The following is a 48,386-nucleotide window of genomic DNA, read 5'->3' on the forward strand; positions in this document are numbered from 1 at the left end:
TGTTTTTTTGCGTGGTCACGATTAGTTCTAGGGCTGCGAGTCATCTGCTTATATCAGCTCAAATGCTTGTTTAGTAAGAGTTTGACATATTCTCCATTCCTCCTTGACAAAGCTCTAATTTTCTTAACTTGTCACGAATGCTCTAAAATAGACATCTGGACTCTCTGCAACACCGTCGTGATAACTCTGCAACCCGTCGATCGCCATCAAACTCTCACCATCAATCCTCCAGCTATGGGGATCTCGCTGCATGGGACACTCCAGATCCCTGGTGATAAGTCGATTTCTCATCGCGCCTTGATGCTCGGAGCCTTAGCAGAGGGCGAGACGACGATCGAGGGCTTATTATTGGGTGAAGATCCTCGCAGTACTGCGGCGTGTTTTACCGCGATGGGAGCGCAGATCTCGACGCTCAATACTCAGCTAGTCACCGTGACGGGGATTGGTTTAGGACAGATTCAGGAGCCTGTAGGTGTGCTGGATGCTGGAAATTCTGGAACAACGATGCGACTGATGTTGGGGATCTTGGCATCTCATCCCGATCGCTTTTTTACGGTTACTGGTGATGACTCCTTGCGATCGCGTCCGATGTCACGGATAGTCGCACCCCTGACAGAGATGGGCGCGCAAATCTGGGGACGCCGGCATAATTCCCTCGCTCCCTTAGCCGTGCGCGGCTGCGAGTTGCAACCGATCCACTATCACTCGCCGATCGCCTCGGCTCAGGTCAAGTCAGCCATTTTACTCGCAGGATTGATGACCTACGGGCGCACTACGGTCACCGAACCAGCCCTGTCGCGGGATCACTCCGAACGGATGTTGCGCGCGTTTGGGGCGCAGATAGACATCGATCCAGAGACTCATAGTGCGACGGTAACGGGTTATCCCACTCTCACAGGACAACACGTCATCGTACCTGGAGATATCAGCTCCGCAGCATTTTGGCTAGTAGCTGGCGCGATCGTCCCAAGTTCGGAACTATATATCGAAAATGTCGGTGTCAATCCTACTCGGACAGGGATTTTGGTCGCACTAGAACTGATGGGTGCCGATATTACCCTCGAAAATCAGCGGGAAGTTGCAGGCGAACCCGTTGCAGATTTGCGAGTCAAACACAGTAATTTAAAAGCTTGTGAAATTAGTGGCGATCTGATCCCCAGACTGATCGACGAGATCCCAATTTTAGCCGTCGCCGCCGTATTCGCTCAAGGCACGACCATCATCCGTGATGCCGCCGAATTGCGCGTCAAAGAAAGCGACAGGTTGCAAGTGATGGCAGCAGCTTTGACTAAAATGGGTGCAAAAATTACCGAGCTACCCGATGGTTTAGAAATTACTGGCGGCGGCTCATTAGTAGGAGCTGAACTAGATAGTTGTACCGATCATCGGATTGCCATGAGTCTGGCGATCGCGTCCATCATGGCGCAGGGTAAAACTACGATTCACCGTGCTGAAGCTGCCGCAATTTCCTACCCAACTTTTTTTGATTCATTACGCAGCATTATCAAGTCATAACATCCCAAAAGCTTCGACATAGGCATCATAATCAGCATCGCTAAAACAAACAAAGCTTACCCCAGCGATCGATCGATCCTGCTCCAGAAAAGTGGCTACCGTACTTAGTGCCACCTGTGCAGCTAGATCGATCGGATAACCATATACACCACAACTAATTGCCGGAAACGCGATCGTTTGGATCTGATTGGCTACTGCCAAAGCCAGACTCTCGCGATAACAACTCATGAGCAATTCTGGCTCTCCACTAGTACCACCATCCCAAACTGGTCCGACAGTATGAATTACATACTTTGCCGTTAGTTGATAGCCTGGAGTGATTTTTGCTCTACCAGTTTCACACCCATTCAATTGCTGACACGCTGCCAATAATTCTCGTCCCGCAGCACGATGAATTGCTCCATCCACACCACCGCCACCAAGCAAAGAACTATTAGCCGCATTGACGATCGCATCTACTGTCAATTTGGTAATATCGCCTTGAATAATTCCCATCCGTTCTTGAGGGGGTGCAGTTAGATCGATCGTCATTTTGTCCTCTTTTTTCACCGCTTAGGTTAACTACATATTGGGGCTAGATCCTATTTCCTTCAGCAATACCACTCAAACAGAACATGCCAACTACTGCTAAGATAACTGAATGCAGTGTTCACCTTCACGATCGACAGCTTCAGCAATATGACTAGACCGATCGGAATCGACCTGTTTGCAGGTGCTGGGGGGATGTCACTGGGTTTCGAGCAAGCTGGATTTGATATTGTCGCAGCGGTAGAAATCGACCCTATTCACTGTGCAACGCATGAGTATAACTTTCCTCATACTACGACGATTTGCGCCAGTGTTACCGATCTGACAGGTACCGAAATCCGCCGCCGTGCTCAATTAGGCACCAAAGAGATCGATGTAGTCGTGGGTGGTGCCCCCTGTCAAGGTTTCTCTCTCATGGGTAAAAGGGTCTTTGACGACCCGCGAAATCAGTTGGTGTTTCATTATGTACGACTCGTTCGCGAACTCCAGCCCAAGTATTGCGTGTTTGAAAATGTCAAAGGTCTTACTCTTGGCAAACACGCGCAGTTTTTGGATGAACTGATTACTGCTTTGGGTGACGCTGGCTATACAGTATTAACACCGTACAAAGTTTTAAATGCAGCAGATTATGGTGTACCGCAGGATCGACGGCGGCTATTTCTAATCGGTACCCGCCAGGATTTGGCATCACCTCAGTACCCAGAGCCTAGCAAAGATAGAGTAAATGTTTTGGAAGCGATTGGCGATTTACCTGATGCAGATCGTTTTGATGCACTGTGGGAAACAGATGCTGTCTCATGCCAATGGGAAACAACTAGTCCGTATGCCAGAAAATTGAGGGGTTTCGAGCCAGATCCTGATGACTATAGCCATCCTCGCAAGTTTTCGCCGGAACTGCTCACTTGTAGCTTGCGGACTCAACACGCTCAATCTTCTCGCAGTCGATTTGAAGCGACATTACCAGGCAAAACTGAATCAATCAGCAGATTCCGCAAGCTAGAACCGAGCGGTATTTGTAATACATTACGCGCTGGTACTGATAGTGCTAGAGGAGCGCATACATCACCGCGCCCGATTCATCCCTTTTTTGCCAGAGTAATCACAGTTAGGGAAGCGGCTCGGTTACATTCTTATCCAGACTGGTTCCGCCTTCACACTACGAAATGGCATGGTTGCCGCCAAATCGGCAATAGCGTCCCGCCACTACTAGCACGAGCAGTTGCTGGCGAACTCATCAAAGCACGGGAAATTCAACCATCAAAGCCAAAAAGAGTCCTCGCTCTGGGTGAAGCTCGGTTGCTATCTCTAGATATGAGTAATGCCTCAGCACATTTTAAAGTCCCACGAGATACCATTGCTCAAAGAGAGCGTAAAATCGGTGTGAAAGAAGTAGGTAAAGAGCAGTCATAAATGACGATCGCCCCTCACCTCAATTAACCTTGCCAACCACCACAAAATCGCCCAGACGATCGGCACTGTCGCCGCTAAACCGAGCCAGAAACCGTGGGCAAACTCAGGAGATCGATCGAGTGCCCAACCGCCTAATGGTGGCCCCACGGCGTAGCCTACCGCCCAGCAGAGCGAATTAATTGATGTATAAACACCGCGTAACGAAGCGGGTGCAAGATCGGCGATCAGAGCCGAAGCTGTCGGCGTATAGGCAACGATCGCCAATGCAAACAATCCTAAGCCTAAATTTGCCCAGAGCAACTGGTAGCTAGTACTCAACCCCGTCATCGTAATACAGCCAAACCCTAACGCCCAAAAACCACCAGAAATCATCAACGATCGAGCTTGACTCAATTTTTCCAACAATTTGAGCATCGGGAGTTGGAACGCGATTGTCATCAACAAATGCCCTGTAAATAAGGCACTAATTACTTGCGGATTGAAGCCCCGCGCCGTCGCTTGCGGTACGAAACCACTAAAATATAGCGGTAAAGTGGTCTGAGTTTGAGAGATGTAAATCGTGAAAATAATATTGACAATGACATAAACTAATAATCGTCGATCGCGTAATGCTGTGGTATAACCGCTAAAAAGTCGCTGGGTTCTTTTTGGCGATACTAATGTCTCGCGAATACTCAAAGCGATCGTCAGGAAAAAACAGCAAAAAGAAATCCCATCAATAATAAATAGGTTGCGATATGCTCCAGTAGCACTAATCAATAGTCCGCCAGCAATAATCCCCACACCGATCCCCACATTGTCTGCCAAGCGGGTAATCGCATAAGCAACTCGGCGCACATCCCCAGTGGTGAGATCGGCAACGATCGCTTCATTGGCAGGCCAATACAAGCCCAAACCCAAACCTTGAACCAGACACGCCACAACTAGCGTGGGGAAATCAGCAGTAATTGTAAAAATACCACAGGCGATCGCCAAGACTGCTGTAGCTAATAACAGCATGGGCTTACGACCCCAGCGATCGGCAAAGGTACCACTAATCAGCCGCCCAGCGATCCCCGAAATTGAGGCACTACCCAAAGCTAGTCCTACAGATGTAGCGGAGATGCCCACCTGCTGCACGAAAAAAATCGGGGCGTAAAACAGGGTAAAACCGCTACCGATTTCGGATAGCAACCGACCGAGAGCAAGAATCCAAATCTGTCGCGGTAGTTTGGACATATCAAGCGAGGAGCAGGAAAGGATAGGGATGTAGCGTTGGTCACTCTACATCCCTACTGTATCACTGCGACACTTCGAGTATCCGCCGCGCGGGTTTATTGTCCCAATGCCAAAACTTCCATCCGTACTGCACCGACACCACTACTTTTGAGACCGATCGCCTGAGCGGCACCAGCCGAGACATCAATCATCCGGCGACCGTGAAAAGGACCGCGATCGTTGATGCGAACTACTACTGCTTTACCAGTTTTGATGCTGGTGACTCGGACTTTGGTACCAAAAGGTAAAGTCCGATGTGCGGCGGTCATCCCACTGGGATTGTAGCTCTCCCCATTGGCAGTTTTGGAACCAGCTTCAGATCCATACCAAGAGGCTTGTCCCGTGTGGGTAGCGACAATCTTGGTCAGAGCTGGTTGGCTAGGATTGGTGGATCGATCGAGGATGACGCTCTGAGCATCTGCGGGTTTTGCTGTTGGTACTGGTAGCCCAGGCACACTTTGCTGCTTGGGCGGTTGGACGGGAATGGCGATACTTGACTCTGGTGCGACGATATCATCCCCGATTTGAGCGATGACTGTTGCCACAATTTGGCGTGGTTGGGTTCGTTCGCGCTCAAAGATAAAGACAGGTAAGCCAGCTTCAAAGCTGGGAATCTCCGCGCGATTGTTGGCACCTGCAACGATCGGCTCAACTTGGGGTATGGCTATTGCTTCGGGCTGAGGGACGATCGGATCGTTGAGCTTGGCTGTACTGGAGGTAATCGCGGTAGCTGTGCGATCGGCTGGGACTTGTGGCGCGTCGATCTCTGCCTGGGCAGTGGTTGAATTGGGGACGATCGTCGGCTGGGAGCGATCGCTGCGGACGACTAAAATTGGTGTACTCTCAGTCCGGCTAGCGACTGCGGTGACGGCTGGAGACTTGAGTGCTCGATCGGTCATGCTGGGCAGCGGGACGACGGCATTGACTGGCGTAGTCTCTGGATCTGAAGTCACCACGATTGGCGCGTTTGCCTGGAAGTTGGGGTTGAAAATTGCCGTCGTGAGCGGATCGATCCGGTGCGAGTGAATGGCGATTGGGAGCTGTGGGCGCAGATTCTTGGACAGGGGTTTGCTCAACCTTGTCGCAGTTCGACGCTGGTTTGGGATCTGCTGAGGAGTTAATGGTGCAACGATCGGGAGCTTACTGACTAGTGGTACTGGCTGGTTGATGGTGGCGGGGATGACAGCATCAGTTTCGAGTTCGGTGACTGTCAGCGGGGTAATTGTCGGCAACGATTGGGGGGACGGGCCAGAATCAGCTCCGATTACTGGGTCTGGAGCTGTTACTGCTGCTCGAACAGTCGCGATCGGTGCGACTACCGCAGTCAAGATGAATGTAGTCAGACAAGTCCAACGATGTTGATTCATATCTTTCGAGGGGAAACAATATTGAATTGGGTAAAATCGGGGTATAAATGGTAGCTAATTGGGCGCGTTGGTGTTGGTATAGCTGGTTGTCGGGACAGCCTTTGAGCCTGAAAATCGGGCAGGTTACCGCACAACATTACCATCAAAAAATTTACGCGCTCGATCCGTGTTTGAGAGCTAATCGACCCAGCTTATGGTGATTAGCTCTCAACAAATTAGCAAATCCAATTGACCGATCTTACCTGCTTTACGTGACAAATACGCATTGTCTGTTCGACAAGTGCTGAATTTGGCATCTGGATATCAGTAGTTTACCCTCACAATCGCGATCGCGCTCAAATTGTCAAAATTGAATCTCATTTAAACTGACGATCTAACTAATCTAAATCAATTTGCGGTAGGTAATGCTGAACCTAGCCACGACGACCGCGACGACGACCGCCACCTTCACCACCGCCCAAAACTTCCATGCGGACGGTACCGACACCAACACTAGTCAAACCGATCGCTCGGGCTGCACCGACCGACAGGTCGATTATTCTTCCGCCGATGAAGGGGCCACGATCGTTGATCCGCACGACAACCGATCTGCCGCTATTGGGACTAGTCACGCGGACTCTGGTACCGAAAGGCAATGTCCGGTGAGCGGCAGTCATCCCACCTGGACTGTAACGTTCGCCATTTGCTGTCAGTGGGCCACCTTCATTGGCTCCACCACCGTAGAAAGAAGCTTTTCCGACTGATTGAGCGATTAACTGTTTTGATGCAACTGAAACATGCGGTTGAGTGGAGTTGACTGATGGTGTAGCAGATGCTGCTGTCGCGATCGTCAGCGTTGCTACGAGAGCAGTTAATCCAGTCAAAGTTTGATAATTCATAAGCCTATGGTGAAAGGTTTCTACATCTGAGATTTAGCTTGGGTTTCCCATATATTTGGAAATAATTTACCAGTTGCTAATTCATTCTTTGTGCTGCGTTCACTTCTTTGTTTAGAACGTTGGGTCTACCATAACACGAAGTTTTTTCAAAATAAATTGTTCTATGTCCTTGACAAACAAACTTCGATATGATGTTGAAAAATGTCGATCTTGTGCCAAAAGTACGAGCGATCCCCACCAACCCGAGCTTTGAGCAATGCGATCCCTGCTATTTTTAAATCAGGAAAAATGATATGTTACATTTATTTATATATATTATTTAAATGTTTGTTCTATCAAAATCGGGTTGACAAGATTGTGGAGTTGGCAAGATTTTATTAAAAATTTGTGAAATTTAGCTGGTGATGACTGAACCGATCGCTAACTACTCTCTGCTCGATCGCAAATTGGAGCGTGGATGGTGAATAGTGGCTGCGAAGAATTATTCACTAGTGAAAAGTTAAGTCCTCAAGCCCAGAGAGTTTGCGGTGTGTAAGGCGATCGCTGTAGAATGCCTATGCCGATCGCGTAGGGGATTAGAGATGGATTATCAACAAGCAGGTGTGGATGTAGTGGCGGGCAGGGCGTTTGTTGAAAACATCAAAAGCCTCGTCCACAGCACTCATCGTCCGGGGGTTTTGGGTGGTTTAGGTGGTTTTAGTGGCTGGTTTGAGCTACCAGCAGGATATCAGCAGCCAGTCTTGGTATCGGGAACTGATGGCGTAGGCACCAAGCTCAAAATCGCGCAGGAATTGGACGATCATGCCTCAATCGGGATCGATCTAGTAGCGATGTGTGTCAATGATATTCTGACTTGCGGTGCGGAACCGCTGTATTTCCTGGATTATTTGGCAACTGGTAAGCTCAACTCAACTCAACTCACTCAGGTAGTCGCGGGGATTGCCGATGGTTGTCGTCAGGCTGGCTGCGCGTTGCTCGGTGGCGAGACGGCGGAGATGCCAGGATTTTATCAAGCGGGTGAGTACGATCTGGCTGGGTTTGCGGTGGGCATTGCGGAAAAGAGCAAGTTGATCGATGGTGAGCAGATGGAGATCGGCGATGTGGCGATCGGATTGGCTAGTAGCGGGATTCACAGCAATGGCTATAGTCTAGTCCGCAAGATCGTCAGTGATGGCGGCTATCGGTGGGAGGATACGCCCAGTCGGCTGGAAGGCAAAAATTTGGGGACTGTCTATCTAACTCCCACTCAAATATATGTACGGCCGATTTTGGCGGCGATCGCACAGCAATTGCCGATTCATGGGATGGCACATATCACTGGCGGGGGTTTGCCGGAGAATTTACCGCGCTGTCTGGGTGCTCATCATTCGATCGCGATCGATCTCCAGAGTTGGCAGATTCCGGCGGCGTTCCAATGGTTGGCGGAGGCGGGTAATGTAGCTACGGTGGATATGTTTAATACTTTTAATATGGGGATTGGGTATGTGGTAATTGTGCCAGCGGCGGTTGTGGGTGAAACGATCGCGTTCTTTAAGTCCCAAGGGATTGCTGGGTACGCGATCGGCACTGTAGTGGCTGGCGATCGCTCTTTGATTGGGATGCCTGAGTAAGGTTCGATCGGGTTACTTATCGGGTAGATAAATTTCGTCGGTGATGAGATTGATGCCGAGCCAGTTGCTGACTTCTCTAGCCAACCATTTAATTTCGCGTTCGGTGAGATCTTGTCCGGTGCTGAGGATGCGGATGGGGTCGATCTGACGTAGCTCCAGCAACAGGCTGACTTTGGGGACTTTGAGATCGGGATGCTGGTAGTTGTCGATGATGACTTGGCTGATTTCTTTGGTTTTGAGGTGTTTGGGGCGACCGCGATCGAGTCCATAGAGATGCTGCGATAGTGTCAGTTGGTGGCGATCGATCGTCAACAGTGTGTGCGACAGAAATTTATCGGCAAGATCGAATGATAAATGTAGTCCGGTCTTCAATAGCCATAATGTCAACGGCAATACAAACATCAAAGCCACGCCCAAGCCAACTTTGACGGCTAGTTCTGTCCCCGCGATCGTCAGCGGGGCAGAGATATAAATAGTTAGGACTATCAAAAATAGTACGAACAGATCGACTCCGATTGCCAATCCGAGCTGATGAATGGCAATCCGATCGGGTCGAAATCGCGCCGGAATCCGCAGTTGCAGCCGATCGGCTTTACTCGTCAGTTGAATTTTGCTCCCAGCAGGTTGACGCATGATGTATAGACAGTTGACAGTTGACAGTTGACAGTTGACAGTTGACAGTTGCGGATGCAATCACGCGGAGGTTTCCTCCGCATGTGTTGCACCAAGCAGACAGTTGACAGTTGACAGCTAATTTAGGACATTACCGATTTCAGGTACGAACCGATCGTTCGCCAAGCGTTCCAGCCCCTAAACCCTAAAGCCTAAAACCTAAAACCTTCCTAAAGCCTAATTCAGATGGGCATTTTGAGTGGATGATGACTGGACATAGCTGGGTGCTGGCTGTCTGCTAGCATTGGGATTACTGAGCTGTTGTGCCAATGATTGACGGCGATCGATCGTCATCCCGACTCCACCAGAGGGGGTAGATCGCTCCTGAGTCCACAAGATCCACTGACTGCCAGTCGGGAGTGTGTGGAGGTGTTGTGCTTGACTAGTGAGGCAAACCACGGGCACTGTGGGCAGCGGAGCCTGAGTGGGTTCGGCTCTTTGCACTGCGGCGAGAGTTTCGAGGACGCGCTGGGTGCCAGAAATCAGCCCAGTTCCAGCCGTCCAGAGTTTGACACTCAGCCGTGCATCGGCGTAGAAATACATGGTACAAGCAGCAACTACGGCTTGTTCAAAGTCGGCTGCATCCCAATTTGCGCCACTATCGAGATAAATAACGATCTCTTGTCCGCCGCGATCGATTTCGAGTTCGCGTACCTGGAATGTGCCGTATTTGGCACTCGTGCGCCAATGGATCGATCGCATCGGATCGCCATAGCGATAAGGACGCAGAGATCGGGTGATTCCCTCATTGGCAGCTTCGAGATGGCGATTGGCAGACTGACGCACGAGTGCTCGATCCGTGCTCCCCATACTATCGATGAGCGGACACCGATCGAGTTTGAGTACTTGGGGATAGACATAGGCGATTGCTGGGGCTTGCCGATATCGCTGACACCAAAATAGCCCGATCGGCGCACCACTCCGCAGGGCAACTTTTTCCCACTGATATACGCCCCGCTGCTCGGTAGCCACGCGATACACCCAGCGATATTGATTTTGAGGTAAAACTTGCTCCACAACTGTTAGCGGCGGATTTAGGCGGCTCAAAGGTGTGAGATCTTGGACTTGAAATAAAGTTTGGATTTGTGGGGTGGGGTTGTCGATCGTCAGGGTAATTACTAATTCTGCGCCTGCGGTCACTGGTAAAATTGGTGCGCGTGTAACTTGCAGCGATCGGATCGATCGAGCTGGCAACACTGCCCCCACGCCCAATAACGCTATCCCCACACCACTCAATACATATAGCCAGCCTGCCATCGTATTCGTTGCCGCACCAAAGAAGCAAATCGTCAGGATCCCGAGCAACCACCCTGCGTATGCAGGAGCTACCCAGTTAGTTTCCAGCCATGTTGTCGCGCGGTTGAGCATGAGGATAAAGAAGTGGTGATTACCGATCGGCACGGACGCCAACGAGATTAGCGGTGGATATTAGTTAGAATACCCATTAATCAGCTCAGGGATAGCCTCATCCCCCAGAATCGATCCGAACTTACCCAAACGCGGTAAAATTTCTATCTAGTGCCCTACGTATGATTTAAATTTAGGATCGTTCTCGATTCGCCGTTGGCGAAGCTCCGCTAATGAGCAAATGTGTATCAGCTCCAACTCGCACCTGTCCACCGTGTTAAGTATTCATGGCGATCCAACTTTATCGGAGTGTTTCGGCTTACTATCATCGAACGGCGATCGTCATCTTACTGGCTGGATTTTTGGTCAGATTAGTTATCGCGATCTGGCTCAATCCCGGATTTGATGAAGCCTATTATTATCTCTACACGCTGCATCCCGATTGGAGTTATTTCGATCATCCCCCACTTGTCGCGCTGACTACTGGCATCGGTGTCTGGTTGACTGGACAGGTGTCGCAGTTCACGATTCGGATTGGGACATTATTACTCTACACTGGCTCGTTAATTTTTCTGTATTTAGCCGCGCTGAGATTATATACACTCCAAATTGCCATTAATACACTCGCGATCGCCTCAGCGATTCCGATTTTTCAGATTGCGTTTGGGATCTTAAACATCCCCGATACGCCACTGTTATTTTTTTGGGCGATCTCATTATGGTTAGCTACTCAGGAATTTTTTGACTATCGCGTCTATCGACCGAGTTTTCGATTGACCCTCATCTGTTTGACAGTGGGATTGGCTTGTTTGGGCAAATATCATGGCTTTATTTTAGGCTTTGGTCTGCTGGGTTTTTGTCTATTTAGTCCCCATTACCGTCGCGCTTTTCGTTCGCGGTGGTTCTGGATTGGGATCCCGATTTTCTTATTGACAATCTCACCAATACTGTACTGGAATATCATTCATGATTGGGCATCTTTTCGGTTTCAATCAGAACGTGCCATACCCAATAGTAGTTATCAGATCGATCGAGCGGTAGTTAACCTCTTAGTCGAGATGCTGTATCTGTTTCCCACTTTTGGCTTGCCATTGTTATGGGCAGTTACCCGCTCGACAATTCAACAACTGCGGAATTTTAAATGGCAACAATATCCCAGTAATCGATCGGTGTTTGATACTGAGTGGGAATTAAATAAAAGAGGCTTATTATTATGGCTCTCATTACCCCTCATCTTGGGATTTACCATCATCTCTGGCTATCAACAGATTTTGCCCGCTTGGAAAATGCCTGGATATTGGTCAGCAACAATGTTATTCGCCGAACGGATCTCAATTAACCGCCGTTATGCTCATGTACGGATTCCTTATCGCTGGTTTTTTGGATCGATCGCGGTGATTCTATTATTGTTTGCGATCGCGCTATCACATGTGACCTTTGGAGCCTTTCAAACAACAGGTAAGCCTTCAGTATTTGGTGTGCTACCATTACCAATTAAAACTGACAACTCTACCCAGATCTTTGACATTCAACAGCTTCGCCAAGGATTTGTCACTAATAAACAATTAAATCTCGCCCTGAAGCAAGCTGATTTTGTCTTTACCAATCGCTACTATTTGGGCGGACAGATCGGCATGGCGATCTCACCCATCTTTCACAAACCCCTCACTTGTCTCGATCCCGATCCGCGTGGTTTTGCTTTTTGGTCGAAACCAACACAATGGATCGGTAAAAATGCAATTTATCTAGGTACCAAAACTTTTGAAGTCGATCTAGATGCCAAAAATCGTTATCCGAGTTACTTCAAAAAAATAACTAAATTAGGTGAGATTCCGATCCGCAGAGGCAGAGATGTAGTCGAAACTTTTAGTGTTTATCAAGCCCAAACTATGCTCAAAGCGTTCCCGCGTCCTTATGGGGATTAGTTAAGTAGGTGGGTATAAAAATATTGAATCGTTGCCATCTCCTAGCAACCTCCATAAAAAATTAAAGTTTTAGCTCAGATCCGATCGCATTTGGCTACTTTTGGTGAATGTTAAGGAGAGCAACCTCATTCAACAACTTTATGGATTCTGCTACCAAACAAGAGAAGCTGGTCGATTTTCAGCATCTCATCGCCGTCGAAACAGCTCGCAAGCAAATCAGGAACGCAGTCTTAGTGACTGTCATCACGGGAGTTACCTTACCGATAGCTTGGATCGTCGGCATGTCGATCGCGAATATATCGGGAGGTAGTATCAATCGATCGGAAGCCGGATATTATTGGATTCTGGAAGCACTGTTTATCTTTGGGATGGGCTATGGCATCTCTCGTTACAATCTATTGTGTAGCAGACTGATGTTTGGATACTCTATAGTCAGTGCGATCCACGCGTTATTTACTGGTGGATTTACATCTTACGGGGTTTATTGCAAGATTTTTATGCTGTACTTTTTGTGGATTGGGATTGATGCTGTGCAAAGATATCAACTGCTGATGAAACAAGAACGTTCATTGGCAGCAGATGGAGCTGTAAACAGCGATCGAGATCCCGCCCCAGCACCCCATCAATTTGCAGATCGAGACGCGCTCCCGCCGAGATCGGCCGCCACTGAGCCACTAAATCCGACACCAGAACTAGTGGGACTGTGTGGGGGAGATCGCACCGAAGCTCAGTGGCTGCTATCCAAAGTCAAAACCAAGCACCCCGATCGATCTGTAGCATGGTGCAATCAGCAAGTCATCGCCCAATTGAGTAGCTAACCAAATAGCTGCTCGACGTTAACATCCTAGGACAAATTCAGACATACATCATCCATGCCTACCTATCCATCGGTGACACCACCATCAGATCTGTATGTTGCCGTCAATGGTGTCAACACTCGTTATTGGCAGATGGGCGATCGTGGCAGTAAAATTATCCTGCTACATGGCGGGAATGGATCGATCGAGTTCTGGCTGTACAATATCGCCGCTCTAGCTCGATATCACCAAGTGTATGCTTTTGATATGGTCGGCTCTGGGAAGTCAGACTATCCAGATGGCTCTTATTCGCTGGGTTATCAAGCCGAGTTTTTGCATGGATTGATGTCAGCATTGGCGATCGATCGGGCGACACTCGTCGGGAATTCGATGGGTGGTGGCGTGGCTTTGGAATTTACTAGATTATATCCCGATCGCGTGGACAGATTGGTATTAGTCGCTAGTATGGGATTGGGGCAAGAGATTAGTCTCGGGATTCGGTTGATTACCTTGCGGGCGATCGTCAAGTTGCTCCGCCCAGGACGCTGGATGATTCCAGCGATGCTAAGATCTAATTTTTATAATAGTCGGCAACTCCCACCTGAGTGGATCGAGTTTCGCTACCCAGTTTTTGCGATTCCAGGGCGCAATCGGGTGATTCTCCGGCTCGGGCAAAGTAATTTCAATCTCGCTGGCGTTCGGGCTGAAGTTTATCAACCGATCGTTGCTAGTCTAGCTCAAATCACCCACCAGACCTTAATTATTTGGGGTGAATACGATCGGATTCTGCCTGTCAAACATGCCTACGTTGCTGCTGAAGGTATCCCCAACAGCCAATTAGCGATCTTTCCTCACTGCGGACATCATCCCTATCTGGAGTACCCAGCCAAATTCGATCGATTGGTGCTCGACTTTTTAGCAGGATAAAAGGTCACAAAAAAGGAGCGATAATGGCGATCGCTCCAACTAACAAATTTTGAAATTTTACATCACCTACAGATTTCCACTAACTTGTGGTTCTGTATTTCTTTGACCGATTTCTGATGCCTCAAAGACTGTATTGTAGAAAAATCCCGCCGCGAGTGCGCCTAAAATTGGTGCTACCCAAAATAACCATACTTGTCCAAATAATTCCATTCTGCCACCCAATAACCCAGCGATCAGGGCGGGGCCAGTACTTCTAGCTGGATTCACTGATGTATTGGTGACGGGGATAATAATGAGGTGAATCAGTGCTAGCATCAACCCGATCGCAATCGGTGCAAAACCTTGAGGTGCGCGGCGATCGGTAGCACCCAAAATTACTAGCAAGAACATGAATGTCATCACAACTTCGGCAATAAAGCAAGACAACAGCGAATATCCTTGGGGTGAGTGAGCACCAAACCCATTCGTCGCTAGCGGATTACTGCCTGCGAATGCAAACCCACTCTTGCCGGAGGCGATGAGGTAAATGAGGAATGCTGACACAATTGCTCCACCGACTTGTGCGATGATGTACGGCAATAATTCAGATGCTGGAAATCTCTTACCAGCCCACAATCCAAACGATACAGCGGGATTGAGATGACAACCAGAGATATGTCCGATCGCGTATGCCATCGTCAATACTGTCAGCCCAAATGCAAATGACACCCCGATGGTGCCAATGCCTAATGAAGCTGCTGCGATCTTGGTATCCGCTGCCGATTGAGCACTAAGATCGCTATATGCTGCTGCCAAGACGGCACTACCACAACCACCGAGCACCAACCAGAAGGTACCAAAGAATTCTGCAAGACAACGTTTTGCTAAAGGCATATTGATTTTCCACAATAACAATAAGAGTACGATTGCTACTTATTGTCGTTGGTAGATTCACTTTCACTGTTGGATGCGTAATATTTAGTAATACTAGCCATCGGATTTTAATCCTCGTTAATCCGCCCTCGCTCGATTTGCTCTATTCAAGGTGGTAGTCTACAATTAACCCGAAAAACAACTCATTTGGGAGTTATTTTTCGGGTTAATTTGTGCAACATTAACTGACAATCCCTATCTAAACATCGACCTCGACAGGTTCGCCTTTACTTACCGTCGCTGCTTTCTTGGGTGTACCACCGAGTGTCGGTAGCTCTGCTAGGGTTAAGGTGTGAATGCGTGACTGTTGCAGGGCTGCTTCGCGCTCGGCGACGGTATTGTAACCCCAGTCTGCTAGATACAGTTTGACTGACTCTAGTTCTGGCTGAGTAGCAATTTTTGATAACGTACTCAGTCGATCTTCGACAAACCAGACTGCGGGGGATTTCTTGGCACCGCGATCGAGAATTTGCTTGAGGCTATCAATCTTACTGCGTTTGAGTTCTTTCCCCCAAATAAACTCGCTTGCTAGCTCTACACCTTGCTCTTTCAGGAGCTGGGTGACAAATCTACTTTCCTTGGTGGTGATGATAATCGGCTGAATCTTCCGACTGGGAAGCTCTTTGAGTGTATCGATGACACCAGGGTAAAATTGATGCAACCGCAACCAGCCAGCCGGATCTTGTTGAATCCAACTATCCCGCACCGAATCCAATTGTTGGCTGACTTTGACGCCGCTGAGCCGTCCATCTGCCAAGATCCGATCGCGGATCTTTTGCCAGGAACTCTGCATCCGTTCGGGGGAAATCCCTAGACTCAGTGCCCGAATCAGTACTGGCATTTCCCAGCCGACTTCGATCAGTGGGCGCAGTTCCCGAAATCTCTCAGCAACACCTGGCGATGGCTCCAACCGATCGAGTTGCCACACTTGCGTGTAAGTTCGCCATGCCGTCTGCCAATACTCTGCCATCCCATCGCAGATTACCCCGTCAAAGTCGAGGGCGAGAATTCGCGCAGCATTCATACCGTTGTTATTCCTTTGACTAACATGACAATCAGCCTGAGTGTCGCTAACTCTACTCAGGCTGAGCTATTTTGGTTGTGAGTTTAACTGGGGTGCAAGGATTCGAACCTCGGAATGTCTGGACCAAAACCAGATGCCTTACCACTTGGCGACACCCCATTGCAATAACACTTATGAATATAACACAAGCAACTGGGTAATTGTCAAGGGGAGAATCGATATTTTCGCGAGCGTCCCCGAGTGTGGGTACCGTTCGCGCAGTGTCGGCTCGCCGAATCGCCAGCGGCTCCTCAAGTCGCTGACTTTGTACCCTCAGCGAGTTTCATTCTTTAATATCCTCCTTTTGGTAGTTTCTAATTAATCAATAGGTATGGTTAGATGTAAGGATACAAATGATTCGAGCGCGATCGATTTAGCACCAAAGTAGCTGGCTGTGGACTCGTTTCTACCAGCAGGTACTGGATGCAAATATTCATGGATTTGAGCTAGTCATAACTACGGTAGCAACTCGATTATTTGGTATCAACTATCACTTTCATTGTCAAAATAGAGGTTCGGATATAGAGACAAATGGCTGATCAACGAATATCAAGTCCAAAAAAATTCTGTTGTGCAAGATACATTATTTGCCAACTTTAGGGAGCGCTCAAACATATTCTCAAGTTAATATTTTGACCGATGAGAATATAAAGACTTTGTTAAGATAAAGCATTGGATTGAGGGCAAACGCCTAACATGAAGAAAAGTTCCCGCACAGCAAAATAACTAAAAATCTCAATTGCAATCAGCAGAACCTTTGCTAGACAAAGATTACTTAGTTTTAGAACGGACTTATTTAAAATACTTTTTGTGAGTTATTGGTGATAAATAGGCAGCTTTCGATGGCTAAAGCAATCGTATTTATTTTTAGAGAAATTTAATCAAATTAGTAGCTAACATCGCGAGTGGCTCGATATATTTCAGGAGAATTATCATGAGAATTGCCCAAATCGCACCTTTGTGGGAAAGAGTTCCACCCCCAGCATACGGAGGGATAGAACTAGTGGTAGGACTATTGACAGATGCGCTAGTTGCCAAAGGACATGAGGTCACACTGTTTGCATCAGGAGACTCGATCGTCTCTGCGAAGTTGGAATCAGTCCATCTGCAAGCACTAAGACTCGATCCTACTATCAAAGAATATGGGATTTATGAGATGCTTCAATTGGCACAAGTATATGAGCGGGCAGAAGAATTTGACCTGATTCACTCACATATCGGCTGCGGTGCGCTGCCATATTGCAAGCTGACCAAAACACCGACAGTGCATACATTGCACGGTGTCTTCACTCCTGACAATGAGAAGATGTTCGCTCATGCCAAGGCGCAGCCTTATGTGAGTATTTCCAATGCTCAGCGAGAACACAGGTTGGGGTTGAACCATGTAGCGACTGTCTACAACAGTATCGATGTGAGTACGCACCACTTTTTTCCTCAAGCCGATCGACCGCCTTATCTGGCATTCTTGGGCAGGATGTCGCCAGAAAAGGGACCGCACCATGCGATCGAGATTGCCAAGGCGACAGGTATCCCGCTGAAAATGGCAGGCAAAATCGATCCGGTGGATGTGGAATACTTCGATCGCGAGATTAAGCCCCAGATTGATGGCGTCCAGATCCAGTTCTTGGGTGAAGCGGATCATTACCTGAAAAATGACCTGATGGGTCGGGCGATCGCGACGTTGTTTCCGATTACTTGGCGCGAACCATTTGGACTAGTGATGATTGAATCAATGGCAGCGGGTACGCCCGTGATTGCGATGAACCTCGGCTCAGTGCCAGAAGTGATTGCCGATGGGGTGAGTGGCTATATCTGCGACACCGTAGCTGAATGTATCGCTGCGGTGGCAAAAGTTCCGGCGATCTCTAGAACTGCTTGCCGCGAGTATGTCTCCCATCGCTTTGGCGTCGAGCAGATGGCAGCAGGTTATGAAGCTGTCTATCAACAAATCCTCGCCGAGAAATTTGCCCGCAACGGGCACATGGTCAGTGCAAATATTTATTAAATCCCCGCTCGATCGTCACGCATGAGCTAGCCGTGCTAGCTCATGTTACAGTTGTCAGCTCCACGAACATCACCAGGTAGATAAGCAGTATCAACTGATATCTATCAATGGACTGAAGCCGAATGCGACTGTCCCAAGGACAATAGATTTTAGAGTTCACACAGAGCGACGATCGCTAGGTCGAGCAATATACAGGCTGTAGCCATTTGGAGTAGCTACTTCAGTATCTACATCTTGGCCCGACGGTTCAGAGGAGGAGCTGGTACTACAGCTCGAACCGAACAGCGATATCAACTTTTTACTGAGGTGCAGATATGTCAACAGGAAACTTCCCCGCCACAATCGATTGCAATCCACCAGCGATGCAGCCACATCAACCATTTGCAGCGGCTCGATCCAAGATCCCCAACCGCCAAGCGATCGCGTTGATCTCCGAGCATGGCGATCCAGCCGCCGAAATCGGTAAGGATGCGGCTGGCGGTCAAAATGTCTATGTCCGGCAAGTCGGTGAAGCTCTGGCAAAACTGGGCTGGCAAGTAGATATGTTTACGCGCAAGAGTAGTTCTGAGGATGCGACGATCGTCCAGCACTCTCCTTACTGTCGGACGATCCGGCTGACGGCGGGGCCAGAGGTATACATTCCACGCGATGAGTTATTTGAGCACATGCCCGAATTTGTTAATGCGCTGCTGAAGTTTCAGCAAAAAGAAGGGACGAACTATCCCCTCGCACATACCAACTACTGGATGTCTGGCTGGGTGGGCTTGGAACTCCAACGCCGCCAAAATATTCAACTGATCCATACCTATCACTCACTCGGAGCTGTAAAATATCAATCTGTTAGTGATATTCCAGCGATCGCGCAAACCCGTCTGGCAGTCGAAAAACAAATCCTGGAACAGGCGCACTGTGTAGTTGCCACCAGTCCCCAAGAACAGGAAGATTTAGAGGTATTGGTATCGCAGCTTGGTAAGATCGATGTGATTCCCTGCGGTACCAATGTCAGTACTTTTCGCCCGCTCTCCAAACTTGATGCCAGAAAACAGTTGGGTATCGGTGCCAATGAGAAAGTAGTATTGTATGTGGGTCGATTTGACAAACGCAAAGGGATCGAAACGCTCATTCGCGCAACTAGTGAGTTGCGATCGCAATTGGAGCAAAGCGCAGAAATCGACCCTCAACACTTGAAATTAGTGGTCGTCGGTGGGAGCGACCCCCAAGAGGCTGATGGTGCCGAGCGGCGGCGGATCGAAGAAATCGTAGCCGAGCTAGACTTGACTGCCAACACCGACTTCGTAGGCATGGTTGGACACGATCGCCTACCTTTGTACTATACTGCTGCGGATGTCTGTGTCATTCCCAGTCACTACGAACCATTTGGATTGGTCGCGATCGAAGCGATGGCTTGTGGCACACCCGTAGTCGCTTCGGCAGTCGGTGGTTTGAAATTTACAGTTATTTCTGAAGAAACGGGGCTATTGGTACCACCTCATGATGTCGGTAAATTTGCCCACGCGATCGGACGGATTTTGACCGATGATATCTGTGCGCGGAAGATTCGCAAACAAGCAGCAACTCGCGTCCACCAGAATTTTAGTTGGACGGGAGTTGCCATCCAACTGAGCGATCTCTACCGACGACTATTGGCAGAGTCACTGATGAGTCCTGGTCTGGCGCGCGGATCGAGTCCGACCTCAAGGCTCTCACCCAAGCAAATTGTCAAGGCTTCTTAGATAGTTGACAGTTGACAGTTGGGCTTCGCGCCCTGGAGGTTCCCTCCAGATCTCGCTGTGACAAGACAGACAATTGACAGCGAAGTTGTCGATCGCTACGACATCACACACTAGATATAAACGTCTAGTGTGTGATATTTTTTTGTTTGCTAAAATATAGTAACTGCAAGTCGAGCAACAGCAACTAAATTCCAGAATGCACCAAATGAGCAAAAATCCCTTGAGCTGGGACGAACTAACAGCACTTGCGAAATCCCAGTTTGAGCCAATCGATAGCGTCAATGGAGTCACCAATGCTCAAGCAAGACTGCGCCTATTCGGACAAGCCGAATCAGATGTGCGCCTGACGCTCTACCGCGACAATCATGCCTGGTGTCCCTACTGTCAGAAAATCTGGCTGTGGCTAGAGGAGAACCAAATCCCCTATCGGATCGAGAAAGTAACGATGTTCTGTTATGGGGAAAAAGAAAGCTGGTACAAACGAAAGGTACCATCGGGAATGCTGCCAGCCGTTGAATTGGACGGGCGAATTGTGACCGAAAGTGATGATATTTTGCTGGCACTAGAGGACGCTTTTGGTGCAGTGGGTGCGGGAATGCGAGATCCCCGAGTTATGCCGTTGAGACAATTAGAGCGGCTCCTATTTCGCGGCTGGTGTAGCTGGCTCTGTCGTCCAGCAAGTTCAGTGCGAGCAGAGCAGCAAAATCGATCGCAATTTATCGAGATCGTGGCAATGGTGGAAGCTGCATTAGCAAGTACCCCAGGGGCATATTTTCTCGCACAGTTTAGTACTGCTGATATTATTTTCACTCCCTATGTCGAACGGATGAATGCCAGTTTGTACTATTACAAAGGCTATTCCCTGCGCGAGGACAATCCACGTTTTGCCGCCTGGTTTGACGCAATGGAAAGTCGCGCTACCTATCGCGGGACTCAGAGCGACTTCCACACCCACGTCCACGATTTGCCTCCCCAGATGGGTGGCTGCTATGCCAATGGCGAACCGCAGATGCTCATCAATCAAGTCCGAGTAGATAATGGCCCTTGGGATGGACTGCCAGACGTGACTTGCTCCGAGCCAAGCAACTCTCGGGCGGAAGCTCTCTACCGCACAGTCAAGCATCATCTCAATGTGATCCGTGCCAATCCTGCCGATGAGCGGCTTATCGATACCGCCTTGCGATGTGCGCTGACACAGATGATGACAGGTGTGGATTGTGTCCCCCCACAGGGCGCGGATGCGGCACTCCGCTACGTCCGCGATCGCATCAATGTCCCACGCGATATGTCTATCTATGCCGCCAGACGACTGCGGACGGCTCTAGAGTATACGGCTGCGTTAGTTGGTGATGCTCAGGGTATACCCATCCCTAGCCATCATCGGCGCGACCAAAATCCGGCTGATTTTGCGACTCAGGTAGCTTTGTAAACCCGCCTAGCTATGTGTTTCAGTCAGCGTTCGCGCTCCGAAGGCTCCCTCTAGCTCTCGCTGTACCAAGATAAGACAGAGGCTCCGCCAAAGAATTATTGCGATAATATAAAAGTACAGATCTTACTAAAACTGCATGGTTCCGTTGCTCCATCGCCGCCCCAAGCAACTCTCGCTCGGGCCACTCGAACGAGAAATCCTCGAAATTGTCTGGGAACTAGGTGTAGTCACCGTCAAAGATGTTCACGATCGCATCTTGACAGATCCAGATCGCGAGTTAGCCTATGCTTCTGTCGCGACGATCCTCAATCGACTGACACAAAAAGGATGGCTCGCCTGCAACAAGCAAGAACGCACCTATCTTTGGCAAGCAGTAATTTCCGCGACTGAAGCACAAACTCTCCAGGCTTACGAACATCTCAACCAATTTTTAGAGATCGGCAATCCAGATGTCGTCGCCGCTTTTGCTGACAATCTCGATCGCGCCAGCATCGATCGACTAGACTCGATCGCCCAAAAGCTCAAAGCGATCCGCAAAGCCAAGGAGGAAGGATAATGCACCTAGTTGTACTATTTACTATTTTTGCGCTAGCTTGGGGACTGCGGTATACTTGGTCGGCAACTGCCGCTGTGACCTGGAACGAACGATGGGAGCGGAGTCTCACCATCTTTGTCTTACCACCATTGTTACTATTTACTAGTGCGATCGCCATCATCTGGATGGGGCCACACGGTCGGATGGTGTGGATCGGCAATGACTGGGTAAGTTACGACATGGCGATCGGCTGTTTGGGATTTGCGACACTTTATTGGCTCAAACTAGCTCACTCTGGATGGCTGTTGCTCCAACAGGTGCGGACTTATCCCACCACCGAACTTGGCGGCAAGAGGGTGCGGCTGCTAGAGTTACCGATGCTCTATAGTGCTCAAATCGGATTCTGGGAGCCAGAACTAGTCATCACTCAGGTGCTCCTCGATACTCTAGATACCGAGCATCTCGCCGCCGTTCTCGCCCACGAACAGGCGCATTATCACTACCGAGATACTTACTATTTTTTCTGGCTGGGGTGGGTGCGCCAACTGACAAAGTGGTTACCGCAGACTGAGGCAATCTGGCAAGAATTATTGGCGTTACGGGAACTCCGCGCCGATCGCTGGGCATCCGATCTCACCGATCCGCTCCTCGTCGCTGAAGCTCTGCTTTTAGTCGTGCAAAATACACCTGCGTTTACTGACGTTTGTGCCGCTTTTAGCCAAATGGCTCCAGCAGATCGGCTCGATCGGCGGATTGAGGCACTGTTGGCAATCTCCACACCGCAGTTAGCCGCTCCAGATGGGCATCACCGACCACAATATTTGTCTGCATGGATATGGCTATTGCTGGCGTTGCTACCATTATTGGCGGTACCTTTTCACAGCTAAATCGCGATGGGAGGTATCCTCATCCTCATCAGATCGTGGGCGGATCTGCATCCTTGCTGGGTGCTGGGGCGATCGAGTCGGTGTCGATCCAATCCGGTGCGGTTAATCAGCGACTGAAGTCGCCGCTAGTGTTGCAAAGTCCGCCTGCGCGGACTAAAACTAGAAGCAATATTTGTTTAACTGCACCGGATTGGGTGTCGATCCGCTCAGTTGTCCACCGGAGCATCGTTGCCGATAGACCCACAGTCCCTAAGACTGATAAAATAAGGTACTGATATTCTCCGCAACAATACAAATATTCATGATTTCCAGTAATGACTTTAGACCTGGTGTATCCATTGAGTGGAAAGGAGGCGTATGGAAGATCGTCGAATCTCTCCATGTTAAACCTGGTAAAGGTTCCGCTTTTGTCAGAACAAAGCTCAAAAATGTCCAAAGTGGTAGCGTGGTAGAAGAAACCTTCCGTGCGGGGGAAACTATGCCCCAAGCTACTTTGGAAAAAATTAAGATGCAGCATACCTACAAAGACGGCGATCAATTTGTGTTTATGGATATGGAGTCTTTTGAAGAATCCAATCTGACACCCGCCCAAATTGGTAACAACGTAAAATACCTCAAAGAAGGGATGGAAGTGAGCATCGTCCGTTGGGGCGAACAAATCATGGAAGTGGAGCTGCCAAATACGGTAGTCTTGGTTGTGATCGATACCGATCCAGGCATGAAAGGAGATACAGCCACTGGCGGTAACAAACCCGCGATCGTCGAAACAGGGGCACAAGTTACCGTCCCATTGTTTATTACTATTGGTGAGAAAATCAAAATTGATACTCGTACCGACCAGTATGTGGGACGAGAAAGCTAATTCAATACTGATGAGTGTCCAAAATTCCGGATTGGTACGAGTGCCAATCGATCCGTTGGACGAGAAAGCTAATTCTAGCCCTTCAACAGTACAAAATTCACTCTCGGTTCGCTCGATCTGCCAGTGAATTTTGTTTTAAAATCATCGTTTTGGTGTGGTTGAGCCATCTCACTCCCAGCTCAGGAGTTACACTAGTAGCTGGCACCACCGAACCAAGCCTTAAATATTAACTTTAAATGTACCGATCGATTTAGCTTGACAATACTCGTCCGAATTTTATTATTAATAATTATCATCAAATAAATATCGCTAAATATGACAATTAATTTTAAAGAACTTGGCGAACTATTAGCAGCGATAGCTAATAATAATATTACCGAACTAACGCTCAAAAATGATGAGTTTGAACTCACTGTCAGTCAAGGCAACTCATTTTTGACCAGAAGTTCATCGGCTACGACGGTGGCAGATATTAATGCCCACCTAATATCTGTCCCCCATCCCGAACCGACAGCAATCGCCCCACCAGCTCCGCCATCGAGCGACAAAAAGTGGCTCGAAATCAAGTCGCCGATGGTGGGTACCTTCTATCGCTCTCCAGCTCCAGATGAGCCAGCATTTGCATCGATTGGCGATCGGATTCGCGTCGGACAGACAGTCTGTATCATCGAAGCGATGAAGCTAATGAATGAAATCGAAGCTGAAGCGGCTGGGCAAGTAATGGAAGTATTGGTTGAAAATGGTCAACCGATCGAATTTGGTCAGCCGCTGATGTATATCAATCCTAGCTAGATAACTGCTCACTTACTGGTGTCAAATTGCGAAGTTCGTCCGATCGGGTTCCAAAGGCGATGGAACGAACCCAAGTTAGATCGCTGGGGTAGTGAGTGAATGGTGGATAGTGGATAGTGAATGGTAAATGTCTACGATCGAGTCAGCACAGAGTAGCTCGATTGAGTGGTTAAGGAGTAGCAGTGGGATCTGGGTTGATGGGGAAATCTTGGTTGTAAGTTTGACGCGTAATTGGCTGTCGCACCTCTGCCCCAACATCCCCAAGTACCTCCAACTTCTTGCCCTCGACGGTAATCCAGACAGGTGCGTCGGGATTGTCAGCAGTAGCAGTATAGACCACTTGACCCAAGCGACCGATCATCGAAGTCGCTCCATATCCTTGCGTGAACTCTTTCGATAGATCGATGTGGATGCCATCTGAGAGCACTTTAGCACTCAATAACTTGGTGCCAACTGGAATAGTCGAAGTCAACTTGCCATCTGGCTTGCCTGCGGAGGCGATCAAACTTGAAATCGCTCGGTTGACGCGGACTTCTGGATCTGTGGTGCTAGCTTGAGGATCTGGACGTACTTGCGGTACCAGCACTGTTTTTTTACCATCATCATCCAGTCGCCAAATTTTGACAGTGTTTTCCTGCTTTTGAGCGATCTCTGGGGTGATTTTGGTTGTCGTTCCAGCGGTGGGTACTTCTAATACTACCGGAGGTACCACAGCGGGCGGGTTGGGTGCGGCTTCAATCGGCGCAACAGTGGGCGAATTTACCTGCGCTGAATCTACTGTGACTGGATTTGGAGAACTAGTTGTGCTAGGTGTATTCGCTTGGGGGCGATTAGCTTGGATCGTAAACCACGCCAATCCACCACCCGCGATCGTTGCGGTGACAGCGAGGGCTGATATAGTGGCAACTACGTTTTTAGATATAGACTTTTGCTCTTCCATAATTAAAATTCCTATAGATCGTCAGCACCAGTAGACAGTAAACAGTTATCTGGGAAATGATGCTTGGAGATGGGCGACTGTCACAGCCCACACTGTGCCTAACGGTAGGCTTGCCAGCGCGCTGGCATTGGCACAGCCTCTGTGTCAAGATCGAGACCTGATAACTAGCAACTGGTAAGTGCTCTGATGTTCATCGATCTGCTTCCGTCTGAGCTGATGTTACCTTTGGTCACTCCATTATCAGTCTAACTGGTAGAACAGAGATTCGGTAACGATAAATATTCATCACGAACTAGTTGGCTAGTAGACATAGAATCGCACACATTTAGTGTCAATAGACTATTCCTGCTTGCCAGATATCCGTACAAAAGCTGCCAATTCTAGCTGTTGGGGATTGACTTTGAACTGGAGAATGCGGGTACTCAAACCCCGCTGCTCCAACATATCTACATTTAGGCGATCGCCGATTCCGGTAGTCAAGCCAGCCAATAAAAAGGGGGGAACTTGCGTACCGCCGACTGTCGCCGTCGGTTCGACTAGTTGAAATTTGCGCCCGCCGATGACACCCACCCCAGTTTCGAGCTTGACAGCAAGTGTTTCGCCCGATCCGGGATCTTTTAACTCAGCACTGAGTCCCAGTCGATTGTTTGCCAAAAATTTTACTTGGGGGTTGGTAATTTGATAATCTTTATTGAGCGAACTTGCCGCCGCACCACCGAGTGTACGCGTAGTCATACTCTGAAGCTGGGCGATCGCACTAGGAGACTTGAGAAAATTGTTGAGATCGCCCTCATTAAGTTTTAAGCGAATCGCAGCCTGAATCGGCTGCCCAAGTGAGGAAGCGCGAGGAGTTTGTCCATCTGCTTGCAGTGCGCTGAGATTTACCGCGATCGGATCGGTTTCGATTTCCAATGTATCGAGCCGCAGATCCTTGGTCACCCACAAACCCCGTCCAGCCACCCGCACTTTATCGATCTTGCCATTGATGATCTGGTGCGCGGGGGCATTATCAGTTCTCACTTGCAGCTCCTCTGCGCGGTCTATTTGCGATCGAAAGGCAGCTTCGATATTTTTGTCTACCACCACCCCAGTGAGCGATAGCAAGGCAGTAAGACCAGACAGGAGGATGGTAACTAGTTCCATTTAGGGGTTAGTGAATTGTGAATTTGGGATCGCCGTCATGATTTGCCCCGCGTTGCGGGCATTCCTACTCTTGAATACTTACCACTGGGCAACCATCGGCTGCCCCGATCGCAGGGGAACCAGCGATTGATTCTCATCAGTTACTGCTTATACTACTTGTATTTATCGGCAAGTTGACGATCGCGCGATTTGGTTTAATTACGATCGCTTAGATACTTGCATTTTAACACATTCCATCTAGAACCCATTTGGGAGCTTCTGTGTGTGGGAGAGGACGGGTTCGTGTTCCTCGCGGCGCGGCTGTGCCAAAAATATATCGAACTAATCTGCGTTCGCATCGCGTGACGCAGGCAATCGCCGCCAGACACAAGCCGATCGAACTTTTTGTGTAAAGATATCCAGTCTGGTACCCGTCAGGCTGGTATCTTAGTTACATGGCAAATGAGATCGCCGTAGAATTTGTAGATTTTAATGAGGTTGAGTGATGGCAACAGTGGCAACAGGGGCATTGCTATGGCAGCGATACCAAGATTGGTTGTATTATCATCCAGGGTTGGGGGTGTATCTAGATATCAGCCGGATGCGGTTTGATGATGCGTTGGTTTCCCAACTTCAGCCTAAGTTTGTCAAGGCATTTGCTGATATGGTAGCTCTCGAAGCGGGAGCGATTGCCAATCCTGACGAACAGCGGATGGTGGGACATTATTGGCTGCGCAATCCCGCACTCGCGCCCACGCCCGAAATTGCTACCGAGATTACCACGACGATCGACTCGATCGCGGCTTTTGCCCGTCAAGTCCACTCTGGAGCCATCCATCCACCTCAAGGTGGTAAATTTACCGATTTAATCGTCATCGGGATTGGTGGCTCGGCATTGGGGCCACAATTTGTAGCTGAAGCACTCTCCCCCAATCCACCGCCACTCAATATCCATTTCATCGACAATAGCGATCCGACTGGAATCGATCGCGTCCTCAGTCGGATCGCAGGTCGGCTGAATACTACCCTAGTCGTGGTCATATCCAAATCTGGAGGTACCCCAGAACCTCGGAATGGGATGATTGAGGTGCGGACTGCTTACCAGGCTCAGGGGCTTGATTTCGCTGGCTATGCGGTGGCAGTAACAGGCACAGACAGTCAACTCGATCGCGTTGCCGCCGCCGCAGGTTGGATTGCGCGCTTCCCGATGCCCGACTGGGTGGGCGGACGCACTTCTGAATTATCTTCCGTCGGCTTACTACCTGCGGCACTGCAAGGGATTGACATCCACGGGATGTTGGCTGGCGCGAAAGAAATGGATATCGCCACTCGTACCCCCGACATCAAAACCAATCCGGCGGCTTTACTCGCGCTGGCATGGTACGCATCGGGCAACGGCAAAGGGGAAAAAGATATGGTTGTCTTACCCTACAAAGACAGCTTGTTATTATTTAGCCGCTATCTCCAACAATTGGTGATGGAATCTCTGGGTAAAGAGGACGATCTCGATGGCAATAAAGTCTATCAGGGCATCGCTGTCTATGGCAACAAAGGATCGACGGATCAACATGCCTACGTGCAACAACTGCGGGAAGGGATTCCCAATTTTTTCCTTACCTTTATCGAAGTATTAAACGATCGCGAAGGGATCTCGCCCGAAATCGATCCTGGTGTCACTAGTGGCGACTACCTCTCAGGCTTCCTACAAGGTACTCGTCAAGCTCTGTATGAAAATAATCGCGACTCGATCGCGGTGACGATTCCGATCGTCACGCCGCAGACTGTCGGTGCCTTGATTGCACTGTACGAGCGTGCTGTCGGCTTGTATGCCTCGATCGTCAATGTCAATGCGTACCACCAGCCAGGTGTCGAAGCTGGCAAAAAAGCTGCGGCTGTCATTCTCCAGTTGCAAATAGATGTAGTCAAGGTACTGCAAGAAACTAGGATCTCAGCCCCGCTGACTCTGAGCGAATTAGCCATCAAAGCTGGGGCACCCGATCGCGTCGAAGCCATTTACAAGATTTTGCGCCATCTCCAGGCAAACGATCGCGGGGTCACATTTACGGGCGATCCGGCTAAACCTGGGAGTCTGCGAGTTGCTTGGGTGGATCGGTAACCTAAGTTACTACTCAAAACCTCAGCGGTTAAAACCGCCGCTTGTGATGCGAAGTCCGCCTACGCGCACTAATAAACTAGTCCGCGTAGGCGGACTTTGCATCACTAGCCACGATTTCAATCGTTGGCACTGCTGAAATCTCTGCCAATGCCTTGGCTACTACTTCAGCCCCCGCCCCTGGCAATACTGATTGCTCGGTAATTACCCGCTTCCAGATCCGGCTGCCTGGTTGCCCATGAAATAGCTGCAACATGTGACGGGTGATGCTGTTGAGTTTCCAGCCTTTGCTCGTCCAGGTATCGATATAGGGGAGCATGGCAGTGACGATTTGATGCCGGCTGGGGATGGGGGTATCTGCGCCATAGATGTCGCGATCGGCAGTGGCGAGGAGATAGGGGTTATCATAAATAGCTCTCCCGATCATTACGGCATCGACAACTTGAAGCTGGGTTTGGACTTGTTCTAGGCTAGTAAACCCACCGTTGATCTCGATCGAGAGGTGGGGAAAATCCTGTTTGAGCCGATGTACATCCTCGTAGCGGAGGGGGGGGACTTCGCGATTTTCCTTGGGACTCAAGCCCTGCAACCAAGCTTTGCGGGCATGAACGGAGAACCGCTGACAGCCTGTTTGGGAGACGATCGCGACAAATTTTACGAGGTCTTCATAGCTATCGACTTCATCGACACCAATCCGATGTTTGATGGTGACAGGTAGTTTGGTGGCGGTTACCATCGCGGTGATACAGTCGGCGACGCGCTCGGGTTGGAGCATCAGACAGGCTCCAAAGTTACCATTTTGGACGCGACTGCTAGGACAACCGACGTTGAGATTTACTTCGTCATAGCCAAAATCTTCGGCAATTTGGGCACATTTAGCCAAGTCGGCGGGGTTATCGCCGCCGATTTGGAGGGCGATCGGATGTTCGGCGCGATCGAATCCCAACAACTTCTGTTTATCGCCATGTAGAATTGCCATGCTCGTCACCATTTCGGTATACAGCAGGGTGCGACGGCTGATTTGGCGCAAAAAGTAACGACAATGGCGATCGGTGCGATCCATCATCGGAGCGACACTGAGAGGGTGTAAAGATGTGAGGGTGGGTGTTTTTAACACAGACAAACGTGGAAAAGAGGATAAATTTTAGCTGTAGAGATCGCGAATTTGCTCGATTTGGTCTTCCCAGTGGGCACCATCGAAGCTGGTAATCTGGAATCGATCGATCGGAGCGTCATCCAAGCAGCGGAGATTGACATCATAACCGTCAGGATGCGATCGGGGACGATAAAAGGAATGGATGCCACAATGGCGACAAAAATGATGCTTGGCGGTGCCTGTATTGAAGGTATAAGTGCTGAGGGCATCTTGTCCCTGGAGGAGTATAAATCGTGCGGCGGGGACGATAACATGGATGAAGCCTTTTTTGCAACAGATCGAGCAATTGCATAAGGTTGCTTCGAGTCTTTCGACTTGGATTTGGTAACGAACTTTTTGGCAGTGACAGCCACCTGTAAAAGTTGTGAGTTGATTCATAAATAAATATTCCCTTGCTGGTGTCAAATGGGATATCTAGGGTAGTGAGTAAAAGGTGAAAGGTGGATGGTGGATGGTGGATGGTGGATGGTAAACTCGATTCGGTAGAGCCGAAGCGATACAGGACGCAGATTATTATTTTTGAGGTGCCAAGGATCGGCTCTTGATGGGATCTAAAGAGCACGATCGAGATATTTGGGAGTAAAATATCCTCAACGTAGCGGACAATTGTCTTTTAACAGTATGGCGGAACCAGGTAGACTACCACAACGACATCCTCAAGAGAAGATCGATCGAGCGATCGTCGATCGCTTATTGGAAAGCGATCCGCAAGAAGCGATGGCGGTAGTGGAGCTAGCGAGATTGAGAATCCGGTACAAAGGGTTTCCGGGTGCTGCGGATATCCAAGCCAATCTCGATCGATTGCTGATCGAATGGCATCTCACCGAGGAGCAGCTATTTGCCAAAACTCGCCAAATCCACAGTACCGAACCAATCTATCAAGTCAAAGCCAAAAAATATCAAGAGCAAGAAGATTGGAACTAGGGCAGTTACCATTCACCATTCACCATCTTCAATCTTTAACTTCCACTGGGAAGAAAGCATGTTCGGAGATCGCTGCTAAATAACCGAACGGCACCGGATATAATGAAGAAATAGAGATCTACCCATACTCGATCGGAAGCGTACCCATGCTCGACTTTACAATTATCCTACTACTAATCCTCGCAGCGGCGGGAATTGGCTACGATATCGTGGATATATTACCCAGCGAGATGTTGGCACAAGTCACCAATCAGGAGGGATTACGGATTGTCTCGGCAGGGTTTGCCGCGTTATTTGGTGGGGTTTTCGGATTGATTGTCAAGACGGCTTATCGCCGCTTGGAGGGGCAGGTACGAGAGCTACCTGTAGATGTCCTCCTGACTAGAGCCGTTGGCTTGGTGCTGGGGCTGCTGATTGCCAATCTGATGCTCGCCCCAGTCTTCCTGTTGCCGATCGCCCCAGAGTTTTCATTCCTCAAGCCCCTACTAGCAATCCTGGGAAGTGTGATGTTTTGCTACTTAGGTGTCACTCTCGCCGATACTCATGGGGGTGCCTTCTTGCGCTTGATTAACCCTCAAAGCGTCGAAACGATGTTGGTGGCGGAAGGAACGCTCAAAGCGATCGCCCCCAAGGTCATCGATACTAGTTGTATCATCGATGGGCGGATTGAAGAATTATTACAAACAGGGTTCGTCGAAGGACAGATTTTAGTCCCTCAGTTTGTGATTCAAGAGTTGCAGACACTCGCAGATGCCGCCAACGATATGAAGCGGATTCGCGGACGCAGAGGTTTGGATATTCTCAATCGGATGAAAGATGGGTTTCCCGATCGGATTATCATTCACCCGATCGATTATCAAGATATCACCACTGTCGATGCCAAATTAGTCCACTTTGCCAGTGAAATTCATGCCACCTTGCTCACCAATGATTATAACTTGAGTAAGGTTGCCAATCTCCAAGAAGTTTCGGTCTTAAATGTCAACGATCTCGCTCAAGCTGTACGTCCGATCTATCTTCCTGGCGACTGTCTCGAAATCAAAATTATCAAAGATGGTAAAGAAGCCGCTCAAGGGATCGGCTATCTCGATGATGGCACGATGGTAGTCGTCGAAGAAGGTCGCAAATATGTCGGTGGTGGACTCCGCATCATCGTCACCTCCGCTCTCCAAACCTCCGCCGGACGCATGATTTTCGCCAAGCCTTACGCCTCAATGATGGCGTAAATGAGTAGGTTGGGTAGAGCAAAGCGAAACCCAACCATCCCAAAATTACGCTCGGCTCGACTTAGCTGATATATCCTTGAACCAAAATATCTGTGCCGATTTGTTGGTAAGATACGCGTTCCAACACCATCGCGTCCGACATCGATCGAATGCTCAGATCCCCAACGGGTGAAGGTGCGGCAATCCCACCGACAATTTTCGGGGCAATGAAAGCTAGTACCTTCTGAATCACGCCATCAGCGATCGCTTCTGCTGCTAGGGTACCGCCACATTCCCATAGTACTGACAGATGACCGCGATCGTAGAGATGCTGCATCACCAGCGCGGGTTTGAGCGCGTCCAATTCTAATACCTGAACGCCGCGATCGCGCAATTGCGCCATTAGCTCTGGATTTGCCCCGCGCTGTGTCACTATCAATGTTGGCGCGACGCTAGTATCCCACAAAATCGCGTCTGTCGGTACATCCAACTGCCGCGTCATCACTACTCGGAGCGGATTGGGTGCATCTAGAGCATGACTAGTCAGCAGCGGATTGTCCCGCCGCAAAGTATTACCGCCAATAACCACCGCATCACACCCCGCGCGGAGGTGGTGGACGTATTGACGAGAAGGTTCGCTACTTACCCACGTACTATGCCCGTTATCGGTGGCGATTTTGCCATCGAGAGTCATCGCATATTTCAAAATACCCAGCGGACGATGATGGACGATCCGCTGCACGAAGCCTTCATTGAGTTCGTTGCAGGCGGCTGTCTCTACTCCCACGACTACCTCAATTCCCGCTTGCTCTAGAGTGGCAATTCCCCCACCAGCAACGAGCGGATTGGGGTCTACCATCCCGACTACGACCTTACCAACTCCCGCAGCTACCAAAGCCGCCGCACACGGGGGCGTCCTGCCGTAATGATTGCACGGTTCCAGACTGACATAGATCGTCGCCCCAGCAGCCCGATCTCCTGCCTCCCGCAGTGCAAATACCTCCGCATGAGGTTCTCCGGCACCAGGGTGAAAACCTTCGCCGACAACTTCACCAGCTTGGACGATTATGGCACCGACTAGCGGGTTGGGGGCTGTCTGCCCCCACGCTCGTTTAGCCAGCTCGATACAGCGGCGCATCATCTGCCGATCGAATTCTGTAACTTTCATACCGCTCTAAATTTTACCAATTGCTCCTCCGAGATAACACCAATGACAACTTATCGAGAACCTGTTATTGTTAAGAAATATTGCGTTATCGCTCCTTCTGGTAGTATAAACCCTATGACAGGTTTCCCCCGCAGCTTGTCCAAGCCAATTAACGTATTTTGCGACTTCGATGGTCCGATCGTCGATGTATCCGATCGCTACTACAGTACCTACCATCAGGCATTGACAGATACTGCGACATATTATCGCCAATTGTTAACCCCACGACGCACACAAACTGAGCTGCAACTACCACTCACCATTCTGACCAAGCCCCAATTTTGGCAGCTCAAACAAAATCGGACTTCCGATCGAGACATCGCCAGTCAATCGGGATTGGAGCACGACCAAATCGATTTTTTCCGACAGCGTGTTGTCGAAATTGTCAACCGTGCCGACTTACTCCACCATGACAAAATCCAACCTGGAGTTACTTGGGCACTGGGATTATTGAAATCACAAGGGCACAAGTTGATTTTGGTCACCTTGCGCGATCGCGATGAAGCGATCGCGATGTTGGAACAACATGGACTTAGGCAACTATTCACAGGTATCTATGGTACTGCCAATCGGCAAGCCGCGTATCAAAACTATGCCGAAATCAAAACCCAACTACTCGCCCAAGCCATGCGCGAGCATCAAGTCACGCCCCTAAATTTGGATCGAAGTTGGATCGTTGGTGATACCGAGGCGGATGTTTTGGCTGGCAGAGCGATGGGCATTTCGACAATCGCGCTCACCTGTGGCATCAGAAGCAACTCACAACTCATTCAGCTCCAGCCGACACTGATTAAGACAGATTTGCTATGTGCAGCACATCACTTGGTCAGCGTTGGGTCGCTGCAAACATGTTGACGAGCGACACCCACTTAATCTCAGTTGCTACCTACGCTCAAAGTGGTTGAAACCACTCCTCTGCAAGGCAGACGCTAACGGAATGCGAAGTCCGTCTTCGCTGACTACTATATTCAGTCCGAGAAGGCGGACTTGGCAACATGAGCCGCGACTTTGCGGTGCGCGCTCGTCGGGTCTCCCGACGTAAAAAGCGCAACAAGACAAGTCGCAGGCACGATCTGGGTAGCAACTTGGGTTACTTAGAAAGATTTAGACGCACCACTATAACGGACACGATTGTATTCTTCGACTAGTCGGCTGTCGGCAACGGCTTTTTGCTCCTGAACCAATAGATTACCAAACTCAACCAGTCGCGCGATCGTGACCGATGGTTTGGGGAAAGTTGGTTTAATCCCACTAGCAGGATTGACAATTTCGATCGAGAGTCTGTCCAACCCAACTTGATGGATAAAGTCTCTAATCTGCTCGTCATAAATCCGCGCCCGCATCGCTGCAAAAAAATCCACCGCTTGCTCGGGAAATCGATCGACTAACGCAATAATTTCGCGTTGAGAAATCCGATCTGGTGCAAATACACCACTGACAATGCCAATTTTGTCATCGCGAGTAGGCACCCAATAAAACTTTTCCATCCTACCGTCGCGTACCAGTGGTGCGTAAAGTGTCGAGAGATCGTTCCCTGTCAAAATAATCGGAATTCGCGGCAATGGCGTCGAATCATAACTCCCAGGTAGCTGCACATTAGTGGGATTGTCCGCAATATTCATCAGTGTCGCATTGACCAACTGCGTATTGACCGTATACTGCGTCCCCTGGTCGAATCTCCCCGCCCCAGCATCGATATCATTGATGACCAATACCGCCATCCGCCCTCGCACTTTGATGATTTCGGCAGCTTCGCGATACCGCAACCGAATCAATCGCGCCGAGTCACCTGCATCGGGACTCTCTAGCTCTCCCGCCGAAATATGGATGGCTTCGACCTTCATCCGATCGAATACCAATTCGCATTGGAAAGTTTTCCCCTCGCCTTTACGCCCATGTATGCCCAAAATCAGCGGTACTTTTACCCCAGGGAGATCGAGAAAATTCTTGGTGATATGTACGGCTAATTTATCCAGAAAAGCAGGAGCAATATAATAATCCATAGAGTTGGGAGTTGAGATTTGGGCGCAGGAAGCGGCAACGAGGACCATTCAGCAATCTTCGCAAGTGACTAGATTTTAACGTGCAATGAGCCGTAGGGATATTCCAAAACTCGATCGCCATACACCATCCACTATTCACCATCCACTATTCACCATCCACCATCCACCATTCACCACCGATCGCCATTTCCTGTTATTGTAAGTGGGAGAAAATTTGAGTTGAGAAGCTAAATAATCATGGGGACTACTTACCAACGGGTATTGCTCAAGTTGAGTGGGGAAGCCCTAATGGGCGATCTTGGTTATGGCATCGATCCGACAATCGTCCAAGCTATCGCCCAAGAAGTAGCCGAAGTCGTCGCTAGTGGCGTCCAAGTTGCCATCGTCGTCGGTGGGGGGAATATTTTTCGGGGAGTCAAAGCCTCAGCCAAAGGGATGGATCGAGCGACGGCTGACTACGTAGGCATGATTGCCACAGTGATGAATGCAATTACCCTGCAAGATGCGCTAGAACAGAAAGGAGTACCCACCAGGGTCCAAACCGCTATTGCCATGCAGGAAGTCGCCGAGCCTTATATCCGTCGTCGCGCCATCCGTCACCTCGAAAAAGGTCGGGTAGTGGTATTTGGGGCGGGTTCTGGGAACCCGTTCTTTACCACCGATACTGCTGCCGCGCTGCGAGCCGCCGAGATCGATGCTAATGTGATTTTTAAGGCTACCAAAGTTGATGGTGTCTATGATTCCGATCCCCAGACCAATCCTGATGCGAAACGGTTTCAAAGTCTCACCTTCAGTCACGTACTCAACCAGGACTTACGGGTGATGGATAGTACGGCAATTGCCATGTGTCGCGAGAATAATATTCCCATTATCGTCTTCAATTTATTTGAGCGGGGTAATATTCAGCGGGTGATAGCGGGTGAAACAATCGGTACATTTATAGGAGTTTCTTGTGAAATTTGCTGAAGTCGAAGGTCATATGCAAAAAGCGGTTGAGTCTGTTAGCCGCTCGTTCAATACAATTCGCACTGGACGTGCGAGTACGAGTTTGCTCGATCGGATTACGATCGATTATTATGGTACGCCCACTCCCTTAAAATCGTTAGCAAATATCGGCACGCCCGATTCCACCACGATTACAATTCAACCGTTCGATCGCAGTAGTATGAGTACGATCGAGAAAGCGATCTCGCTCTCAGATATTGGCTTGACTCCCAACAATGACGGCTCGACCATTCGGTTAAATATTCCCCCATTAACTGGCGAACGTCGCAAAGAATTTGTCAAACAAGCGGGTAAGTATGCCGAAGAAGGTAAAATTTCAATTCGGAACATCCGCCGTGATGCGATCGATTTTGTCAAAAAACAGGAAAAATCTAGCGAAATCTCTGAAGACGACTCAAAGGATTTTCAAGATAAAATTCAAAAGCTAACTGACAAATATGGGGCTAAAGTAGAGCAGGTACTAGCTGAGAAAGAGAAGGATATTATGACAGTCTAGTGTTGTCTAAAAATTGAAATCGACTGTCGATTTTCACCGCTATCGATCGAGCATAAACTATTAATCAAGCTGTTCAAAAATCCCTAACACGATCGCATCTCGATAGAATGGTGGGCATTGCCCACCCTATATTTATGTAACTGTGCAATGTCCAGATCCCTTACCAATTGCTGATGAAAATAAAAGTAATTGAAAATTTTGACGGTGATTTTACACTAGATCCTCAAGTCCAAGCAGTATTATTCAACCTATTAACTGGTGAAAAATTTCTGCAACAAGTAGCAGAACAGGCAAATTGTCAATCGGTAACGTTCACTGAAATATTATTTCAACCAGTACCTTACAGTCCTGGTACGCCCAAAGGAATGCCTGCCGATCTCGAACAATATCATCAGTCACCAGCGTATCTAATTATCAACGTACCACCCAATTTTATGTTTGCTGCCAAGATTTTTCAGCCGAGTCGGCTCTGTGCTATTTACCAGAAAATCAGGGATTAGGCATTAGATTTTAGCGCACCAAGCAGGCTTTAGGTGTAAGAGCACATCCTAGATCGATAATTAACCTTAAATAATTTTTAATTAGACGATCGAAGCTAAAATCTCCGAATTTAATTGTATTGTCAAATCTAAAATTTAATAACTATGTCATCGACTACCGATATTCCGAGTTTAGGTAGCTTGGAATTCCTGCCATATATTGATGCAGCGGGCGAATTGCCTGAAATACTCCAAAGTAAAATTGGGATCTATGCGATTTTTGACAAAGCTCACATCCTGCAATTTGTGGGCTATTCACGCGACATATATCTAAGTCTCAAGCAGCATCTAGTCAGACAACCCGAATATTGTGATTGGGTCAAGGCTACCACGATCGATCGTCCCAATCGCACTTTTCTAGAGAGTGTGCAGTCAGCGTGGATTGCCGAGAATGGGACGATGCCTATTGGCAATGGTGAAGCTCATGCTGCGTGGTTAGATCCGATCGCTACCAATTATGCCATGACCATCGCTGAAAGCAACAGCTTCGCCGATCTCGATGGTACGGCTCAAATCAAACTGCTCAAACAAGTCGCCAGACGCGTTGAAGATACCATTTTAACTAAACTCCAACAGCGCGGTGTCAAAACCGAAATTCGCTTCAATCCCAAGCTCAAAGAGCAAGGATTACTGGACTTAAAATAACAGCTCGACGACAGCTTTTGCCTAAAACCTAAAACCTAACCTTCCCGCGACTGTGGTAGAAACGAACTATTCCGACTGCTAGTCAAGCGTTTCAGGCGGAAAGTTTGTAAAAACCAGCAAGCGATCGCACCTGGCAAGGATAATAATAACCATAGCGGCGATAAAATCAGGGCTAAAACTATCCCGCCAATTGCCGTAGCAATTCCTAATAGTTGTAGTAAAATAATTCGCGGTCTTCTATGAACGCTACCCAATTTAATGCTCCCACCCTGAAGCCACCAATAAATCGACTGGAGATTACCATCGAGCCAGTGGTAAAGCGGATGACGAATTGACTGAGTGGGGGCAGATGTACCAAAAACTTTGACTAATAAATTACGCAAGATCAGCACGATTTTAGTACACAAAATAATCAATGTTACTAACGGCATGTTTTCCCACAGCTTATCAACACCAATTCGATATTGATTGCGAAAAAAATGCTGCTGTTGTGCGGCTAAATTGGTCAATGAATGATGGACAATTCTCCCGATCGTGTTAGGATTTGGTGTTAGTAATGTTGCCGGATCGTGGGTATTCGATCCCCGATTGTCAGCTAATGCTCGACCATCTCTATGCACTTGCCACCAACCTAGTTGTTCATCTCTACCTTCAATTACTGAGTGAACATCGGTAGTTAAGATTTCTCGATGTCCAGCCAATACGAGATCTGCCAGAATCTTGCGAAGTTCGGTCCGATCGATCTGCAATCCAGGCTGAGCTAAATAGGTGAGATGTTTACCGATCTGTTGACGTTCGGTGCCAGTCAAATGCGGCACTGATTCAGTAATCAACCAATCTATGTATTGGGATTGACTGCAATTTAGACGGTTCATTTCTCTAGCGACAAAATCAGCAAAAGCAGTGACCGATCTAGGTGTGATAACTCCCTCCAAGATCCGATTTAGTCCATCCAGCCGTCCCCATAGTAGATCGTTTGCTCTCCATGATTTTTTAAAAAAACCGCCGAGGTTATAGAGTTTATCTCCGCCTAATTTTACTTGAGTATTTTTGCCACTACCGATCCCGAGTTGAGCATTGTCGGGACTGATACATAGCGGATTGATTATTTCCTTTTCACTCAAACTAGTCAGATACTCAAATGGATACAACTCTCGATCTACATACTCAAAAGTGTGCCAATACTTGAGCAGTTGAGCACTATATTTACCACCCAATCGCTCGATCTTCACTTCTGCTGCCAATCCAATCTGCTTGAGGATACTAGGAAAACTTTGATTCTGACTTTTATCATCTTCTAGCCGTCGATCTGTCCAAATCAACAATCGGAGATCGGTACTTTGCTGTAGCTCCGCAATTCGCTGCTTGAGTTGTGCAAAGACACCAGAAATCCGAGTCTGTGACAGCCAGCGGTCTTGGTGCCAATCGCCACGAAAATCACTTGTAGCTGCTAATTCTGGTAAATCTAGCCAAAAGTACACTGGAATAGTTTCAAAATTTGAGCCAGCTAGATCGGGTGGTACAAATGCGTGAAATCTAGTTCCATCTAATAAAAATCTGTGCAGCCGAAATATTAATTCGTATACTAATGCACGCAACCGTCGATCGTTCGACTCTTGATTGATGAGATAGTAAAAATAATTACTAACAGAGCGATCGCTCAGCAATAACTCCAAGCTAGCTTTAACTACTTCTAATAATTTAATATTGCAACTCAATTGGTTTGATAAATACTGGAGATATTGCTGTGACTCCCGATCCCGATCTCTAGCGATAAAATCTTTGATTCTTTCAATTAAATAAAAATGTTGACGCATACTATACTCAACATCCAAGTCAATAATTTGTGACTCAAATCGATCGAGCAATTTATAGTAATGTTGGCGATCTTGACTACCAGTAAACTTACTATTGAGAATCCGATCGATCTTATCAAGGATGAACGAATATTGAGTATTTTGAGAGCCGAGATCGGCATGAAATAACAGTGGTAAATTGCGATCTCGAAAATCGAACAATCTACCTCGTAAATAAATTTGGGACTGAGTGCGATCGCCACTGGCTAGTAGTTGCTCAGAGTCAATACCGACTTCGGCTCGATCGATCAGTGTTTGATATCGTCGCACTTTGTGGTTGTGTTCGTGGATCGTCCGTAGATCGTTGGTGATACTTTGTTGGATTGGCATCGATAATGCTGCTGCTTGCAAGATTTGCTCCCGCCGCGACTGTTTTTTATCACTCGATTGCAGCCTGTCATTCAAAAATTCGGGATTGGGATCGACATAAAATAATTTGCGCCGTCCCTGCCGATCGGGTAATCGGTAGTATGCTTCCTTCATCAGGCAAGTCAACGGTGTATTGTCGAGCAACCCACCATCGAGAAAATACAATTTATCGTCCCGTGTCGGTAGATCTAGCGCGTAATTCCGCGTCAATTTGCCCCAAGTCACCAACTGTCGATCGACAAAATTCAAGCGATCCTGGATATCAACTGCCACCAATGGAAAAATGCCTGGAGTCCCAGCCGTAATCTGACACAACTTCACCAATGCTTGATAGGTATCGTTGGGTGTTCGGGGCAACTCTGGATCGCTGTAATGCGGATTGAATGGTTCTTTGCGTCCTTGACGATGCTTGAGCCGGAAGAGCGCGCGATGATTCTTGGATTTGAGATTGAGCCGATTTTCTGGGAATGTCCGATCGATCTTGCCGAGATAATCAGTGCCAGCGATCGCCAGATCTAATTCCTTGGTCGGAGAAAACCACTCTTGTGACGAACGCGGGAGTTTGTGCTCGCACGCGCCAATTAGGGTAGCGAGTAACTCCCGTTGATAAAAACTGTCCCCACGGATCCTCGCTCCTGTCGCTGGAGATTTAAATAAATTGGGTTTCTGGAGGAGCTTGAGCAGATCGCCACTATTGCGCCAAATTCTGGCAAACGCACTGTAGTCGATCGTTTCACGCTCGTTGCTATTGGCGATCGTATAACTCAACAAGATGCCATTGACACCACCCGCCGAGCTGCCAGAAACTAAATCCACAACCAAGTCGGCATCTACCAATGCCTTGACCAACTTATAAATCCCCCGACCGCGCACGGCATGATAAAATTCTTGGCAGATCCCATGAGTGTAGATCGCCAAGGATACGCCGCCATGAACTACCAGCCCCAACTGCATTTCACGCAAAAATTTTGGAGGGTAATCGCTACGCTGATTAGACATGATTGCAGGTGACAAGCAACAATTAGGCGGAAACGGGGCAAAGGTGAGTATAAATCCAATTTGGTCTAGCTGATAACCAGTGGATCGCTCGGGCAAGCAAACAGCCGATCGTGCCGACTTGAGCAACTTACAGGATATTGTGAAGATCGCGATCGCTCTCCGCAACGGCAATGATGTTCACATTTTAACAGCTATGTAGCAATTAGTAGTGGATGGACTGAGCGATCGGGCTGGTAACTGGCTGATTTTCAGAAATTTCGACACTATCGATCGTATTACAATAGCTTTGATATCCTCCCTACTCAGAGACAAACTAGGTGTTAGGTGTTAGGTATTAGCCTAAAACCTAAAGCCTAAAGCCTAATCCCTCTACCCCAGATGCCCAAGTTGTGGCAAGCTAAAGGGGAGATAATTGCAGCCAAATCCTCAAGGTTATTTGTATATGCAGACCCTGCCAGCACCCACTCAGTCCGCTTATAGTAACTTAGGTACAGACACCACAATTCATCGCCGGAAGACCCGTCCTGTGGCGGTAGGCAGCATCACGATCGGTGGCAACAACCCAGTTGTCGTTCAGTCGATGATCAATGAAGATACACTGGACATCGATGGTGCCGTAGCCGGAATTCGCCGTCTCCATGAGATCGGCTGTGAAATCGTCCGCGTGACCGTCCCCAGCATGGCACACGCCAAAGCTTTGGGGGAAATCAGACAAAAACTCATCGACACCTATCAGATCGTCCCGCTCGTGGCAGATGTACATCACAATGGGATGAAAATCGCCCTCGAAGTCGCCAAACATGTCGATAAAGTGCGGATCAATCCTGGGTTGTATGTATTTGAAAAACCCAAACCAGATCGCACCGAATACACCGCAGCAGAATTTGCTGAAATCGGCGACAATATCCGCGACATGCTCGCACCGTTGGTAATTTCCTTGCGCGACCAAAATAAAGCGATGCGGATTGGGGTCAATCATGGCTCTCTCGCAGAGCGGATGTTATTTACTTACGGAGATACACCCGAAGGGATGGTCGAGTCCGCACTCGAATGTATCCGGATCTGTCAATCTTTTGACTTTCACAATCTGGTGATCTCGATGAAAGCTTCTCGCGTCCCAGTGATGTTGGCGGCATATCGATTGCTGGCGCAACGGATGGATGCCGCTGGGATGGATTATCCAATCCATTTAGGGGTGACAGAAGCTGGAGATGGCGAGTACGGACGGATCAAATCTACGGCTGGCATTGGAACGCTCCTAGCTGAAGGGATTGGCGATACATTACGGGTATCCCTCACCGAAGCTCCCGAAAAAGAGATTCCGGTCTGCTATAGTATCCTCCAGTCGCTAGGACTCCGCAAGACGATGGTAGAGTATGTCGCGTGTCCTTCTTGCGGTCGGACACTATTCAATCTCGAAGAAGTCCTCCACCAAGTTCGCTCGGCAACCAATCACCTGGTGGGGTTGGATATTGCGGTGATGGGTTGTATTGTCAATGGCCCTGGCGAAATGGCTGATGCAGATTATGGTTATGTTGGCAAGACACCTGGCTATATCTCATTGTATCGCGGTCGCGATGAGATCGAGCGGGTACCTGAAGCTGATGGGGTCACTAAGTTGATTGCCTTGATCAAAGCTGATGGTCGCTGGATGGAGCCAGCATAACTACTAGCGATCGATTACTTCTTGGCGTGGCTATGCCAACGAGGTTGGGGATACTATTTATATAGCAATTGCTCAGGCGACTGATGTGGAATCGATCGCCTTGGCACCGTTGCTCGATCGCGGTAATCCTAATGCGATCGCACAGATCCGATCCGATAAGTTCATTCATCACACATGCCAACTTAGTATTTATGCTAAATTAAAGATTGTTCCGTCACATCAACCTCTCCTTTCCTGCTAAATTTTAGACGTAAATCATGAAGAGCGAAAAACACGGGTTAGTTATTGGTGCCACTGCATTAGTACTCACAGCAGTAGCAGTTACTGGTGCGGGGCTTCATCTTCCCAAAGGTGTTGCATTCTTCAAGAATAGTCCGAAGGAATCGATCGATGAAGTGTGGCAGATCGTAGATCGACAGTACGTTGATGGTACTTTCAATCAGAAAGATTGGCGGGCGATCCGGAAACAGTTCGTAGTTCAAAAAAATTATAAGACTCAGGCGGAAGCGCATAAAGCGATCCGACTGATGCTCAAAAATCTGGGCGATCCCTACACCAGATTTATGGATCCTAAAGAATTTCAGGATCTCAAGGTCGAAACCTCCGGTCAACTCATCGGTGTCGGGATTCAGCTCAGTCAGAATGAGAAGACCAAAAAACTTGAAGTAATTGCCCCGATCGAAGATACTTCAGCCTCCAAAGCTGGCATCTTGTCCAAAGATATCATCACCAAAATCGATGATAAAAGCACCACAGGCATGGACGTCAATCAAGCGGTGCAACGGATCAGAGGCAAGGAAGGCACGAGTGTCAAACTTACCATCCAACGCGACGGTCGTCAGACGCTAGAATTCAACCTGTTGCGCCAACAAATCGAGATTCACCCCGTCGAAGCCAAATTCCGTCCCAATGAACTCAATGGAATCGGCTACATCCGCCTCAAACAGTTTAGTGCCAACGCTGCCACCGAAATGAGCGCAGCCATCCAGAAACTCGAAAGCCAGGGTGCCAACGGTTATATCCTCGACTTGCGATCCAATCCTGGCGGCTTACTGTATGGCGCGATCGACATCGCGCGGATGTGGCTGGACGAGGGTAAAATTGTTTCGACAGTCAACCGTCAAGGTACTGGCGATGTCAGTGTCGCCAATCGTACCGCCCTCAGCAAAAAACCGCTAGTCATCCTCGTCGATGGCGGCTCAGCAAGTGCTAGCGAAATTTTAGCTGGTGCCCTTCAGGACAACAAACGCGCTCAACTAGTCGGTGCGAAAACTTTTGGTAAAGGTTTGGTACAGTCCGTACGTCCGCTCTCAGATGGTGCGGGAATGGCAGTAACGATCGCCAAATACTTAACTCCAAATGGTAAAGACATCAATCGTGCTGGGATCAAACCAGACATCGAAGTCAAATTAACCAAACCTCAAATCCAAGCATTGGTCAAAGATCGGACGAAAGTAGCAACAGCAGCCGATCCGCAGTACGCAAAAGCACTCCAAATATTGGAAGTAGCGATCGCCAAAAATGGGAGTTCAGCCCTAAAAAAGTAGCTGACAGTTCACCGACGGATCTGGCAAATTTGTCATGTGAACTAGCAACCAATCCTGATTGTCAGCTCACCCCAGCGATTAGCAAACTCACCAATCGCTATGTAACTAAGTCACTATACTATCTGTGGTTTACCACTGGCAATGATTGAAAAATCGCCCCAACTGCGATCGCAGTTGGGGCGATTTGTGATGAGTAGGCGATCGCCTAGATGAGGAATATTCAACGATGTTTATCTAAGTTAAGGATAGTCAAAGAATCGAGATGTACACGATAAACGATCGAGTTTGATGAAATCTTATACTCTCATTGCTCCAGCTAAAATCAATCTTCATCTGGAAATACTCGGCATCAGACCCGATAACTATCACGAGCTAGTGATGGTCATGCAGACGATCGATCTGGCAGATCGAGTCGAAATCAGATCCCTGACTACCGACAAGATCGTTCTGCACTGCGGACACCCCAAAGTCCCACTCGATCGCACCAATCTCGCTTATCGTGCGGCTGAGTTGATGCAGCAAGAATTCCCCGCTGCCATGCTCGAATATGGTGGTGTCGAAATCACCCTCCATAAACATATCCCGATCGCGGCGGGATTGGCTGGCGGCTCGGGCAATGCTGCGGCTGTCTTAGTCGGGATCGATTTGCTGTGGGAACTGGGACTGACTCAGAGCGACTTGCAAACATTGGGGGCAAGATTGGGTGCTGACGTGCCGTTTTGTATTTCGGGTGGAACTGCCATTGCGACGGGTCGAGGGGACGTCATCTCGCCCCTACCGAGCTTAGAGGGCATCTATGTGGTGCTGGGCAAATATCAAAGCTTGGAGGTATCCACACCGTGGGCCTATACTACATATCGGCATGAATTCGAGCATGAGTATGCGGCGGGATTGACCAGTTTGGCAGATCGATCGCATCGCATCCATTCTGGGGATCTCGTCCGCGCGATCGTCGCCCAAGATGCCGTTAAAATTGGGAAGCTGTTGTACAACGATCTCGAAAAAGTGGTATTACCCAGCTATCCACTGGTCAGTCAATTGCGATCGGAATTCCAGCGTCATCCAAATTTAGGGACGATGATGTCAGGCTCGGGGCCGACAGTATTTAGTTTGGCAGCTTCCCAGGCGCAAGCCGAAGCCCTCTACCATCAAGTCCGTGCTGCTATCACCGACCCAGACTTAGAGCTATTTGTCGCTCGATTGTGCGATCGTGGTGTCAGGGTTATCTAGTATGAACCGATTTGACCATAGCAACCGCCAAGGCGGTGCGGATCGCAACTTGTCACTAGTGTTGCGTGATGTCCGCCTGCGCGGACTGACATAATTAGTCCGCGCAGGCGGACTTTCCACTCCGAGGAGCGGTTTCTAACCGCTTAGGAGTGTGGATTGAATAACTTACACCCCACCAGTATGTAGTGTGAGTCCACATGTGCATCCGATCGCCTCCTCATGCTGTAAATTCTAGATATCCATCCAACATTCAACATCGATATGACTCAAGCCACCCCTCCCGAAACCACACTCCCAACTCCATTACGGTGCTTGACAGGCGCGCTGATTGCGGGTGTAATGTCGATCGCGTTGTCGGCGATGACTAGCAAGATTGCGATGACCTTTGCTACCAAACCGATGATCCAGAAGACGACGATGGCAAACAATATCGCAGCGGCAGTCAGAACCCTGGTCGTAGGCTCGACCGCATTGGGTGCAGGGATATTTGGGATTATCGCGATCGGATTGGTAGCTTTAGCGATTCAAGTAACATTTAGTAAGCAGAAATCTAGTCCTCATCCATAACTTTTAGGATCGCATTGATGAATGAGCGACCCCAAAATATTAAAACCTCTATCTAAAGGTAGATTTTTGAAGAGCGAAATTGCAAATATAACGTGATGTTTTATACATTAGTCTTTGCAATAAGTTTATTTGTTAAAGTCATACTAATTCTGTTGCCATTTATACGCGCGATTGCGACAAATTGATTAATTAGACTTGCCAATCCCCTTTTGTTTAGAAAGTACGTTATGTTATAAGTGTGCATACAAAATTAAGTAGGTAAATACATGGCTGACATTGTTGATACTGCCGTTAGTGCAGGTTCTTTTACGACCTTAGTTGCTGCGGTTCAAGCTGCTGGACTAGTAGATACGCTCAAGGGTGCAGGTCCCTTTACTGTTTTTGCACCCACCGATGAAGCATTCGCCAAACTACCTGCTGGTACGATCGAAGCACTGCTCAAAGACATTCCTAAACTCACGAAAATCCTGACCTATCATGTCGTTTCTGGCAAGGTAATGGCGGCTGATGTTGTGAAATTAACTTCAGCTAAAACTGTTGAAGGTTCGGAAGTTAAAATTGATGCTTCCAATGGTGTCAAGATTAACGATTCTACAGTCGTAACTCCTGATGTTGCTGCTGACAATGGCGTTATTCACATTATCGATACAGTATTACTTCCTGCATAGAATGATGCTGAAATAATATCGATCGCCAATCAAAAAGGATGAGGAAGTAGTTTTTAAAAATTACTTCCTCATTCTTTTAACGATTTTGGTGGGTTTCGGATGACGCTCTACCCCGTATTTGTATATTTCCCGTAACAACGATCGACAGTCGATCGCCTGAATATGCTAGGTTGTTAAATCAGTTGACAGTTGCGGTTCGCGGATCGTGGAGGTTCCCTCCAGATTGAGTGAAACAAGACAAGACAGACAGTTGACAGTTTGACCTTAATTAAAATTCCGCACTGTATATGACAGCTTTCTCCACCGACACTAAATTTCTACCACCCACCGATGCTAAAAGCCGAATTACTCAATTCATGCGGGAATTTCAAGATAGCATTTGTCAGGGCTTAGAAGCAGTTGATGGTGGTGGTAAATTTCAGGAAGAAAGCTGGGAACGTCCTGAAGGTGGTGGCGGTCGATCGCGGGTGATGAAAGAAGGTAATGTATTTGAGCAAGGTGGGGTGAACTTTTCGGAAGTGTGGGGCGACCATTTACCACCCTCTATTTTGAGTCAACGTCCCGATGCTGCTGGACATCGGTGGTTTGCGACAGGTACCTCGATGGTACTGCATCCGCGCAATCCCTACATCCCGACGGTGCATCTAAATTATCGCTACTTTGAAGCTGGCCCAGTATGGTGGTTTGGTGGTGGTTTGGATCTGACTCCTTACTACCCATTTGCTGAAGATGCCAGTCATCTGCACAATACGCTCAAATCTGCTTGTGACAAGCACAGCCCAGATTTGTATCCCACTTTTAAATTGTGGTGTGATGAGTATTTTTATCTCAAGCATCGAAATGAGACGCGTGGTGTCGGCGGGATTTTCTTTGACTATCAGGATGGACAAGGGGCATTGTATCGTGGTCCAGACCCCCAGGGCGCAGCGGCGCAGCATAGCGACTCGATTGGTATTCCGGCACCCCGCACCTGGGAGGAGTTATTTGCAATCTCCCAAGACTGTGCCAATAGTTTTTTACCTGCGTATGTCCCGATCGTCGAGCGCAGACGCGATACTGAGTATGGCGAACATCAACGCAATTTTCAGTTATATCGGCGCGGACGCTATGTAGAATTTAATTTGGTTTACGATCGCGGTACGATTTTTGGGCTACAAACCAATGGACGCACCGAATCGATCCTGATGTCGTTACCACCCCTGGTGCGCTGGGAATACGGCTACCAACCCGAACCCAATTCGCCTGAAGCCGAACTTTATCATACCTTTCTCAAGCCCCAGGATTGGGCAAACTGGAAAGGATAAGTAGAAATTGACACTCGATCTCAAAGTGAAATCAGCTCAAACCTAGAGGGTGGGCACTGCCCACCCTACAGTTCTTAAATTCAGCAACGCCTAGTTAGGGCTTGCTGAATAAGTTACGCATGACAACAATGATAGCTCAATGGAGTGAAAGATGAACGAAAAAGATAGGCTTTAGTTAAGGAAAAAGGAGATTGAATAAATATTTTTAATCTCAAACTGCTGGAAACAGAATGAGGAAGAAAACAGCCAAAAAAATCCTTCATTAGCTGGCGTAACAGCATGGAAAGATTCATAACCAAGAAAGTAATTGAGATTGCCGTCTCGGAAGTTTGAGACAGTTTAGTCATCACGCGTCCGAGACTAAATCTCCGCTT

Annotated in this window: 41 protein-coding genes, 1 tRNA gene and 2 pseudogenes; 27 read left to right on the forward strand and 17 right to left on the reverse strand. The window is 48.5% G+C overall.

Annotated features, from left to right (window positions below; genetic code table 11):
- Positions 1-234: 234 nt before the first annotated feature.
- Positions 235-1,515: a 3-phosphoshikimate 1-carboxyvinyltransferase gene (gene aroA / locus ACEW9I_RS11595; RefSeq protein ID WP_373540531.1), complete on the forward strand. Its 1,281-nt coding sequence runs from the start codon at positions 235-237 to the stop codon at positions 1,513-1,515.
- On the opposite strand, the gene ACEW9I_RS11600 is transcribed toward aroA, so the two are convergent.
- Positions 1,510-2,046: an O-acetyl-ADP-ribose deacetylase gene (locus ACEW9I_RS11600; RefSeq protein ID WP_373540532.1), complete on the reverse strand. Its 537-nt coding sequence runs from the start codon at positions 2,044-2,046 to the stop codon at positions 1,510-1,512. The two genes, aroA and ACEW9I_RS11600, sit on opposite strands and share 6 nt — an antisense overlap.
- A gap of 147 nt (positions 2,047-2,193) precedes the next feature.
- On the opposite strand from ACEW9I_RS11600, the gene ACEW9I_RS11605 reads away from it, so the two are divergent.
- Positions 2,194-3,453: a DNA cytosine methyltransferase gene (locus ACEW9I_RS11605; RefSeq protein WP_373540494.1), complete on the forward strand. Its 1,260-nt coding sequence runs from the start codon at positions 2,194-2,196 to the stop codon at positions 3,451-3,453.
- Here the strand turns inward: ACEW9I_RS11605 and ACEW9I_RS11610 are convergent.
- The 3 genes and pseudogenes from ACEW9I_RS11610 to ACEW9I_RS11620 form a co-directional block, all read right to left on the reverse strand.
- Positions 3,448-4,671, reverse strand: a complete 1,224-nt coding sequence (locus ACEW9I_RS11610; RefSeq protein WP_373540495.1) for an MDR family MFS transporter — start codon at positions 4,669-4,671, stop codon at positions 3,448-3,450. The genes ACEW9I_RS11605 and ACEW9I_RS11610 overlap by 6 nt on opposite strands.
- Before the next feature lie 95 nt (positions 4,672-4,766).
- On the reverse strand, positions 4,767-6,077 hold the full coding sequence (locus tag ACEW9I_RS11615) for a septal ring lytic transglycosylase RlpA family protein (RefSeq protein WP_373540496.1): 1,311 nt from the start codon (positions 6,075-6,077) through the stop codon (positions 4,767-4,769).
- Between the two features lie 413 nt (positions 6,078-6,490).
- Positions 6,491-6,835 (reverse strand): annotated as a pseudogene (locus ACEW9I_RS11620) (septal ring lytic transglycosylase RlpA family protein); the annotation flags it as partial.
- 701 nt (positions 6,836-7,536) lie between these two features.
- Here ACEW9I_RS11620 and purM point away from each other — a divergent pair.
- Positions 7,537-8,565, forward strand: coding sequence for a phosphoribosylformylglycinamidine cyclo-ligase (purM, locus tag ACEW9I_RS11625; protein WP_373540497.1), 1,029 nt, complete (start codon positions 7,537-7,539; stop codon positions 8,563-8,565).
- 12 nt (positions 8,566-8,577) lie between these two features.
- On the opposite strand, the gene ACEW9I_RS11630 is transcribed toward purM, so the two are convergent.
- Together ACEW9I_RS11630 and ACEW9I_RS11635 are read right to left on the reverse strand one after the other, a co-directional pair.
- The gene (locus ACEW9I_RS11630) at positions 8,578-9,198 is read right to left on the reverse strand and encodes a hypothetical protein (RefSeq protein ID WP_373540498.1); all 621 of its coding nucleotides are present in this window, start codon (positions 9,196-9,198) and stop codon (positions 8,578-8,580) included.
- 216 nt (positions 9,199-9,414) lie between these two features.
- The gene (locus ACEW9I_RS11635) at positions 9,415-10,638 is read right to left on the reverse strand and encodes a DUF58 domain-containing protein (protein ID WP_373540499.1); all 1,224 of its coding nucleotides are present in this window, start codon (positions 10,636-10,638) and stop codon (positions 9,415-9,417) included.
- Between the two features lie 233 nt (positions 10,639-10,871).
- Here ACEW9I_RS11635 and ACEW9I_RS11640 point away from each other — a divergent pair, with 233 nt between their 5' ends.
- From ACEW9I_RS11640 to ACEW9I_RS11650, 3 genes are all read left to right on the forward strand, one after another.
- Positions 10,872-12,509 carry an ArnT family glycosyltransferase gene (locus tag ACEW9I_RS11640; protein WP_373540500.1) on the forward strand — a complete coding sequence of 546 codons (1,638 nt, stop codon included), beginning with the start codon at positions 10,872-10,874 and terminating at the stop codon, positions 12,507-12,509.
- Between the two features lie 140 nt (positions 12,510-12,649).
- Complete coding sequence (locus ACEW9I_RS11645) at positions 12,650-13,327, forward strand: hypothetical protein (protein ID WP_373540501.1); 678 nt, start codon at positions 12,650-12,652, stop codon at positions 13,325-13,327.
- 54 nt (positions 13,328-13,381) lie between these two features.
- The gene (locus ACEW9I_RS11650; protein ID WP_373540502.1) at positions 13,382-14,233 is read left to right on the forward strand and encodes an alpha/beta fold hydrolase; all 852 of its coding nucleotides are present in this window, start codon (positions 13,382-13,384) and stop codon (positions 14,231-14,233) included.
- Positions 14,234-14,299: 66 nt separating this feature from the next.
- On the opposite strand, the gene aqpZ is transcribed toward ACEW9I_RS11650, so the two are convergent.
- The 3 genes from aqpZ to ACEW9I_RS11665 all read right to left on the reverse strand — a co-directional run bounded on the left by aqpZ (position 14,300) and on the right by ACEW9I_RS11665 (position 16,328).
- The gene (gene aqpZ / locus ACEW9I_RS11655) at positions 14,300-15,106 is read right to left on the reverse strand and encodes an aquaporin Z (RefSeq protein ID WP_373540503.1); all 807 of its coding nucleotides are present in this window, start codon (positions 15,104-15,106) and stop codon (positions 14,300-14,302) included.
- A gap of 238 nt (positions 15,107-15,344) precedes the next feature.
- Positions 15,345-16,169 carry an HAD family hydrolase gene (locus ACEW9I_RS11660; RefSeq protein WP_373540504.1) on the reverse strand — a complete coding sequence of 275 codons (825 nt, stop codon included), beginning with the start codon at positions 16,167-16,169 and terminating at the stop codon, positions 15,345-15,347.
- An 87-nt stretch (positions 16,170-16,256) separates the two neighbouring features.
- A tRNA-Gln gene (locus ACEW9I_RS11665) sits at positions 16,257-16,328 on the reverse strand.
- An 814-nt stretch (positions 16,329-17,142) separates the two neighbouring features.
- On the opposite strand from ACEW9I_RS11665, the gene ACEW9I_RS11670 reads away from it, so the two are divergent.
- From ACEW9I_RS11670 to accB, 7 genes are all read left to right on the forward strand, one after another.
- Positions 17,143-18,213: a glycosyltransferase family 4 protein gene (locus ACEW9I_RS11670; protein WP_373540505.1), complete on the forward strand. Its 1,071-nt coding sequence runs from the start codon at positions 17,143-17,145 to the stop codon at positions 18,211-18,213.
- Between the two features lie 362 nt (positions 18,214-18,575).
- A complete protein-coding gene (locus ACEW9I_RS11675) occupies positions 18,576-19,946 on the forward strand; it encodes a glycosyltransferase family 4 protein (RefSeq protein ID WP_373540533.1) in 1,371 nt (456 codons plus the stop codon).
- A 205-nt stretch (positions 19,947-20,151) separates the two neighbouring features.
- The gene (locus tag ACEW9I_RS11680) at positions 20,152-21,375 is read left to right on the forward strand and encodes a glutathione S-transferase family protein (RefSeq protein WP_373540506.1); all 1,224 of its coding nucleotides are present in this window, start codon (positions 20,152-20,154) and stop codon (positions 21,373-21,375) included.
- Between the two features lie 136 nt (positions 21,376-21,511).
- Positions 21,512-21,931, forward strand: coding sequence for a BlaI/MecI/CopY family transcriptional regulator (locus tag ACEW9I_RS11685; RefSeq protein WP_373540507.1), 420 nt, complete (start codon positions 21,512-21,514; stop codon positions 21,929-21,931).
- Complete coding sequence (locus ACEW9I_RS11690) at positions 21,931-22,797, forward strand: M56 family metallopeptidase (protein ID WP_373540508.1); 867 nt, start codon at positions 21,931-21,933, stop codon at positions 22,795-22,797. Before ACEW9I_RS11685 ends, ACEW9I_RS11690 begins: the two co-directional genes overlap by 1 nt.
- Before the next feature lie 301 nt (positions 22,798-23,098).
- Positions 23,099-23,659, forward strand: a complete 561-nt coding sequence (gene efp, locus ACEW9I_RS11695; RefSeq protein ID WP_373540509.1) for an elongation factor P — start codon at positions 23,099-23,101, stop codon at positions 23,657-23,659.
- A gap of 315 nt (positions 23,660-23,974) precedes the next feature.
- On the forward strand, positions 23,975-24,451 hold the full coding sequence (gene accB / locus ACEW9I_RS11700; RefSeq protein WP_373540510.1) for an acetyl-CoA carboxylase biotin carboxyl carrier protein: 477 nt from the start codon (positions 23,975-23,977) through the stop codon (positions 24,449-24,451).
- 169 nt (positions 24,452-24,620) lie between these two features.
- Here the strand turns inward: accB and ACEW9I_RS11705 are convergent, their stop codons facing one another.
- Together ACEW9I_RS11705 and ACEW9I_RS11710 are read right to left on the reverse strand one after the other, a co-directional pair.
- Complete coding sequence (locus ACEW9I_RS11705) at positions 24,621-25,391, reverse strand: GerMN domain-containing protein (RefSeq protein ID WP_373540511.1); 771 nt, start codon at positions 25,389-25,391, stop codon at positions 24,621-24,623.
- Between the two features lie 339 nt (positions 25,392-25,730).
- Complete coding sequence (locus tag ACEW9I_RS11710) at positions 25,731-26,534, reverse strand: DUF2993 domain-containing protein (RefSeq protein ID WP_373540512.1); 804 nt, start codon at positions 26,532-26,534, stop codon at positions 25,731-25,733.
- 484 nt (positions 26,535-27,018) lie between these two features.
- On the opposite strand from ACEW9I_RS11710, the gene ACEW9I_RS11715 reads away from it, so the two are divergent.
- Positions 27,019-28,629: a glucose-6-phosphate isomerase gene (locus ACEW9I_RS11715; protein WP_373540513.1), complete on the forward strand. Its 1,611-nt coding sequence runs from the start codon at positions 27,019-27,021 to the stop codon at positions 28,627-28,629.
- Positions 28,630-28,705: 76 nt separating this feature from the next.
- On the opposite strand, the gene dusA is transcribed toward ACEW9I_RS11715, so the two are convergent.
- Together dusA and ACEW9I_RS11725 are read right to left on the reverse strand one after the other, a co-directional pair.
- The gene (dusA, locus tag ACEW9I_RS11720) at positions 28,706-29,749 is read right to left on the reverse strand and encodes a tRNA dihydrouridine(20/20a) synthase DusA (RefSeq protein ID WP_373540514.1); all 1,044 of its coding nucleotides are present in this window, start codon (positions 29,747-29,749) and stop codon (positions 28,706-28,708) included.
- A 21-nt stretch (positions 29,750-29,770) separates the two neighbouring features.
- Positions 29,771-30,160 carry a GFA family protein gene (locus ACEW9I_RS11725; protein WP_373540515.1) on the reverse strand — a complete coding sequence of 130 codons (390 nt, stop codon included), beginning with the start codon at positions 30,158-30,160 and terminating at the stop codon, positions 29,771-29,773.
- A 243-nt stretch (positions 30,161-30,403) separates the two neighbouring features.
- Between ACEW9I_RS11725 and ACEW9I_RS11730 the strand changes: the two genes are divergently transcribed.
- Positions 30,404-30,706 (forward strand): DUF3288 family protein, encoded by a 303-nt coding sequence (locus tag ACEW9I_RS11730; RefSeq protein ID WP_373540534.1) that lies wholly within the window; start codon positions 30,404-30,406, stop codon positions 30,704-30,706.
- A 146-nt stretch (positions 30,707-30,852) separates the two neighbouring features.
- Positions 30,853-31,932: a PIN/TRAM domain-containing protein gene (locus tag ACEW9I_RS11735; protein WP_373540516.1), complete on the forward strand. Its 1,080-nt coding sequence runs from the start codon at positions 30,853-30,855 to the stop codon at positions 31,930-31,932.
- 61 nt (positions 31,933-31,993) lie between these two features.
- Here the strand turns inward: ACEW9I_RS11735 and ribD are convergent, their stop codons facing one another.
- Complete coding sequence (gene ribD, locus ACEW9I_RS11740; RefSeq protein ID WP_373540517.1) at positions 31,994-33,079, reverse strand: bifunctional diaminohydroxyphosphoribosylaminopyrimidine deaminase/5-amino-6-(5-phosphoribosylamino)uracil reductase RibD; 1,086 nt, start codon at positions 33,077-33,079, stop codon at positions 31,994-31,996.
- Positions 33,080-33,193: 114 nt separating this feature from the next.
- Between ribD and ACEW9I_RS11745 the strand changes: the two genes are divergently transcribed.
- Complete coding sequence (locus ACEW9I_RS11745; protein WP_373540518.1) at positions 33,194-33,973, forward strand: HAD family hydrolase; 780 nt, start codon at positions 33,194-33,196, stop codon at positions 33,971-33,973.
- Between the two features lie 263 nt (positions 33,974-34,236).
- Here ACEW9I_RS11745 and ACEW9I_RS11750 read toward each other — a convergent pair.
- A pseudogene (locus tag ACEW9I_RS11750) lies at positions 34,237-35,121 on the reverse strand (AAA family ATPase); the annotation flags it as partial.
- 237 nt (positions 35,122-35,358) lie between these two features.
- Here ACEW9I_RS11750 and pyrH point away from each other — a divergent pair.
- The 4 genes from pyrH to ACEW9I_RS11770 all read left to right on the forward strand — a co-directional run bounded on the left by pyrH (position 35,359) and on the right by ACEW9I_RS11770 (position 37,806).
- Entirely contained in the window at positions 35,359-36,087 is a 729-nt protein-coding gene (pyrH, locus tag ACEW9I_RS11755) for a UMP kinase (RefSeq protein ID WP_373540519.1), read from the forward strand.
- Positions 36,074-36,622, forward strand: coding sequence for a ribosome recycling factor (gene frr, locus ACEW9I_RS11760; RefSeq protein WP_373540520.1), 549 nt, complete (start codon positions 36,074-36,076; stop codon positions 36,620-36,622). The genes pyrH and frr overlap by 14 nt, the downstream gene beginning before the upstream one ends.
- A 173-nt stretch (positions 36,623-36,795) precedes the next feature.
- Entirely contained in the window at positions 36,796-37,122 is a 327-nt protein-coding gene (locus tag ACEW9I_RS11765; RefSeq protein ID WP_373540521.1) for a hypothetical protein, read from the forward strand.
- A 144-nt stretch (positions 37,123-37,266) separates the two neighbouring features.
- Entirely contained in the window at positions 37,267-37,806 is a 540-nt protein-coding gene (locus ACEW9I_RS11770) for a GIY-YIG nuclease family protein (protein WP_373540522.1), read from the forward strand.
- Positions 37,807-37,841: 35 nt separating this feature from the next.
- Here ACEW9I_RS11770 and ACEW9I_RS11775 read toward each other — a convergent pair whose 3' ends face one another.
- On the reverse strand, positions 37,842-41,030 hold the full coding sequence (locus tag ACEW9I_RS11775) for a patatin-like protein (RefSeq protein WP_373540523.1): 3,189 nt from the start codon (positions 41,028-41,030) through the stop codon (positions 37,842-37,844).
- Between the two features lie 442 nt (positions 41,031-41,472).
- Here ACEW9I_RS11775 and ispG point away from each other — a divergent pair, with 442 nt between their 5' ends.
- From ispG to hemF, 6 genes are all read left to right on the forward strand, one after another.
- Positions 41,473-42,696 (forward strand): (E)-4-hydroxy-3-methylbut-2-enyl-diphosphate synthase, encoded by a 1,224-nt coding sequence (gene ispG, locus ACEW9I_RS11780; protein WP_373540524.1) that lies wholly within the window; start codon positions 41,473-41,475, stop codon positions 42,694-42,696.
- Between the two features lie 257 nt (positions 42,697-42,953).
- Positions 42,954-44,243 carry a carboxyl-terminal processing protease CtpC gene (gene ctpC, locus ACEW9I_RS11785; RefSeq protein ID WP_373540525.1) on the forward strand — a complete coding sequence of 430 codons (1,290 nt, stop codon included), beginning with the start codon at positions 42,954-42,956 and terminating at the stop codon, positions 44,241-44,243.
- Between the two features lie 288 nt (positions 44,244-44,531).
- Complete coding sequence (gene ispE / locus ACEW9I_RS11790) at positions 44,532-45,473, forward strand: 4-(cytidine 5'-diphospho)-2-C-methyl-D-erythritol kinase (protein ID WP_373540526.1); 942 nt, start codon at positions 44,532-44,534, stop codon at positions 45,471-45,473.
- Positions 45,474-45,734: 261 nt separating this feature from the next.
- Positions 45,735-46,040: a DUF3082 domain-containing protein gene (locus ACEW9I_RS11795; protein ID WP_373540527.1), complete on the forward strand. Its 306-nt coding sequence runs from the start codon at positions 45,735-45,737 to the stop codon at positions 46,038-46,040.
- Between the two features lie 266 nt (positions 46,041-46,306).
- Positions 46,307-46,708: a fasciclin domain-containing protein gene (locus ACEW9I_RS11800; RefSeq protein ID WP_373540528.1), complete on the forward strand. Its 402-nt coding sequence runs from the start codon at positions 46,307-46,309 to the stop codon at positions 46,706-46,708.
- Between the two features lie 287 nt (positions 46,709-46,995).
- A complete protein-coding gene (gene hemF, locus ACEW9I_RS11805) occupies positions 46,996-48,012 on the forward strand; it encodes an oxygen-dependent coproporphyrinogen oxidase (protein WP_373540529.1) in 1,017 nt (338 codons plus the stop codon).
- 113 nt (positions 48,013-48,125) lie between these two features.
- On the opposite strand, the gene ACEW9I_RS11810 is transcribed toward hemF, so the two are convergent.
- Positions 48,126-48,386, reverse strand: a 261-nt coding sequence (locus ACEW9I_RS11810) for a transposase (protein WP_373540530.1), incomplete at its 5' end; no start/stop codon positions are given.

This window comes from Chamaesiphon sp. (assembly GCF_041738855.1).
In the GTDB taxonomy this organism is placed as follows: Bacteria; Cyanobacteriota; Cyanobacteriia; order Cyanobacteriales; family Chamaesiphonaceae; genus Chamaesiphon.

Excerpts from the sequence above, each read along its gene's own strand:
- aroA (WP_373540531.1), top strand. The coding sequence starts at position 235 with ATGGGGATCTCGCTGCATGGGACACTCCAGATCCCTGGTGATAAGTCG.
- ACEW9I_RS11600 (WP_373540532.1), bottom strand. The coding sequence starts at position 2,046 with ATGACGATCGATCTAACTGCACCCCCTCAAGAACGGATGGGAATTATT.
- ACEW9I_RS11605 (WP_373540494.1), top strand. The coding sequence starts at position 2,194 with ATGACTAGACCGATCGGAATCGACCTGTTTGCAGGTGCTGGGGGGATG.
- ACEW9I_RS11610 (WP_373540495.1), bottom strand. The coding sequence starts at position 4,671 with ATGTCCAAACTACCGCGACAGATTTGGATTCTTGCTCTCGGTCGGTTG.
- ACEW9I_RS11615 (WP_373540496.1), bottom strand. The coding sequence starts at position 6,077 with ATGAATCAACATCGTTGGACTTGTCTGACTACATTCATCTTGACTGCG.
- purM (WP_373540497.1), top strand. The coding sequence starts at position 7,537 with ATGGATTATCAACAAGCAGGTGTGGATGTAGTGGCGGGCAGGGCGTTT.
- ACEW9I_RS11630 (WP_373540498.1), bottom strand. The coding sequence starts at position 9,198 with ATGCGTCAACCTGCTGGGAGCAAAATTCAACTGACGAGTAAAGCCGAT.
- ACEW9I_RS11640 (WP_373540500.1), top strand. The coding sequence starts at position 10,872 with ATGGCGATCCAACTTTATCGGAGTGTTTCGGCTTACTATCATCGAACG.
- ACEW9I_RS11645 (WP_373540501.1), top strand. The coding sequence starts at position 12,650 with ATGGATTCTGCTACCAAACAAGAGAAGCTGGTCGATTTTCAGCATCTC.
- ACEW9I_RS11650 (WP_373540502.1), top strand. The coding sequence starts at position 13,382 with ATGCCTACCTATCCATCGGTGACACCACCATCAGATCTGTATGTTGCC.
- aqpZ (WP_373540503.1), bottom strand. The coding sequence starts at position 15,106 with ATGCCTTTAGCAAAACGTTGTCTTGCAGAATTCTTTGGTACCTTCTGG.
- ACEW9I_RS11660 (WP_373540504.1), bottom strand. The coding sequence starts at position 16,169 with ATGAATGCTGCGCGAATTCTCGCCCTCGACTTTGACGGGGTAATCTGC.
- ACEW9I_RS11670 (WP_373540505.1), top strand. The coding sequence starts at position 17,143 with ATGAGAATTGCCCAAATCGCACCTTTGTGGGAAAGAGTTCCACCCCCA.
- ACEW9I_RS11675 (WP_373540533.1), top strand. The coding sequence starts at position 18,576 with ATGCAGCCACATCAACCATTTGCAGCGGCTCGATCCAAGATCCCCAAC.
- ACEW9I_RS11680 (WP_373540506.1), top strand. The coding sequence starts at position 20,152 with ATGAGCAAAAATCCCTTGAGCTGGGACGAACTAACAGCACTTGCGAAA.
- ACEW9I_RS11685 (WP_373540507.1), top strand. The coding sequence starts at position 21,512 with ATGGTTCCGTTGCTCCATCGCCGCCCCAAGCAACTCTCGCTCGGGCCA.
- ACEW9I_RS11690 (WP_373540508.1), top strand. The coding sequence starts at position 21,931 with ATGCACCTAGTTGTACTATTTACTATTTTTGCGCTAGCTTGGGGACTG.
- efp (WP_373540509.1), top strand. The coding sequence starts at position 23,099 with ATGATTTCCAGTAATGACTTTAGACCTGGTGTATCCATTGAGTGGAAA.
- accB (WP_373540510.1), top strand. The coding sequence starts at position 23,975 with ATGACAATTAATTTTAAAGAACTTGGCGAACTATTAGCAGCGATAGCT.
- ACEW9I_RS11705 (WP_373540511.1), bottom strand. The coding sequence starts at position 25,391 with ATGGAAGAGCAAAAGTCTATATCTAAAAACGTAGTTGCCACTATATCA.
- ACEW9I_RS11710 (WP_373540512.1), bottom strand. The coding sequence starts at position 26,534 with ATGGAACTAGTTACCATCCTCCTGTCTGGTCTTACTGCCTTGCTATCG.
- ACEW9I_RS11715 (WP_373540513.1), top strand. The coding sequence starts at position 27,019 with ATGGCAACAGTGGCAACAGGGGCATTGCTATGGCAGCGATACCAAGAT.
- ACEW9I_RS11725 (WP_373540515.1), bottom strand. The coding sequence starts at position 30,160 with ATGAATCAACTCACAACTTTTACAGGTGGCTGTCACTGCCAAAAAGTT.
- ACEW9I_RS11730 (WP_373540534.1), top strand. The coding sequence starts at position 30,404 with ATGGCGGAACCAGGTAGACTACCACAACGACATCCTCAAGAGAAGATC.
- ACEW9I_RS11735 (WP_373540516.1), top strand. The coding sequence starts at position 30,853 with ATGCTCGACTTTACAATTATCCTACTACTAATCCTCGCAGCGGCGGGA.
- ribD (WP_373540517.1), bottom strand. The coding sequence starts at position 33,079 with ATGAAAGTTACAGAATTCGATCGGCAGATGATGCGCCGCTGTATCGAG.
- ACEW9I_RS11745 (WP_373540518.1), top strand. The coding sequence starts at position 33,194 with ATGACAGGTTTCCCCCGCAGCTTGTCCAAGCCAATTAACGTATTTTGC.
- pyrH (WP_373540519.1), top strand. The coding sequence starts at position 35,359 with ATGGGGACTACTTACCAACGGGTATTGCTCAAGTTGAGTGGGGAAGCC.
- ACEW9I_RS11765 (WP_373540521.1), top strand. The coding sequence starts at position 36,796 with ATGAAAATAAAAGTAATTGAAAATTTTGACGGTGATTTTACACTAGAT.
- ACEW9I_RS11770 (WP_373540522.1), top strand. The coding sequence starts at position 37,267 with ATGTCATCGACTACCGATATTCCGAGTTTAGGTAGCTTGGAATTCCTG.
- ACEW9I_RS11775 (WP_373540523.1), bottom strand. The coding sequence starts at position 41,030 with ATGTCTAATCAGCGTAGCGATTACCCTCCAAAATTTTTGCGTGAAATG.
- ispG (WP_373540524.1), top strand. The coding sequence starts at position 41,473 with ATGCAGACCCTGCCAGCACCCACTCAGTCCGCTTATAGTAACTTAGGT.
- ctpC (WP_373540525.1), top strand. The coding sequence starts at position 42,954 with ATGAAGAGCGAAAAACACGGGTTAGTTATTGGTGCCACTGCATTAGTA.
- ispE (WP_373540526.1), top strand. The coding sequence starts at position 44,532 with ATGAAATCTTATACTCTCATTGCTCCAGCTAAAATCAATCTTCATCTG.
- ACEW9I_RS11795 (WP_373540527.1), top strand. The coding sequence starts at position 45,735 with ATGACTCAAGCCACCCCTCCCGAAACCACACTCCCAACTCCATTACGG.
- ACEW9I_RS11800 (WP_373540528.1), top strand. The coding sequence starts at position 46,307 with ATGGCTGACATTGTTGATACTGCCGTTAGTGCAGGTTCTTTTACGACC.
- hemF (WP_373540529.1), top strand. The coding sequence starts at position 46,996 with ATGACAGCTTTCTCCACCGACACTAAATTTCTACCACCCACCGATGCT.